General features: G+C 34.7%; 47 protein-coding genes, 1 pseudogene and 1 riboswitch (2 of these 49 running past the window's edge). Of the genes and pseudogenes, 12 read left to right on the top strand and 36 right to left on the bottom strand.

Features of this window, described 5'->3' with window-relative positions:
• Positions 1 to 1,430, top strand: partial view of an AsmA family protein gene (locus ASC72_RS09930; RefSeq protein WP_056190316.1) — the 3' portion only. It extends 1,324 nt beyond the left edge of the window; only the last 1,430 of its 2,754 coding nucleotides appear in the window; its start codon lies beyond the left edge, outside the window; its stop codon occupies positions 1,428 to 1,430.
• A gap of 277 nt (positions 1,431 to 1,707) precedes the next feature.
• Here the strand turns inward: ASC72_RS09930 and rpmA are convergent, their stop codons facing one another.
• Positions 1,708 to 1,968 (bottom strand): 50S ribosomal protein L27, encoded by a 261-nt coding sequence (gene rpmA / locus ASC72_RS09925; protein WP_017497241.1) that lies wholly within the window; start codon positions 1,966 to 1,968, stop codon positions 1,708 to 1,710.
• A 24-nt stretch (positions 1,969 to 1,992) separates the two neighbouring features.
• Positions 1,993 to 2,436: a 50S ribosomal protein L21 gene (rplU, locus tag ASC72_RS09920; RefSeq protein WP_056190314.1), complete on the bottom strand. Its 444-nt coding sequence runs from the start codon at positions 2,434 to 2,436 to the stop codon at positions 1,993 to 1,995.
• 273 nt (positions 2,437 to 2,709) lie between these two features.
• On the opposite strand from rplU, the gene ASC72_RS09915 reads away from it, so the two are divergent.
• Positions 2,710 to 4,032 carry a pitrilysin family protein gene (locus ASC72_RS09915; RefSeq protein ID WP_056190312.1) on the top strand — a complete coding sequence of 441 codons (1,323 nt, stop codon included), beginning with the start codon at positions 2,710 to 2,712 and terminating at the stop codon, positions 4,030 to 4,032.
• Between the two features lie 12 nt (positions 4,033 to 4,044).
• Positions 4,045 to 6,093: a pitrilysin family protein gene (locus tag ASC72_RS09910; protein WP_056190311.1), complete on the top strand. Its 2,049-nt coding sequence runs from the start codon at positions 4,045 to 4,047 to the stop codon at positions 6,091 to 6,093.
• A gap of 158 nt (positions 6,094 to 6,251) precedes the next feature.
• Here ASC72_RS09910 and ASC72_RS09905 read toward each other — a convergent pair whose 3' ends face one another.
• Entirely contained in the window at positions 6,252 to 7,118 is an 867-nt protein-coding gene (locus ASC72_RS09905; protein ID WP_056190309.1) for a DMT family transporter, read from the bottom strand.
• 98 nt (positions 7,119 to 7,216) lie between these two features.
• Here ASC72_RS09905 and ASC72_RS09900 point away from each other — a divergent pair, with 98 nt between their 5' ends.
• Positions 7,217 to 7,597 carry a heavy-metal-associated domain-containing protein gene (locus tag ASC72_RS09900; RefSeq protein WP_371258450.1) on the top strand — a complete coding sequence of 127 codons (381 nt, stop codon included), beginning with the start codon at positions 7,217 to 7,219 and terminating at the stop codon, positions 7,595 to 7,597.
• Between the two features lie 56 nt (positions 7,598 to 7,653).
• Here the strand turns inward: ASC72_RS09900 and gldD are convergent, their stop codons facing one another.
• From gldD to mutY, 4 genes are read right to left on the bottom strand one after another with little or no spacing between them, the layout of a single operon-like run.
• Positions 7,654 to 8,214, bottom strand: coding sequence for a gliding motility lipoprotein GldD (gldD, locus tag ASC72_RS09895; RefSeq protein ID WP_056190307.1), 561 nt, complete (start codon positions 8,212 to 8,214; stop codon positions 7,654 to 7,656).
• A 1-nt stretch (position 8,215) separates the two neighbouring features.
• On the bottom strand, positions 8,216 to 9,511 hold the full coding sequence (locus tag ASC72_RS09890) for a gliding motility-associated protein GldE (protein ID WP_056190305.1): 1,296 nt from the start codon (positions 9,509 to 9,511) through the stop codon (positions 8,216 to 8,218).
• Between the two features lie 23 nt (positions 9,512 to 9,534).
• On the bottom strand, positions 9,535 to 9,975 hold the full coding sequence (locus ASC72_RS09885; RefSeq protein WP_056190304.1) for a single-stranded DNA-binding protein: 441 nt from the start codon (positions 9,973 to 9,975) through the stop codon (positions 9,535 to 9,537).
• Between the two features lie 36 nt (positions 9,976 to 10,011).
• Positions 10,012 to 11,058, bottom strand: a complete 1,047-nt coding sequence (mutY, locus tag ASC72_RS09880; RefSeq protein WP_056190302.1) for an A/G-specific adenine glycosylase — start codon at positions 11,056 to 11,058, stop codon at positions 10,012 to 10,014.
• A gap of 140 nt (positions 11,059 to 11,198) precedes the next feature.
• On the opposite strand from mutY, the gene ASC72_RS09875 reads away from it, so the two are divergent.
• Together ASC72_RS09875 and ASC72_RS09870 are read left to right on the top strand one after the other, a co-directional pair.
• Positions 11,199 to 11,489, top strand: coding sequence for an HU family DNA-binding protein (locus tag ASC72_RS09875; protein ID WP_007805026.1), 291 nt, complete (start codon positions 11,199 to 11,201; stop codon positions 11,487 to 11,489).
• Between the two features lie 388 nt (positions 11,490 to 11,877).
• Positions 11,878 to 13,422 carry a ribonuclease E/G gene (locus tag ASC72_RS09870; RefSeq protein ID WP_056190510.1) on the top strand — a complete coding sequence of 515 codons (1,545 nt, stop codon included), beginning with the start codon at positions 11,878 to 11,880 and terminating at the stop codon, positions 13,420 to 13,422.
• A 273-nt stretch (positions 13,423 to 13,695) separates the two neighbouring features.
• Here ASC72_RS09870 and ASC72_RS09865 read toward each other — a convergent pair whose 3' ends face one another.
• From ASC72_RS09865 to ASC72_RS09840, 6 genes are all read right to left on the bottom strand, one after another.
• Positions 13,696 to 14,268 (bottom strand): Crp/Fnr family transcriptional regulator, encoded by a 573-nt coding sequence (locus ASC72_RS09865; RefSeq protein WP_056190300.1) that lies wholly within the window; start codon positions 14,266 to 14,268, stop codon positions 13,696 to 13,698.
• A gap of 48 nt (positions 14,269 to 14,316) precedes the next feature.
• The gene (locus ASC72_RS09860) at positions 14,317 to 14,541 is read right to left on the bottom strand and encodes a DUF2798 domain-containing protein (protein ID WP_056190298.1); all 225 of its coding nucleotides are present in this window, start codon (positions 14,539 to 14,541) and stop codon (positions 14,317 to 14,319) included.
• A gap of 82 nt (positions 14,542 to 14,623) precedes the next feature.
• Positions 14,624 to 16,999, bottom strand: a complete 2,376-nt coding sequence (pbpC, locus tag ASC72_RS09855; RefSeq protein ID WP_056190296.1) for a penicillin-binding protein 1C — start codon at positions 16,997 to 16,999, stop codon at positions 14,624 to 14,626.
• Between the two features lie 137 nt (positions 17,000 to 17,136).
• Positions 17,137 to 17,727: a transposase gene (locus ASC72_RS09850; RefSeq protein ID WP_082564280.1), complete on the bottom strand. Its 591-nt coding sequence runs from the start codon at positions 17,725 to 17,727 to the stop codon at positions 17,137 to 17,139.
• Positions 17,728 to 17,837: 110 nt separating this feature from the next.
• Positions 17,838 to 23,516, bottom strand: a complete 5,679-nt coding sequence (locus ASC72_RS09845) for an alpha-2-macroglobulin (RefSeq protein ID WP_056190294.1) — start codon at positions 23,514 to 23,516, stop codon at positions 17,838 to 17,840.
• A gap of 183 nt (positions 23,517 to 23,699) precedes the next feature.
• On the bottom strand, positions 23,700 to 24,143 hold the full coding sequence (locus ASC72_RS09840; RefSeq protein WP_056190293.1) for a nucleoside deaminase: 444 nt from the start codon (positions 24,141 to 24,143) through the stop codon (positions 23,700 to 23,702).
• Positions 24,144 to 24,363: 220 nt separating this feature from the next.
• On the opposite strand from ASC72_RS09840, the gene ASC72_RS09835 reads away from it, so the two are divergent.
• Genes ASC72_RS09835 through ASC72_RS09820 form a run of 4 tightly spaced genes read left to right on the top strand, consistent with a single transcriptional unit; the run spans position 24,364 to position 28,890 of the window.
• Positions 24,364 to 25,137, top strand: coding sequence for an energy transducer TonB (locus ASC72_RS09835; protein ID WP_056190290.1), 774 nt, complete (start codon positions 24,364 to 24,366; stop codon positions 25,135 to 25,137).
• A gap of 2 nt (positions 25,138 to 25,139) precedes the next feature.
• Entirely contained in the window at positions 25,140 to 26,012 is an 873-nt protein-coding gene (locus tag ASC72_RS09830; RefSeq protein WP_056190288.1) for a hypothetical protein, read from the top strand.
• 53 nt (positions 26,013 to 26,065) lie between these two features.
• Positions 26,066 to 27,853 carry a 1-deoxy-D-xylulose-5-phosphate synthase gene (locus ASC72_RS09825; protein WP_056190287.1) on the top strand — a complete coding sequence of 596 codons (1,788 nt, stop codon included), beginning with the start codon at positions 26,066 to 26,068 and terminating at the stop codon, positions 27,851 to 27,853.
• A gap of 35 nt (positions 27,854 to 27,888) precedes the next feature.
• A complete protein-coding gene (locus tag ASC72_RS09820) occupies positions 27,889 to 28,890 on the top strand; it encodes a DUF3078 domain-containing protein (RefSeq protein ID WP_056190285.1) in 1,002 nt (333 codons plus the stop codon).
• A 102-nt stretch (positions 28,891 to 28,992) separates the two neighbouring features.
• On the opposite strand, the gene ASC72_RS09815 is transcribed toward ASC72_RS09820, so the two are convergent.
• From ASC72_RS09815 to ASC72_RS09805, 3 genes are all read right to left on the bottom strand, one after another.
• Positions 28,993 to 30,339: a deoxyguanosinetriphosphate triphosphohydrolase gene (locus tag ASC72_RS09815; RefSeq protein ID WP_056190283.1), complete on the bottom strand. Its 1,347-nt coding sequence runs from the start codon at positions 30,337 to 30,339 to the stop codon at positions 28,993 to 28,995.
• A 68-nt stretch (positions 30,340 to 30,407) separates the two neighbouring features.
• On the bottom strand, positions 30,408 to 30,884 hold the full coding sequence (locus ASC72_RS09810; protein ID WP_056190281.1) for an RDD family protein: 477 nt from the start codon (positions 30,882 to 30,884) through the stop codon (positions 30,408 to 30,410).
• Between the two features lie 57 nt (positions 30,885 to 30,941).
• Complete coding sequence (locus ASC72_RS09805) at positions 30,942 to 31,403, bottom strand: Lrp/AsnC family transcriptional regulator (RefSeq protein ID WP_056190279.1); 462 nt, start codon at positions 31,401 to 31,403, stop codon at positions 30,942 to 30,944.
• Between the two features lie 157 nt (positions 31,404 to 31,560).
• On the opposite strand from ASC72_RS09805, the gene metE reads away from it, so the two are divergent.
• Complete coding sequence (metE, locus tag ASC72_RS09800) at positions 31,561 to 33,885, top strand: 5-methyltetrahydropteroyltriglutamate--homocysteine S-methyltransferase (RefSeq protein WP_056190277.1); 2,325 nt, start codon at positions 31,561 to 31,563, stop codon at positions 33,883 to 33,885.
• A gap of 361 nt (positions 33,886 to 34,246) precedes the next feature.
• Here metE and ASC72_RS09795 read toward each other — a convergent pair whose 3' ends face one another.
• Complete coding sequence (locus ASC72_RS09795) at positions 34,247 to 34,825, bottom strand: outer membrane beta-barrel protein (RefSeq protein WP_056190275.1); 579 nt, start codon at positions 34,823 to 34,825, stop codon at positions 34,247 to 34,249.
• A gap of 135 nt (positions 34,826 to 34,960) precedes the next feature.
• Here ASC72_RS09795 and gldA point away from each other — a divergent pair, with 135 nt between their 5' ends.
• Positions 34,961 to 35,857 (top strand): gliding motility-associated ABC transporter ATP-binding subunit GldA, encoded by an 897-nt coding sequence (gldA, locus tag ASC72_RS09790; RefSeq protein ID WP_056190272.1) that lies wholly within the window; start codon positions 34,961 to 34,963, stop codon positions 35,855 to 35,857.
• Positions 35,858 to 35,924: 67 nt separating this feature from the next.
• Here the strand turns inward: gldA and ASC72_RS09785 are convergent, their stop codons facing one another.
• From ASC72_RS09785 to ASC72_RS09695, 19 genes and pseudogenes are all read right to left on the bottom strand, one after another.
• A complete protein-coding gene (locus ASC72_RS09785) occupies positions 35,925 to 36,686 on the bottom strand; it encodes a hypothetical protein (RefSeq protein WP_056190271.1) in 762 nt (253 codons plus the stop codon).
• An 82-nt stretch (positions 36,687 to 36,768) separates the two neighbouring features.
• Positions 36,769 to 37,893 (bottom strand): AraC family transcriptional regulator, encoded by a 1,125-nt coding sequence (locus ASC72_RS09780; RefSeq protein WP_056190269.1) that lies wholly within the window; start codon positions 37,891 to 37,893, stop codon positions 36,769 to 36,771.
• Positions 37,894 to 37,918: 25 nt separating this feature from the next.
• Positions 37,919 to 38,773, bottom strand: coding sequence for an alpha/beta hydrolase (locus ASC72_RS09775; protein WP_082564279.1), 855 nt, complete (start codon positions 38,771 to 38,773; stop codon positions 37,919 to 37,921).
• A gap of 31 nt (positions 38,774 to 38,804) precedes the next feature.
• Positions 38,805 to 40,208 carry a pyridoxal-dependent decarboxylase gene (locus ASC72_RS09770; protein WP_056190268.1) on the bottom strand — a complete coding sequence of 468 codons (1,404 nt, stop codon included), beginning with the start codon at positions 40,206 to 40,208 and terminating at the stop codon, positions 38,805 to 38,807.
• Between the two features lie 126 nt (positions 40,209 to 40,334).
• Positions 40,335 to 41,558: a dicarboxylate/amino acid:cation symporter gene (locus ASC72_RS09765; protein WP_056190266.1), complete on the bottom strand. Its 1,224-nt coding sequence runs from the start codon at positions 41,556 to 41,558 to the stop codon at positions 40,335 to 40,337.
• Between the two features lie 82 nt (positions 41,559 to 41,640).
• Positions 41,641 to 42,294, bottom strand: coding sequence for a class I SAM-dependent methyltransferase (locus tag ASC72_RS09760; protein WP_056190264.1), 654 nt, complete (start codon positions 42,292 to 42,294; stop codon positions 41,641 to 41,643).
• Positions 42,295 to 42,492: 198 nt separating this feature from the next.
• A complete protein-coding gene (metF, locus tag ASC72_RS09755; protein WP_056190262.1) occupies positions 42,493 to 43,449 on the bottom strand; it encodes a methylenetetrahydrofolate reductase [NAD(P)H] in 957 nt (318 codons plus the stop codon).
• Positions 43,450 to 43,593: 144 nt separating this feature from the next.
• On the bottom strand, positions 43,594 to 46,269 hold the full coding sequence (gene metH / locus ASC72_RS09750) for a methionine synthase (RefSeq protein WP_082564278.1): 2,676 nt from the start codon (positions 46,267 to 46,269) through the stop codon (positions 43,594 to 43,596).
• A gap of 396 nt (positions 46,270 to 46,665) precedes the next feature.
• Positions 46,666 to 46,794: pseudogene (locus ASC72_RS24790) on the bottom strand (NTF2 fold immunity protein); the annotation flags it as partial.
• 205 nt (positions 46,795 to 46,999) lie between these two features.
• Positions 47,000 to 48,004: a homocysteine S-methyltransferase family protein gene (locus ASC72_RS09740; protein ID WP_056190258.1), complete on the bottom strand. Its 1,005-nt coding sequence runs from the start codon at positions 48,002 to 48,004 to the stop codon at positions 47,000 to 47,002.
• 337 nt (positions 48,005 to 48,341) lie between these two features.
• Positions 48,342 to 48,456, bottom strand: a riboswitch (SAM riboswitch).
• 321 nt (positions 48,457 to 48,777) lie between these two features.
• Entirely contained in the window at positions 48,778 to 49,137 is a 360-nt protein-coding gene (locus ASC72_RS09735) for a TfoX/Sxy family protein (RefSeq protein WP_056190257.1), read from the bottom strand.
• A 146-nt stretch (positions 49,138 to 49,283) separates the two neighbouring features.
• On the bottom strand, positions 49,284 to 50,336 hold the full coding sequence (locus ASC72_RS09730) for an NAD(P)/FAD-dependent oxidoreductase (RefSeq protein WP_056190255.1): 1,053 nt from the start codon (positions 50,334 to 50,336) through the stop codon (positions 49,284 to 49,286).
• A 97-nt stretch (positions 50,337 to 50,433) separates the two neighbouring features.
• Complete coding sequence (locus ASC72_RS09725; RefSeq protein WP_056190253.1) at positions 50,434 to 51,015, bottom strand: bifunctional precorrin-2 dehydrogenase/sirohydrochlorin ferrochelatase; 582 nt, start codon at positions 51,013 to 51,015, stop codon at positions 50,434 to 50,436.
• A 42-nt stretch (positions 51,016 to 51,057) separates the two neighbouring features.
• Positions 51,058 to 51,831 (bottom strand): uroporphyrinogen-III C-methyltransferase, encoded by a 774-nt coding sequence (cobA, locus tag ASC72_RS09720; RefSeq protein ID WP_056190251.1) that lies wholly within the window; start codon positions 51,829 to 51,831, stop codon positions 51,058 to 51,060.
• Positions 51,824 to 53,914 carry a HEPN domain-containing protein gene (locus ASC72_RS09715; protein ID WP_056190249.1) on the bottom strand — a complete coding sequence of 697 codons (2,091 nt, stop codon included), beginning with the start codon at positions 53,912 to 53,914 and terminating at the stop codon, positions 51,824 to 51,826. The genes cobA and ASC72_RS09715 overlap by 8 nt, the downstream gene beginning before the upstream one ends.
• A gap of 146 nt (positions 53,915 to 54,060) precedes the next feature.
• The gene (locus ASC72_RS09710; protein ID WP_056190247.1) at positions 54,061 to 55,305 is read right to left on the bottom strand and encodes a sulfate adenylyltransferase subunit 1; all 1,245 of its coding nucleotides are present in this window, start codon (positions 55,303 to 55,305) and stop codon (positions 54,061 to 54,063) included.
• Between the two features lie 164 nt (positions 55,306 to 55,469).
• Positions 55,470 to 56,369, bottom strand: coding sequence for a sulfate adenylyltransferase subunit CysD (gene cysD / locus ASC72_RS09705; protein WP_056190245.1), 900 nt, complete (start codon positions 56,367 to 56,369; stop codon positions 55,470 to 55,472).
• A gap of 131 nt (positions 56,370 to 56,500) precedes the next feature.
• Positions 56,501 to 57,211, bottom strand: coding sequence for a phosphoadenylyl-sulfate reductase (locus ASC72_RS09700; RefSeq protein WP_056190243.1), 711 nt, complete (start codon positions 57,209 to 57,211; stop codon positions 56,501 to 56,503).
• A 26-nt stretch (positions 57,212 to 57,237) separates the two neighbouring features.
• Positions 57,238 to 57,671 carry the final stretch of a sulfite exporter TauE/SafE family protein gene (locus tag ASC72_RS09695; protein WP_056190241.1) on the bottom strand. 469 nt of this gene lie beyond the right edge of the window, so only the last 434 of its 903 coding nucleotides appear in the window; its start codon lies beyond the right edge, outside the window; it ends in the stop codon at positions 57,238 to 57,240.

Raw genomic sequence — 57,671 nt, 5'->3', positions numbered from 1 at the left:
ATATTGATTTGGAAAATGGCTATTTAAAAACTAAATATTATCCAAATCCAATTACCAATATCACTGTAAAATCAAAAATTGACAATCAAAAAGGAACTTTTGATGATTTGAAAATCAATCTAAAACCTGCTCAATTTACCTTTGAAGGAAAACCCGTTTTTGTTGAAGCTGATTTAAGCAACTTTGATGATTTGACTTATAATATAAAAGCAAAAGGAGAATTGGATGTCAACAAAATCTATAAAGTGTTCTCTCAAAAAGGACTTGATTTAGATGGTTTTGTAAAAGCCGATTTGGTTTTGAAAGGAAAACAAAGTGATGCCGAAAAAGCAAATTACAGCAAACTGTACAACAAAGGAACACTTGAACTAAGAAATATTGGGATTGCATCTGAATATCTTCCGAAGAAATTCATCATTAAGGAAGGTATTTTCAAAATCAATCAGGATAAAATGTCATTCAATAACTTTTTGGCCTCTTACGGCCAATCTGATTTTAGAATGAATGGTTATTTACAGAACGTTTTCAACTATGCAACAACAAATACAGGAGTTTTGAAAGGTTCATTTAAAGTTACGGCACGATATATTAACGTAGATGAATTTATGTCAAGTGCGCCAACAAACACACCTGTAACGCAAACAAAAAAGGAAGCTCCGGCTCCAACCGAAGCAAAACAAACCGGAGTTATTATAATTCCGACTAATTTGAACTTGCAGTTAATCGCAAATGCCCAAAAAGTATATTTTGACAAATTGATTCTTCAAAATGCCACTGGAAATTTAAACCTGAACAAAGGCAAATTAACCATGCAAAATACTGGCTTCAATTTAATTGGATGTAATGTTGTTATGAATGCCAATTATCAGGCTATAACACCACAAAAAGCAAATTTTGACTATAACATCAAAGCTTCTGATTTTGATATTAAAAGAGCGTATAACGAAATTGAAGTTTTCAGAAAAATGGCCAGTGCTGCCGAAAAAGCACAAGGAATTGTTTCTTTAGATTACCAATTAAAAGGTCGTTTAAATGGAAATATGGAACCTGTTTATCCATCATTAACTGGAGGCGGAACACTTTCTGTAAAGGATGTAAAGGTAAGAGGTTTAAAAATGTTCAATGCCGTTAGTAAAGAAACAAGCTCTGAAGCCATGAAAAACCCTGATCTTTCAAAAGTAGAGATTAAAACTACAATCAAAAACAATATTATGACTGTAGAACGTTTTAAATTTAAGTTTGCAGGCTTCAGACCAAGAATCGAAGGCACAACAAGTTTGGATGGGAAATTAAACCTAAAAATGCGTTTAGGACTTCCTCCGTTAGGGATTTTTGGAATTCCTCTGACCGTTAGCGGAACACAGGATAATCCAAAAATAAAAGTCGGAAGAAAATCTGAAGATCTGGAAGAAACAAAAGATACAGAATAATATAATTCAATTAGATTCCAAATTCCAATTCTTTACTAATCTGACTTTTGGAATAAGGAAATTACACTGATTAAAATACTAGAAACCTGTTCATTAAGAGCAGGTTTTTTGTTTTATTGTAAATTATATTTATAGCTTTTGATATTACCTTCTATAATAAAAGAATAAATTTTACCGTTTATTGTATTATATACGCCGATAATCAATTTCAATTTCTATAGAAAACAAAAAACCCGTTCGCCTTGGCGAACGGGTTTTATAATAAGTAATCTAATGATTATGCTTCGAATGGAAGGATAGATACATAAGATTTGTTATCTTTTTTCTTTTGGAACTTAACAACTCCAGCTACTCTTGCGTGTAGTGTGTGATCTTTACTGATGTAAACATTTTCACCTGGATTATGTTTTGAACCTCTTTGTCTAACGATGATGTTCCCAGCAATAGCAGCTTGTCCACCAAAAATCTTAACGCCTAGACGTTTTGATTCTGATTCTCTACCATTCTTCGAACTACCGACACCTTTCTTGTGAGCCATGACGTATGAGTTTAAATATTGTTATTATTCTTTAGTAGCTTCTTTTTTTGCTTTTGGAGCTGCTGCTTTTTTTGCTTTTGGAGCTGCTTCAACTTCAGTTGCCGGAGCATCTTCTGCTACAACCGCTTTTTTAGCTGCTGCTTTTTTAGTTCCACCTGCTGCAGTAATACCTTCAATTACAATTTGAGTAAGATATTGTCTATGACCATTTCTCTTTTTGTAACCTTTTCTTCTTTTCTTTTTGAAAACGATTACTTTATCTCCTTTTAAGTGTTGTAACACTTTAGCTTCTACTGAAGCACCTTCTATAGCTGGGGCGCCTAAAGTTACGTTTCCGTTATCGTCTAATAAAAGAACTTTGTCAAATGAAATACTTGAACCTTCTTCGTTAGCCAAACGGTTAACATAAACCTTTAAGTCTTTGCTTACTTTAAATTGTTGCCCTGCTATCTCTACGATTGCATACATACCAAATTGATTTATTGATTTTTAAGGTTGCAAATATACAATTAATAATTTACTGTGCAATCTCTTATTTCAAAAATATTTATTTCGTCTTAAAGTCTGTTTTTCAAGGTGTTTTAGCTGCATAAAAAACCGTTTTTAGAGTAAAGGACTGTTAAAGTATCATGAAAATGGATACGGATTCCCAATAGATAACTAAAAAAACTTATTTTTGATGTAACTATAAACAAGTCTTGGCTACCTATTTATTTAGGTAAATATAAATTATTAATCTCTATGAAAAATTCAATAATGATGTTAAGTGCTGCACTAATGCTCGGCGGAGTTGCTCATGCTCAAAAAGTAGCTTTTGAAGAATACAATTTAGACAATGGTATGCATGTGATTTTACATAACGATCCTTCTGCTCCGGTTGTCATTACGTCGGTAATGTATCATGTTGGTTCAAAAGACGAGCGTCCGGACCGTACGGGTTTTGCACATTTCTTTGAACATTTATTATTTGAAGGAACTCAAAATATCAAACGTGGTGAGTGGATGAAAATTGTTACTGCAAATGGCGGAGTTAACAACGCCAACACATCAGACGACAGAACTTATTATTACGAAGTTTTTCCATCAAACAGTTTAGAATTAGGTTTATGGATGGAATCTGAAAGATTAATGCATCCTATCATCAATAAAATTGGTGTTGATACACAAAATGAAGTTGTAAAAGAAGAAAAAAGAATGCGCTATGACAATCAGCCTTATGGAAACATTTTGCCTGTTGTTAAGGAAAATATGTTCAAAAATCACCCGTATCGCTGGACCACTATCGGTTCTATGAAAGATTTGGATGCAGCAACTCTGGAAGAGTTTCAGGCTTTCAATAAAAAATTCTACACGCCAAACAATGCTGTTTTGGTAGTTGCAGGAGATTTTGATAAAACCAAAACAAAAGAATGGATACAGAAATATTTTGGTCCAATTCCGAAAGGAGAAGTAGTTAAAAAACAAACTTTTGTTGAAGAACCCATTAATAAAACAATAAAAGCAACTTACGAGGATCCAAATATTCAAATCCCGATGGTGATTGCATCATATAGAACTCCATCAATGAAAACCAGAGATGCGAGAGTTCTAGATTTGATCTCTTCTTATTTAAGTGATGGAAAAAGTTCAAAATTGTACAAAAAAATAGTTGATGATAAAAAAATGGCACTTCAAATTGGTGCTGTAGGTTTTAGTCAGGAAGATTATGGAATGTACATTTTATACGGTCTGCCAATGGGAACGTATACCATGGCTGATATCTTAAAAGAAATGGATGAAGAAATTGTGAAAATCCAAACTGATTTGATTTCTGAAAAAGACTATGAAAAATTACAAAATAAATTCGACAATAATTTTGTGAATGCAAATGCAACTGTAGAGGGAATTGCTGAAAACCTGGCTTCTTATTACCTACTTTATGGAGATGTAAATCTTATCAACACCGAAATTGATCTCTATCATTCTATAACAAGAGAAGAAATCAGAGCCGTTGCCAAAAAGTATCTAAATCCGAATCAACGTTTAGTTTTAGAATATGTTCCATCAACAAAAGTTCAAAATTAAGAGCATCGAATCATGAAAAAAATACATACAGTTTTAATCCTTTTATTCCTAACTGGAATTATGCAAGCACAAGATCGTCCACAACCAAAACCAGGCAATTCGCCAGTAGTTAATATCAAAAAACCACAAACTTTTGTTTTGGCAAACGGTATGAAAGTTCTGGTGGTTGAAAATCATAAACTGCCAAGAGTAAGTTTCAATCTTACTTTAGACAATGCCCCTTTTACAGAAGGAAGCAAAAAAGGTGTTGATGAATTGACCAGTAGCCTAATTGGAAATGGTACTAAAAAAACTACCAAAGAAGCTTTTAACGAAGAGATTGATTTTTACGGTGCTAACATCAATTTTACTTCTCAGGGTGCATACGCAAGTTCACTTTCAAAATATTCAGAACGTGTTTTAGAACTTTTAGCCGAAGGCGCTTTACAACCAAACTTTACACAAACTGAATTTGATAAAGAAAAAGCAAAATTAATTGAGGGACTTAAAGCCGACGAAAAAAGTGTTCCGGCGATTGCCAATCGTGTAGTCGATGTTTTAGCTTTTGGAAAAAATCATCCTTCAGGAGAATATCTTTCTGAAGAAACAGTTAAAAATGTTACATTGGCTGACGTTCAGGCTAACTACGCTACTTATTTCGTTCCCGAAAATGCTTATTTAGTAATTATTGGAGATATTAAATTTAAAGAAACAAAAGAAGCAGTTGAGAAGCTTTTTGGCGGATGGAAAAAACAAACCGCTCCAAAAAACACTTATCCGAATCCTGCAAATGTTTCTAAACTCCAAATTGATTTTGTTGATGTTCCAAATGCGGTTCAATCTGAAATTTCATTGGTAAATACGGTAAATTTAAGAATGAGCGACCCTGATTTTTTCCCTGCTGTAATTGCAAATCAAATTTTAGGGGGTGATTTCAATAGTTATTTAAACATGAATTTACGCGAAAAACATGCCTGGACATACGGAGCAAGTTCTAGCATTGGAAGCGGAAAATACGTGACCAAATTCAAAGCTTCGTCTGCTGTTAGAAATACTGTTACAGATAGTGCTGTCGTACAATTTGTAGAAGAAATTAAACGAATCAGAACTCAAAAGGTTTCTGAAGATGTATTAAAAAATGTAAAAGCCGGATATATTGGACGTTTTGTAATGCAGGTTGAAAAACCTCAGGCTGTTGCACGTTATGCATTGAACATCGAAACTGAAAAATTGCCAGCCGATTTCTACGAAAAATACATTCAAACCATCAATAATGTTACTGCAGATGATATTTACCGTGTAGCCAATAAATATTTCCTTTTGGATAATATGCGAATTGTAATTGCAGGAAAAGGTTCTGATGTAATTCCTGGTTTAGAAAAACTTCAAATTCCGATTTACTATTTTGATAAATACGGAAATTCGATTGAAAAACCAGTTACTAAAAAAGAAGCTCCAACCGGAATTACTGCGAAAACAGTTTTTGAAAATTACCTTAAGGCTATTGGAGGAGAAAAAGCAGTTTCAGCCGTAAAAACATTGGCAATGAATGGAACAACTACTGTTCCACAAGCTCCCGCCCCGTTGACTTTTACCTCTAAATTAGATTCAAAAGGAAAAATGATGGTTTCGCTTGCAATGGGAACCATGACCTTAATGAAACAAGTGGTAAACGAAAAAGGTGCGTATATCGAACAGCAAGGACAACGCAAAAATCTTGAAGGCACTGATCTTGCCGAAATGAAAGCCAATGCTGCTCCGTTTGAAGAATTACAACTAAGCAAAAGAACTGATCTAAAAGTAGACTCAATCGAGCCAATTAACGGAAGCGATGCATATGCTATAAAAGACGGAAAAACAACTTATTTCTATGACGTAAAATCTGGTTTAAAAGTAGCGGAATCTAAAGTTCGCGAACAAGACGGGAAATCATCAACACAAATAACAAACTTCAATGATTATAAAGAAGTAAAAGGTGTAAAAGTTCCTTTTAACTTAATTCAGAATGTTGGTTTCGAATTAGATATTAAAATGTCTGATATTAAGATTAACGAAGGAGTTTCTGATGCAGATTTTCTTTAGAGAAAGGTTCTGAGGAACTACGATACTAAGGCTCTAAGATTTTTATAGGCTTTGCCAAAGTTTGAAACTTTGGCAAAGCTTTTTTTTATACGTTACTTCTTAAGACTAAGTAAGACATGACTGAAACATTTCACATTTTACAAAAATCATTTTACAAGTTATTTTTTAGCAGACAAATAAACGCCAATTAAAATAATAAATGCACCAAAAAACTGAATTGGCGTCAGCATTTCGTTATCCAATAATCCCCAGAAAAAAGCGACTATCGGAATTAAATACGTTACCGATGTTGCAAATACCGGAGAAGACATTTGGATCAATTTAAAGAACAATACATTCGCAATTCCGGTTCCTAAAACACCCAAAATCATAACGAAAAATATAGAATGCTGTGTGGCTTCAAAATTTACTCTTTGTGGAATATCAGTTGTACTTAAAATGATTAATGCAGGTATTAGTAAAACCGTGAAGTTTCCAGTTGTAATACTCACCGAATTCAAATCAGACAGATACTTTTTAATCAAATTCACATTTATCGCATAACAAATGGTAGCAATTACCACCAAAACAACATAATAATAATTTTGTCCCGGATGTGCAGATGCGCCGCTTAAAACCAAAAGCAAACAGCCAACGAGTCCAACAAAAACACCTAAAACCTGTCTTTTTTGAAATTGGATTCCGAAGATAAGAATTCCTAAAACTAAAGTATTTAAAGGCGTTAGCGAATTCAAAATAGCCACAATTGAGCTATCTACTTCCGTTTCGGCAATTGCAAAAAGATAAGCTGGAGTAAAAGTTCCGAAAAGAGATGTTATGGCAACAAATTTCCATTGACGACGAGAAATTTTCTTCAAACTTTTAAAACCAACAATCAATAAAAACAAGGCTGCAAAAATAATTCGGAATGAACCCACCTGAATCGCCGTTAATCCAACCAATCCTCTTTTAATTAAAATAAAAGAACTTCCCCAGATTAATGAGAGAACCAATAAACAAGCCCACTTTAACTGTTTTGCATCCATAAATAGTATTTTACTACAAATTTGTAATAATTTTACGAACCGACCACTTCATTTTTATTAATTTTGCAACGAACTTATTGACAACTTAAAATCCACAAATGATGAAATTCACAAAAATAATAGCAACATTAGCAATTGCAAGTTTAGTATTCGTAAGCTGCAAAAAAGAAGAAGATAAAAATTTAGCAAATATAAAAGCCATAGAAACGACTCCAAAAGAACACAAAGCAATTGCTGCTGAAAATATTCAGACCGCAAATTTCGAAATCGAAGGAATGACTTGCGCAATGGGATGTGCAAAAACAATTGAAAAAGAACTAACTAATCTTGACGGAGTAGAAAAAGCAACTGTTGATTTTGATAAAAAAACAGCCACTGTTGTATTTGACAAAACGGTTCAAAACCAGGAAAACTTAACGAAAGTTGTTCAGGCAACAGGAGATGGAAAAACGTATAAGGTTTCGAATATAAAATCGTAATTAAAATGATTAAGCATAAAAAAGGCGCTCAAATTGAACGCCTTTTTTTATGAAATTTATTTCCACTTCAATGTTTCCATCAATCGCTGCATGTCATTCTTAATATAACTTGCTGCCGGCATAACCGAATCAAAATTGGGTTTAGCGTAAAAATAAACCGACCCTGTTATAAAATGTTTTGTACTATCAGTCACATAAAATTGTGAGTTTGTCGCAGCATTTCCATCAACCTGATAAAACATTCCGTAAACCTTTTTTTGTGGGTTTAAATACGGTTGCTCTAAAATATCATCAGCCTTAATTACATGCTCATAAGTTAGTTTTTGAGCATCTTTTAGCAATTTTACTATGTCACCATTTACCGGTTTATAGGTCAGGTAAATTGTAGCCTTCATTTTTGGATAGGTAATCGCGAAACCGCAGTCTTTTTCACCTTTAATAGTAGCCGCCTCATTCATTTCAAAAGTAAATGGACAATTGTTTTCAAAATTTACATATTTAGCCTCGGGGTAATCTAAGCGCAGAAAACTTGCCGGTTTTGGCAATACATCATCCTTACAGCTTACAATTATTAATGCTAATAAAATTAAAGCTATTGAAATTATTCTTTTAAGCATTTTATTCTATGGTTACTTTTATTTGTTTTACTCGCTTTTTATCAACCGTCTCTATGGTAAAAACACAGTTTTCAAAAGCAATTTTTTGATCTTTTTTCGGAAAATTACCTAAAATTTCTAAAATAAAACCGGCTAATGTTTCTGCTTCGCCTTTATGCGATTCAAAAATATCTTCATTAACATCAACAATTCTATAGAAATCCTTCATGTTAATTTTCCCTTCAAAAAGAAAATTCTTTTCATCAATTTGTGAGAAGTTCAAATTTTCATCATCAAACTCATCACTGATATCCCCTACTATCTCCTCAATAACATCTTCTAAAGAAACCAGTCCGGAAGTCCCACCATATTCATCCACCACAATCGCCAAATGACTTTTAAGGCTCTGAAAATCCTTTAGCAAGTTATCCAGTTTTTTATTCTCAGGAACAAAAAAAGCTTCTCTCATTAAAATCGTCCAGTCAAATTCTTTCTTATCAATATGTGGCAATAAATCCTTAACGAATAAAACGCCTTCGATCTGATCAATATTGTCGCGATAAATCGGAATTCTTGAAAATCCCTTTTCGATTATCTTCGGACAAATGGCTTCAAACGATTCTGATATTTCTAAACCAAAAATATCAATCCTCGGACTCATAACCTGCTTTGTATCTGTATTTCCAAAGGAAACAATTCCTTCTAATATTTTCTGTTCATCTTTTGATGTTCCTTCAGAATCTGTAAGCTCAAGCGCCTGAGAAAGTTGGTTTATCGAAAAACTGTTTTTCTGTTTCCCCAATTTACGCTGCAAATATAACGTAACACTACGCATTGGCAAGCTTATAGGCGAGAGTAATTTATCTAAAATGGAAATTGGATACGCTACCCATTTAGCGAATTTTATATTATTTCTGCTAGCATAAACTTTAGGCAAAACTTCAGCAAACAACAAAATCAAAAATGTAACAAGAATTACTTCTAAAATGAATTTTAAAACCGGAGAACTGATATCGTTAAAAATATTTTGTCCTATAAAGGAGAATAGAATTACGACTCCAATATTTAAAAAATTATTGGCTACTAATAAGGTTGCTAAAAGTTTTTTGGGCTTATCTAAAAGATTGGAAATGATTTTCCCTTTTGAGTGATTGTCCTGTAAAGTCTCATTAATATCTTTTTGAGATAAAGAAAAAAGTGCTACTTCGGCACCTGAAACAATTGCCGATAGAAACAGCAAAATAAATATTCCGACAAAACCAATTATTAAATTGATGTCTAAAGTTGTAGTAAAAAATAAACTGGGCTCCGGGTCCAAATTAAAAAAGATTAGTTAAACAATCAGAAAGGCAAGTCGTTTATAGGCAAGCTTTCGTTCGACGCATCAAAGTTAGTGTTTTTTACGGATTCCTGATCCTGATGTGGCTTATGATTTCCTGTCTCTTTTTTGGTAGTCAGGAAAGTAAATTCAGTTACCTGAATTTCGGTAGTATATTTCGTTGTGCCGTCTTCAGCCTGCCATTGGCGGGATTTTATTCGGCCTTCAACATATATTTTATCGCCTTTAGATAAATATTTCTCACAGATTTCTGCCGCTTTATTGCGTACAACTAAGTTATGCCATTCTGTAGAAGTTATTTTTTCGTTGGTCGTCTTATTGATGTATACTTCATTTGTAGCCAACTGAAAACGACCGATGCAGTTTCCTCCATCAAAATAATGCATTTTCACATCATCGCCCAAATGGCCAATCAGCATCACCTTATTTAAAGTTCCGTTCATAGTTTTTAGTGGTATTTACCCCAAAGATACATTTTTTTAGCAATTTATTTCCTGCTTTTCTATAAAATTATAAATCACAATTGGAAAAGGAAAAGCCTTTAAATCACTGGTATTCATACCATTCACTAATTTATCACTAATTTTTACTTTCCAAAACTGAATATGCAGATGCTGATGCGAAAGTTTATGGATAACAGTCGTTTCCGCACATTCCTCCATACCTATAATAGTATAGGAGGGAAAAATATCAAATTGAACTGCTTTTGAGACAACATCAAAACCAACAATTCCATCTGTTTCCAAAAGAGGAAATTCATATAGATTATGCCAAATCCCTTTTGCTGTTCTTTTTTGAATTAAAGTGTTTCCTAAAGCGTCTTCCAAAACCAAATAATTAAAGAACCGATTCGTGACTTTTACTTTCTTTGATTTTATTGGTAAAACATCCACTTTCTTTTTTTGCAAAGCCGCACAACTTTCGTTAAAAACACAAATCATACAATTCGGACTTTTAGGCACACACTGCAAAGCACCAAATTCCATTATCGCCTGATTAAAGATTGCCGGGTTATTTTTTGGCATTAATTCGAAAGCCAGTTCTGTAAATTCCTTTTTGGTCGCTGGTAAAGCAATATCCGATTCTATATCAAAATATCTGGAAAGCACTCTAAAAACATTTCCATCAACAACCGGAACAGCTTCATTATAAGAAAAAGAAGCAATCGCGGCAGCCGTATATTCACCAACACCTTTTAATTTTAATAACGCCGTATAGTTTTCCGGGAAAACTCCATTTAACTCATTTGCTACATATTGAGCTGTTTTATGCAAATTTCTGGCCCGGGAATAGTATCCTAATCCCTGCCAAAGTTTCAAAACCTGTTCTTCTGATGCATTTGCCAAATCAAACACTGTAGGAAATTCTTGCGTAAAATTGAAAAAATAAGGCATTCCCTGCGCGACTCTTGTCTGCTGAAGCATAATTTCTGAGAGCCAAATTAGGTACGGATCGACCGTATTTCGCCACGGCAAATCACGCTTGTTCTGTAAATACCAACTTATCAATATGTTATGAAAATCCATTGTAAAATCCTTTGAAAACAAAAGTAAATGTTTATGTAATTAAAATTTAACGAATTAGCTTGATTAATTATTTTTTTAATTCCTATATTTGCAAACTCAAAAAAATAGTACATCATTTATAAAATAAAATAGGAAAGAAAATGACGAAAGCAGATATCGTAGCGAAAATTTCAGAGAAACTAGGTCTTGAAAAAGGAGATGTTCAAGCAACAGTAGAAACTTTTATGGAAGAAGTTAAAACTTCTTTAGAAACTGGTGACAATGTTTACCTAAGAGGTTTCGGAAGTTTTATCGTAAAAACCAGAGCTGAAAAGACAGGAAGAAACATTTCAAAAAACACCACAATCAAAATTCCTGCACACAACATTCCTGCGTTTAAACCTGCAAAAGTATTTGTAGAGGGAGTTAAAACGAACAACGAAGCAAAATAATACTATTAATTAATCATAAAATCGACACGATATGCCAAGTGGTAAAAAAAGAAAGAGACATAAGGTAGCTACTCACAAAAGAAAAAAAAGAGCGAGAGCTAACCGTCACAAAAAGAAAAAGTAGTTTTAAACTACTTTTTTCTTTTTAAACGTTCATTGAAATTGAAAAAAGATGAAAGAGTAAAGAAAATAGAATATAGACGTAAAAGTCTATGCTCTTTGTTCTATTCTCTACTAATCTTCTTTTCCCCGGGTTCAATACCTGTTAAAAATATTGTTTAATCCATCCTTGTAGAAGTTGATGGTTTTTGGTTTTTGGTTATTGGTTATTTTGCCAACAACTATCAACAAACAACCGACAACCAATTCACGGATAAAAATTTACAGTGTGAATAAAGAATTAATCATTAGATCTAGTTCTGAAGCCGTAGATTTTGCCTTATTAAAAGATGGAAAACTAATTGAATTACACAAAGAAGAAGAGAAAAGCAACTTTCAGGTTGGTGATATTTTTATTGCCAAAATACGAAAACCAGTTGCCGGGCTTAATGCTGCTTTTGTAAATGTAGGCTTCGAAAAAGATGCCTTTTTACATTATCACGATTTAGGACCTAACTTAGCTTCCCAACTGAAATTCATAAAACTTGTAAGCGCAGGTAAAATAAAAGATTTCTCCCTAAAAACCTTTCAGTTTGAAAAAGAGATTGACAAAGATGGCATCATTACTGATATTTTAAGTGCCAATCAATCTGTTTTAGTTCAAGTTGTTAAAGAACCTATATCGACCAAAGGTCCAAGGATAAGCGCTGAGCTTTCATTGGCAGGAAGATTTATTGTTCTCGTTCCGTTTTCTGACCGTGTTTCTATTTCTCAAAAAATAGAAGACAAAAAAGAAAAGGATCGTCTAAAAAAACTTGTTCTATCGATCAAACCTAAAGGATTTGGTGTTATTGTTCGCACAGTAGCCGAAGGCAAAAACGTAGCCGAATTAGAAAAAGATTTGCAGAACCTGCTTGGCAGATGGACTGCAATGTGTAAAAAATTACCAACTGCTCATCATCCATCAAAAGTATTAGGAGAGCTTAACAGAGCTTCTTCGATATTAAGAGATGTATTTAATGATACCTTCAGTGGTATTCAGATAGATGACGAAGAGTTGTTCCACCAAACGAAGGAATATCTGCAAGAAATTGCACCTTCAAAACAATCGATTGTAAAGTTTTATCAATCAAACGATACTCCAATTTTCGAGAAATACAATATAGAGAGACAAATCAAAACTTCATTTGGACGTACCGTTTCCATGAGTAAAGGCGCCTATCTTATTATCGAACACACTGAAGCTCTTCACGTTATAGACGTAAACAGCGGAAACCGTTCGAATAAGGCGACTAATCAGGAAGATACCGCCATGGAAGTAAATATGATTGCAGCCGCTGAAATTGCCAGACAACTTCGTTTGCGTGATATGGGCGGGATAATCGTAGTTGATTTTATCGATATGTCTAATCCTGAAAACAGGAAAGTCCTGTTCGACTTCTTGCGAGAAGAAATGAGCGACGATAAAGCAAAACATAAAATCTTACCGCCTAGTAAATTTGGTTTAGTTCAAATTACCAGACAACGCGTAAGACCAGAAGTTAATATTAAAACCAGAGAAGAAGATCCAAACAATGAGCATGGCGAAATTGAAGCGCCAATTTTGATCATTGATAAAATCGCACTTGATTTGGACAGACTTTTAAAAACCCACAAAAATGTTGTACTTAATGTACATCCGTTTGTGGCTGCATACCTCAGCAAAGGTTTTCCATCATTACGTTCAAAATGGTTTTTTGAACATAAGAAATGGGTGAAAATCATACCTCGTGACGCTTACACGTACTTAGAATACCATTTCTATGATAAAAAAGGAAATGCTATTTCAGAATAAAATAAAAACCGCCTCTCGAAAGATTGGCGGTTTTTTTATGCGTCATTGCGAGGAACGAAGCAATCTCATTTTGCATTCACTTTTAACTCTAGAATTTTTAAATTGGAATTTGTTTTTTATCAGGAGCTACTTCCAGCTATCCGCTTGTATCTTTTCCTTGCTAAAGAAGCAAGAAAAAGGATACCGCTCCTATCTGGGCTAGGCAGTATTTTTCATAAGTAATTTTATCTTTTACAAAATCTTTTTAGAAATGTAATTTGAATAAGCTGAAAATTAATAGCGTTTAGACTTTAATCTACTCAATGTTTCTTGTGAAATATTCAAGTAAGTTGCTACAATTCTGTTTGGCAAACGCTGAATAATTTTCGGGTTTATATCCATCAATTGTTTGTATCTTTCTGTTGCATCAAGAGTCAAGAAAGACATAAGCCTATTGGTATTAGTTACATAGGCATTTTCTAAATAATAGCGGTAGAATTTTTCCCATGCCGGAATAATCTCAAGTAAATGATAAAAATCCTGACCCGAGATATACAATAATTCCGTTGGTTCTAACGCCTGAATGAATTCTAACGATGGCTCGTTTGAAATAAAACTACACAAAGCCGTGGCGAAGTTATTTTCAAATGCTAAATATCGCGTTGCTTCTTGTCCGTCTTCGGTAATAAAATATATTCGTAAGCAACCTGAACCTACAAAAAAGCTTCTTTGATTCATCTGTCCCTGAACCACTAATGACTCATTCTTTTCCGCCTTTAGCGGTTTAAAATAAGAAAGAATTATGGCTAACTCTTCGTCTGTAACAGTTATAATGCTTTTAATGTAATTGCTGACCTGCTCTATCATTTATCAATTTCTAATATTTACGAATATACAAAAAACCTATTCCGTAAATTATGATTTCGAGGTTGTTCTTTCGGTCAACTTTCTAGCATTTGGAATAATAACGAAAGCCGCTAAATAAGCAACCGGCAACATAACACTCCAAGCTTTAAGAAATTTCAAAAACCAATCTTCACCAAAACCATAATTACGCATTAGCCCAACAAAAGCCATAATTAATGTCATTGGAATCACAACAAACAACGTGTTGATGTACTTAAAATATTTTTTATTCATTTTTAAATTTTGTTTAATAATTAATTCACGGCAAAGGTGTATAAACAAAAAAGTAAAAATTTTGATGTAAATCAAAAAAGCATTATTCCCTCACAATTTCAATTTTCCTTCTAATTTCATTTCCGAAAGCATCTACAACTGTGATATAGTGAATTCCCGAAGTTGGTGTAATAGGCAATTCATGAAACGTTTTGGTTGTTGCTTTATAAACATCATCAACGTACCAAAACAATTCTTTGTCTCTTTCTGAATAAGCTACTTTCAGAATTACCGGCTGTACTTCGCTGTTAAAATTCTTCGTCAAATAAATTTTACTGTTCGTTTTCGGATAAATAAAATCCATTGTGGTAGTTTGCGTTCCCTGACAATCTTCCTTAAATGGCGGCAAAGGTAAATATTCAATATGCTGACTTTTGTAATACCAGGCCATAACCGGAGGCAAAACAAACCAGCTTTTAGTGACAATATTATCAACACTTTCACAACTGCTATTGACCTGAAACCGCTCCGATTTATCTAAATGAACTTTTTTATGATAAGGACAAACGGCAGTTGATTTTCCTTTTTTAGAAACCCACTGTTTAATTTTCGGACAATCTTCTTTTGCTAAATAACCGCTCAAACGACAAACCTCAACTTCTTCCATGTCTTTATAAGGGGTTTCAAACCACTTTTGTCTTGGCAATAAATTAAAAACATCAAATAAAATGGGTGCTGCACTGGTCACTCCAGTTAAAGTTGGCCTTCCTTCACCTGTCGCATTTCCAACCCAGATTCCGACTACATATTTTGAATTGGTACCAATTGCCCAGGCATCTCGATTTCCAAAACTTGTTCCGGTTTTCCAGGCAATTTTTAATGAACTGTCATAAAACTTCCAGGCTTCATCTCCTCCGGGCCTGTTCACTTCTTCCATTGCGTTATATGTCAACCAAATTGCTCCTGCGCCAATTATATTCTTCTGATCCGTTTCCGAACCAAAATCGGGTTCAAAATCATTTTTATAATTAAGTTCTGCAAATTCCTTTGTTCGATACTTTGCCTGATTTTTAGTGTAATAATTGACTGTTGAAGATAATCCTGCATACGTTCGGCATAAATCCCACAAATTGCTTTCGGCACCACCCAAAATAAGCGATAATCCGTAATGATCGGGTGTTTTATTAATGTCTCGCAATTTAAATTTTTGCAATTCTTCATAAAATTTATTCACACCAAAATCCTGCAGCATTAAAACTGCCGGAATATTCAGAGATCTTGATAAAGCGCGATGTGCCGGGACGGCTCCATCAAATGTTAGATTAAAATTCTGTGGCGTATAACCCGCAATCTGAGTCGGTACATCAGCAACTAGGGTATTCGGCAGTAACTCTCCGTCATCAAGCATTCCGGCATATAAAAGCGGTTTTAGAATACTTCCGGTACTTCTTGGCGCATCAATTATATCAACATCTTTTTGGTGATTATTGTCCGTTGGAGAATTCCCAACATAACTCATCACATTTCTATTCGAAACATCTATCACCAAAATCGCCAAATTATTTACTTCGTTCTGTTTGTATTGATTGTAATAATATTTAGCAATTTGATTGACCCTATTTTGCAAAGCATAATCAATCGTAGTTTTTACCCGTGTTCCTTCTTCATTTTTTGCCACACGCTGCAATAAATGAGGCGCAATTTGAGGCAAATCATATGGCTTTTGTGGCAATGGCTCCTCTACCGAAAGTTCGTAAGTCTGTTTGTCAATTATACCTTCCTGATGCAATTTCAATAATAATCGATTGCGTTTATTCAATAACTTGATCTGATTCTTTCCGGGGTAAATTAAACTCGGAGCATTTGGCAAAACGGCTAAAGTTGCATTCTCCGCCCACGACAACTGATTAGATTGTACGCCAAAATAACGCCAAGAAGCCATTTCTAAACCAACCACATTCCCTCCAAATGGCGCATGAGCCGCATACATTTCTAAAATTTCGTTTTTTGAATATCCCAATTCTAATCGGGTTGCGAGAATAATTTCGATGAATTTTTCAAAGTAGGTTCTGCCTTTTCCTTTTCTGGACAATCGAATAACTTGCTGTGTCAATGTACTGCCACCTCGAACCACTTTTCCGGCTTTATTGTTTTGTTTGATAGCATTAACCATCGCCACAGGATTAAATCCGGGATGTTTGTAGAAGTATTCATCTTCAAAATAGACAATACATTTTTTGAATTTATCAGGTACGCTGTCCTGAGCTGGAAATCGCCATTGTCCGTCATCAGCTATCTTCGCACCAAGTAATTCTCCTTCTTTGCTTTCAATTACGGTAGAATACGGTTCCTGAAATAAAGTACGAGGTATGGAAAAATAATAAATCAGCAAAAGCAGAAATGCAATTGCCGATTTTATTTTATTCTTTTTTATCCAATTTATAATACGTTGCGAGAACGCTATTAATTTATTTTTCAACGTAATTCGTAAGTTTTTACTATCCTAACAGGTTTCCAAAACCTGTTAGGTATCAATTTAGATTTCTAAAATAAAAAAACATCTCTATATAAATACCTAAAAGGTTTTAGAAACCAGTTAGGAAAACTAAGCAGCTTTTATCCATCACTTAAACTTACGTCATTAATCACTCCTTCATAAATAATACTTCTTTCATCATGACAAAATTTAAAGTTTCCTAAATCATCAAATAATTCAAGAATAAACTGTCTATCAATACTACTATGCTTATCCGATAGATAAGAACGATACGATGAATGTAAATAAGTCCCAAAGTTATCAGTAAATCTGTGTTTGACAGGATTCAAATGAACGTAAATGATTAATTGCTTTAAATAATTTTCATTTTCTATCCTATTTCGTTGCAAATGTTCCTGAAACAGGCTTCCTGTTCTATTATATGCTTTATTGATACTTTTAGAATAAGCATTAAATAAATTCGAAAATGGCAAATGAACTTTTTCTTTAAATTTTTCTGGTATATCTGCTCTATCCTTAATTCTTAAAACGATATGAAAATGATTTTTAAGTAAACAATAGGCATAAATATCCGCAATTGGAACGATATATTTTTTCAATTTTTCCAGAAAATAACCGTAATTTTTTTCTTCAATAAAAATATTTTCTTTGTTATTTCCTCTATTATAAATGTGATAATATTGTCCTTCTTCGAAAAAATCCTTCTTCACCTTCTCTAATTTTATTATCCTAACAGGTTTTTAAAACCTGTTAGGTATCTTTTTCTTTCTTTAACTAACTCAATAATACCTAACAGGTTTTGGAAACCTGTTAGGATACGTTACTTCACAACCTCAACCCAGAAAGCTTTTGTTCTAGCTAAGAAAGTATTATCATACATGGCTTCGCACTGTAAACCAGGCAAATAATAATTCCCAAGATAAGAAGCGTTCAACAAAATTCTAAAGACTTTTGTTTCTCCGGCTTTCATTCCAAAATAGAAATTGGTTCTGTCGTCACGAATATCAATATAGTCAGCAATATTGTTTGTTGCATCTCCGTAATCGGTAAAACGTGTGTTTACAATTTCAAAACCTGAAGGCAGAATTTGTGACAATGCTACGTTTTCTACATGTTCATTTCTTTGATTTCTTATCGTAACCTCAGCAATAAACTCGGTTCCCTGACTAATTTTTGAAACATTAATGACGCTTCCTTTTCTGTTTTTAAAAACAATAGAAGCCGAAACATCACTCTGAATTGCTTTCTCTTGCCCGATTGGCAGTATTCCGGTATTCAAAACACGAACGTAAACGGTATTGTTTTTAATATTTTTCAGTGTTACGCTATTAGCACCAGTTTGAACAACCAGACTTCTGTCAGCAATTGTTTTTTGAGTGTTAATTGTCTCGCCTTTTCCATTTTTACTAAACTGAATATTAATTCCTTTTGGCCCGTTGCTAACGGCGAATTTAGACATTGCATAAAGGCAATAAGCTGTTGTCTGCGTGCTCATCCACTGATTGTTTGACATTTGTTTTGCCAATTTTGTAGCCATCACAAATGCTTTTTGCTTTTGCCCTAAAAGCAACATTGTTTCTAACGCCATTGCTCTGTTTCTCTCGCTTGAACCATAATAGTAATAATTATAATTACTCGATTCGTCTTCAATTTTGCTATGTAAAAACAAGTTCAATCCGGCTGATTTTTGTCCAGCCAAAACATACGCCGCCGCTAAACGCAAATTACTTTCGTTCGAAATTCCTTTTGTTTCTCGCAATCTGTTCATAGAAGATAAATCGGCATTTCCGGCTAGGACCAAAGTGTACAATCTATACGCCTGAGCTAAATCATTTCCGTATTTTGGTTCAAAACGCCATTGTTTAGCTTCACGTTGTTGGTACGAAATCCATTTTGATTTGAAATTAATTGGCAAAACATACCCTTTTTTCTCTGCTTCAATTAAGAAATGTCCGGCATAAGAAGTTCCCCAATCATCTGCAATCGTATTACCTTGCCAGTAAGCGACTCCTCCATTGGACAATTGAAAACTTCCTAATCTTGTAATTCCGGCTGTAATATTCTTTTGAATAATGCCTTTTCGCGTCGCGTCCAAATCAACAACATCATTCAAATACAACTGTGGAAAAACAGAAGAAGTCGTTTGCTCCACACATCCATGAGGATATTGAATAAGATATTGCAATCTTCCATTCAAATTCATCGTTGGCATTGACGAAACCTCTAATCGTGCTTTATTGCTTCCTGAAACTCCAAAAGTTTTCCATGAAATGGTTTTGGTGCTATTTGGAGGCAGCATCACATCGGTATAAGTATTCGTAACCGGATTCGGGTTCGTCATATCAATTTCGACATCGTAAACTGATTTCTCTTTTCCAGAAGTTGCAATAACCTGCACTTTTGCAATTCCGGTAGCGGAACCAACTACTAGATTGAAATAGGCCATTTTTTCGTCAGGCGAAGCAAAAGTCAAGGATTGTGTTGCGCTTCCCATTACTTTTAAGCCATTGCTCGTTTTAATCTGAATCGAAACGTTTTTGATATTATTTTCCGTCGCAAAAACCGTAACCGGAATCGTTACTTTTTCTGAAGGTGAAATTTTTCTCGGCAATGAAGCCAAAACCATCAAAGGACTTTTAACCGGAGTTGCTTTTTCAACACTTCCGTAGGCGCTTGTATTTGCATCGCCCGCAACCACCATAGTTCGAACAGAACCAATATATTTTGGTAGTTTTAACTGATGTGATTTCGTCTGTCCTTTTTCTAATTTAAATGGTCCGTAGTAAAGCACTACCGGTTTAAAACGATTTGCCTTTTTAGCTTTTCCACCGCCTAAATCCTGATCTCCACCAATACTGAAAATCTGATTTATTTTTCCGCCATATGCTCCTATTACGTCATCGTAAATATCCCAGGTTTTAACGCCCAAAGCTTCACGAACATAAAAGCTATCCCAAGCATTTGGTGTTTTAAAACGGGTTAAATCCAATAAGCCTTCGTCAACGACTGCAATGGTATAGGTCATTTCTTTTCCGGTTTTTTCGCCCACTTTTACCGTAAAGGTCTGCTCTGGTTTTAAAACGTCAGGCATTGAAAGTGTTGGAGCCAAAATGGTATTTTTATCCACAACTTCAATCGGAACTATACCATACATACGAATAGGCGAATCGTTTTTAGTTGAAGCGTGTGGCTGCAACAATGTAATATTAAAATACACATTTGGAGCCATTGCCGAAGTTATCGGAACTTCCACTTTTGTTTCTCCTTTTTGCGTTTTAGCCCAAATGGTCTGCACCACTTTTGAGCCATTTTCTATAGAAATCAAAGCGCGTCCGCCTTCACTTGAAGGGAAAGAGATTTGCGCTTTTTCACCTACTGCATAATTTTTCTTATCTGTAGAAAAAACCAACATGTTTGCAGTTGAAGCATCTCTGTTTCTTGTTTTACCAGACCAAATTGGCCAGTCTATATTTACTGTTAAAGCTGTTGCGTGACCATCTGTATTATCTGAAACACGAATCAAATAACGTCCCCATTCTTCATCGGTTAACGAAAACTGAACACTTCCTTTTCCACTTGAATCGGTATTGATTACAAATGTTTTGTATGAAGTCGTTGCATTCGAAGAGTTGTAATTCGATAAATTATCGCTCGATGCATCCCACCACCAGCGCCATTCTACTTTATATACTTTTACTTCAAGGTTTCTAACCGATTTTGGTCTTCCATTTTCATCAACTGTGACAATATCAAAACGATTGTTGGTTCTGGTTTCCAGCATGCCATATTTGTTAGGTTCCGGCGATTTAATTCCAACATAGGTTTTGTACGGAGAATACGTTGTCGAAATCACATCGGTACTAAAATCCCCTCCTTCTTCATACACTTTTGTGATGAAGGAAGCACGAAGCATTCCCGGTGCCTGACCTTGTAATTTTGGCTGGATATTTACCGATGCTTTTCCATTTTCGTTTAATTTTCCGGAGAAAACATTTATTTCTTCTGTGCTGAATTGACGCACTAAATCATCAAAACTAAATTTCTCATATCCCTTAAAAGTGGTTGCTTGCTGAGAAAATTTCGCCTGCATTTCTACATTTAGATTTTTAGCAATCGCACCGTGAAGCCAGGTTACTTCGAGATTATCGGTATTTGGATAAGAAGATGAAAGTGTTTTTCTGGTAAATGTATTTTTGATTTTTAAACGATTTGGTTTGATCGTTTCTATTTTGATGCTTTTGTAAAATTTAGCGCCACCAACACTTACCATTGCTTCCCAATTTCCTGTTGGTGCATCCTGGCTTGTTGGAACAGTAAAAGCATAATGATTTAGTTCATTTGTTTTTTGAACGGTCTGATAAACCGTTTTCCCATTCGGATCATTCAATCTGAATTTGATTGGATGTGACTTCGGAAGTTTGTTTGAAGCATCATTCAAAATGAAAGACAAATACAGATTATCGCCCGGGCGCCAAACGCCACGTTCTCCATAAATAAAGCCCTTTAAACCTTTTTGCAAGGTTTCGCCGGCAACATCAAAATTACTGACAGATAAAGAAAGTCCGTCATCCAGCTTCACGTAAGTGGATTGATTTCCTAAGGAAACAATAGCAAAATAGGCAAATTTATTTAGCTGAAAAGAGGCAATTCCTTCACTACTTGTAGCTACAGTTGCTATTTTTTGCTGCTGATAGGTATACAAATCGACTCTGGCATTCGAAACCGGTTCGGTAGTTACAATATTGTTTACAGCAAATAAATACGATTTGTTTTCACCTCTTTTTGCTATTACGCCTAAATCAGTTGCTAAGATGTTGGTTGCTATTTTAGCATTGTAATAATACGAACCTGTACAAGGATCCTGGCTTTCTCTCCATTCGTAATCGTCATAGTAATAGTCATCATAGGAGTTCTCGCTGTAATTTACATCATTCTCATCTACTTCTTCTTCCTCTTCTTCATTTTGATCAGCCTCTGAAGTTTCACATTTGTATAGAGAATATTTCTTTTTATAAACGAATTCTACACGGTAAATTGCTCCGGGTTCCGGCGTGATTATTTTAGATAAATCCAAAGCAAAGGTGTTCCACTTACTCGGATTAATCAATTTGCTTTCAATTAAATTCAGTGTGGTTTTGGCGATGGGCTGCGCCACTTTCTTGAGATTTTGAGCACCGTTTAATTCATTGTACTGCAAAAACTGAAGAATATTATTCTTGTAAATTTTATAGACTTTTACATCAACAGCACTTAAGTTTACTGCCTCGAAATTCAGTTTTAAATTATTGGAGCTTGGCAGAATAGTTCCATTTTTAATGAAACGAACACTTGGTTTTATCTGGTCAAAAGAGATTTTATCGCTGTAATTGGAGTCCATTTTTTTGCCGTACTGACTTTCGATTCCCTGAAAAACTTCAATCAATAAATCTCCGGCCAAAATTTGTTCGGGTTCAGCTGCGGTTTCTTCTTCTTCCTGAACGACTTCTACGGTATCAACAACCGCCGCAGCGCTATCAACTACAACTGTTGCCGAATCAACCAATGAAACTGCAGTTTCTTCAACAGGTACTGAAACAGTAACTTCTTTTTGAACTGGTGCTTTTTCATTATTAAAATATACTTTCAGTAAATTCCCCTGAGTTGAAAATTTCAGATTATTGGTATTTTGAATTGAAACCAAACCTTTAAAATCCTGCCCTTTTTCTAAAGGTTCTGAAAAATTAATTAAAACCGATTGATTGCTTCCGTCCGGAACCTCAACTTTGACGATTTTAAATTCGTTTATATTGGTAATCGGAACATCGATTTGTCCTTTCTGATCAATATCAAAATCACTTCCGTCATAAATAATCTCCAGATTTGTGGCTTCAGTATAACGTTGAATACTATCAATTATAAAATGGAATTCTTTTCCGGAACCGGAGTTTTTCTCAAATTTAATTTTAAGATCATTGCCTTTTTGCTTAGCCTCAACTAACTTTTTAGCGGTTTCAATATCAATATTATCTGCTGTTTTTAAAACGCAGTTCAGGTATTGATATTCCTTGCTGTACGATTGAATATCAGCCGTATTTATCGTAAAATCCTGTTTAATGGTTTTGACCGTAAAATTGAAATCAGAAAGCTCTTTTTCTTTCTCTTTTGGAAGTGTAATCAGTTTATCTAAGTTTAAAGTAACCTGATATTCTGTTCCCGGTTTTAGCTTTTTTTCCGGAATAAAAGCAATGGTGTTAGGAGAAAGCGCAACGACTTTACCATCTACACTTGGAGAGATATCAAATAAATCGCTGTCTAAAACCTGATTGGCTTTCCACTCTTTTTTATCGAAGGCCAAAACTACCCGAATGTCCGATTCCGACGAGACTAATCCCCCCGTGAAACTGACTATATACTCTTTAAATAATGAAAAATCGGAATTGAAATCGGCAGCTGATTTTCTACCGCAAGATTGAAAAATAAAAAACACACAAAACACGAGAACTAATCCTTTTGCTTTCACTTTTATTTAGAGTTAATGGGTTACGAATTTTAAAAAATGACAGAACGTTTTAACATTTCACTATTAAAACCATAACTAGCGAAATGCCAATTATATTGTAGTAAATGTAAAGTATTTTCTGTGATTTTTTAAGAGGAAAATTCGCTAAGTGAAATTATTTTTTTGAAGTAAAAAAGGAAGCGATTATTTACGTCTTTCAATAAAAAACCGTTTCATTAAATCGGCAGCTTCATTGGCCATAATTCCTGAAACGACGGTAGTTTTGGGATGTAGTTTTGTTCCCATAATCATAAAACCACGTTGCTCATCACGAGCACCAAAAACAATTTTTGAGATCTGACTCCAATACAAAGCACCTGCACACATTTGGCAAGGTTCAAGCGTCACATATAAAGTACAATCTTTTAGGTATTTCCCTCCAAGAAAATTGGCTGCTGCTGTTATGGATTGCATTTCGGCATGTGCCGTAACATCGTTTAATAATTCGGTTAAATTATGACTGCTTGCAATTACTTTATTGGCCACCACAATAACGGCTCCAACAGGAATTTCGCCTTTCTCAAAAGCCATCTCAGCTTCCTGCAAAGCTTTTTTCATAAAGTATTCGTCGGTGAAAGGATTTATCATAGATGCAAAAATACGTTTTTGAAATAATTATTTCTGAATTATAGATCTAAAAAACATTGATTAAAACCTTAGATTTCTCCCTTCCTATTATTACTTATCAAAATTAATCGCCTCAAATAAGGTGTGTTTTTGAGGCGATTAACACAATTAATTGCCTCATAATTTTTAAAAAAGATTTTCGTATCTATTTTTTATTACATTTAAATACTGATATTCAAACATGGAAAGAAAATACAAATTAACGATACCGGAACCTTGTACAGAAAACTGGAACAAAATGACTCCAAACGAAAATGGTCGTTTTTGCATGGGCTGTTCTAAAACTGTTATTGATTTTTCTATCATGTCATCAGATGAAATAGAGCATTTTTTCATTCAGAATCAAAACAAAAAAATCTGTGGAAGGATTAAAAATGAACAATTAGAAAGCTTAATGATTCAGATTCCAAGTCAGGTTTTATATACACAGACGAATTATCATAAAATGTTTTTACTGGCATTGTTTATTGCTATGGGAACAACTTTATTTAGTTGTCAGGATAAAAACGGAAAGAAACAAAAAATTGATAAAGTAGAAATTGTTGACGATAATCCGAAGTCCTCTGCGACACTAGGTATGGTTGTAGTTCCCGATGATCATCAAATAAAAGACAAGGACATAGAAAAAGTTATTGACTATGATGATATTTTTAATCCGGTAAATTTAGATGTTGTACCGGTTCCGGAAAATGGAATAGAAAAATTTTATGCCTTTGTTAATAATAATTATGTCATTCCGAATAAAAAAGAAAAATATACTGGAAAAATATACATCTCATTTGTCATAGAAAAAGACGGGAGTTTAAGTACTTTCAAAATACTTAGAGATGCAGGAACCGGAACTGGAGAAGAAGCTATTAGGGTTTTAAAAATGGCTCCAAAATGGATTCCGGGGAAATTAAATAATCATCTAGTTAGAACATCTTACAACTTACCAATTTCATTTAAGCAATAAAAATGGAAAGAAAATACAAATTAACGATACCGGAACCTTGCACAGAGAACTGGGACGAAATGACACCTAAAGAAAATGGCCGCTTCTGCTTAAGCTGTTCTAAAACTGTTGTTGATTTTACAGCAATGTTGCCAGATGAAGTACAGCATTTTTTCATTGAAAATCAAAATAATAAAGTTTGTGGAAGATTTAAAAAATCTCAATTGGATACGATAACGATTCAAATTCCGAGTCGTATTTTGTATACGCAAACGCATTATCATAAATTATTTTTATTGGCATTGTTTATTGCAATGGGAACAACTTTGTTTAGTTGTAAAGACGAAAATGGAAACAAGCAAAAAATTGAGAAAGTACAAGTTGTTCAAGACGATGCTCCTGTAGAACATATTACCGTCGGAGAAACGACATCTAAAAGCAAAAATTCAGATGGAGCTTTTTTACTGCCACCTCCGCCACCTCCAAAAGTAGACCATGTTAAATTTGTAAAACCAGTTTCTGTAAATTCCAATAAAACCATTAAAGACAAAAAACAATCTTCAAAGCAAGTTAAAGAAGATGATTCACAATTTGTTACAGATGCTGTATTGCAGACAAATGCAGAATTTCCCGGAGGTATTGACCCATTCTATACCTTTTTTGGAAATGAATTTAAAAAACCGGAAAATATAAATACCAAAAATCTCAAAATTAGAATCTCTTTTGCAGTAGAAAAAAACGGGTCTTTGTCCTATATTGAATCAATACCAGCTATTGACAAAACTGTAGAGCAAGAGATTATTAGAGTTTTAAGTTTATCTCCAAAATGGCAGCCAGGAGAATCTAATGGAAAAAAAATAAGAATCCAATATTCTTTACCAATTGTATTGGAATGAGATCGCAGTTATAAAATTAAATTTAAAACCGTAAATTTGCTTTTTATCTTACAATGAAAAGCAATTTACTCTCCAACATATTCAATCCCGCCGATTTACGTCTTTTAAAAGAAGAACAGCTTCCAGAGGTTGCTCAGGAATTACGTCAATTTATAATTGATGTTGTTTCTGTGAAAGAAGGACATTTAGGCGCGAGTTTAGGCGTTGTTGAATTGACCATTGCCTTACATTATGTTTTTAATACCCCCGAAGATTTATTGGTTTGGGATGTTGGACATCAGGCTTATGGGCATAAAATTTTAACCGAAAGAAGAGAAAATTTTCATACCAACAGACAAATTGGAGGTATATCCGGTTTTCCAAAAAGAAGCGAAAGTATTTATGATACTTTTGGTGTTGGACATTCTTCCACTTCAATTTCTGCCGCACTCGGAATGGCGATTGCATCCAAATTAAAGGGCGATTTCAACAAACAGCATATAGCAGTAATCGGCGACGCTTCGATTGCAAGCGGAATGGCTTTTGAAGGTTTAAATCATGCCGGTGTAACAGATGCTAACTTACTGGTTATCCTGAATGACAATGCTATCGGAATTGACCCAAGTGTTGGCGCACTTAAAAAATATCTTACTGCTGTAAAAGAAGGTAAAAATCCGAAGAAAAATAACATGATCAAGTCTCTGAATTTTGATTATTCGGGACCAATTGACGGTCATGATCTTCCGACTTTAATTAAAGAATTAAACAGATTAAAAAACATAAAAGGCCCTAAATTCCTTCATATTGTTACTACAAAAGGAAAAGGTCTACAGCAAGCAGAAGAAAATCAGGTTAAATATCATGCTCCTGGAAAATTTGATGCTTTAACTGGAGAACTCCTTTTAAAATCAGAAGAAAATTTACCTCCAAAATATCAGGATGTTTTTGGCTTAACCATTTTAGATTTAGCCAAAAAGAATGAAAAAATCATCGGAATCACGCCTGCAATGCCATCAGGAAGTTCCTTAAAATTTATGATGGATGAAATTCCGGAACGTGCGTTTGATGTTGGAATTGCAGAACAGCATGCCGTAACCCTTGCCGCAGGAATGGCAACTCAAGGTATGATTGTGTATTGTAACATTTATTCTACCTTTTTACAGCGTGCTTACGATCAGGTTATTCACGATGTCGCTTTACAAAATCTTCCGGTAATTTTTTGTTTGGACAGAGCCGGTTTGGTTGGTGAAGATGGCGCTACGCATCATGGTGTTTTTGATATTGCTTATTTAAGAGCAATTCCGAATATGATTATCTACGCACCAATCAACGAAATTGCACTTCAAAACATATTATATACCGCTCAATTAGGGCTAAATCACCCAATCGCAATTCGATATCCCCGCGGCAGAGGTGTTTTACCAAAGTGGGAAGTAGAAAATTTCGGACATTATGAAAAAATTAAAATTGGCGAGGCAGACTGCCTAAAAAGCGGCACAAAAATTGCGGTTTTATCAACGGGAAGTATTGGCAATAATGTTATTGAAGCACTGAATGAATGTTCAAATTCCAGTGCGATTGCACATTATGACTTTCCATTTATTAAGCCATTGGATATCAAACTATTAAAATCAATTTTTTCTGTTTTTGAACGTATTATTACGATCGAAGACGGGACTGTAAATGGAGGTTTTGGAAGCGCAATTTTAGAGTTTGCAGCAGCAAATAGCTTTAAAAATGAGATCAAAATTTTAGGCATTCCTGACCAGTTTATTGAGCATGGAACCGTGAATCAATTACAACAATTGTGTAAAATTGACGTTAAAAGTTTGATAAATCTTTTTTCAACCGATTCAAAATAATTATTTTGCACAACCAAAATATTAAAATCAACCTAATGAAATTATTGCGTTCTACCTTTTTATTGCTGTTGCTTTTGTGTACTTCAAATAACTTTGCTCAAATTATACAAACTACTTTAGACCCTAATCAGTTACCAAAACTGCCTTCTAACTGGACTAAAAAAAATCAAGTTGGTTTTGATATTTCAGAAATTGCTTTTGTGAACTGGAGTGCCGGGGGAACAAGTTCTATTTCGGGTTTATTCAAAGGTGAATTTGGAAGAACTTATGCCAAAGGAAATCATAAATGGGTAAACGAACTTATTGTAAAATACGGTTTAAACAAACAAGACGGGACTGAATTAAGAAAAACTGACGACGCTCTTTTGATTAACTCCACTTACGGATTTAGAAAGGATACCATTTCAAACTGGTATTATTCAGCGAAATTTAATTTCAATACACAATTTTCGAACGGTTACAATTATCCAAACAGAGATATCGCAATTTCGAAACCTTTTGCACCAGCTTATATCTTTTTAGGAGCCGGAGCGGAAAATTCAAACAAAAAGAAAAACAGAACATTTTATTTCTCTCCAATTACTTTAAAGACCACTTTGGTACTGGATGACTACTTGGCTAATCAGGGATCTTTTGGTGTTAAAAAAGCAGTGTATGCACCAGATCCTCTTGACCCTACCGCTCAGATATTAATTGAAGAAGGACAAAAGGTAAAGGCCGAATTTGGTATTTTATTTACCGGATATATGAAAAGCGAGATTTACAAAAATGTATTTTACGAAAACAGATTGAGTTTATATACTGATTATCTAAACAAATTCGGTAACGTCGACGTCGATTATGACACACGCCTGGATCTTGTTGTAAATGCCTATGTTAAAGCAAATATTGGTTTGCATTTAATATATGATGACGACATCAAAACCAAAAAAGATGTTGTTGATGCCACTACAGGAGCAACAACTCAGGTAAATGACGGTCCAAGAGCCCAGTTGAGACAAGTTTTAGGAGTTGGTTTGGTTTATGCTTTTCAATAATTAAAATGGTATTTCTCCAATAGTAAGAGAATAAAAAAATCACCCCATAAAAATGATATTTTTATGGGGTGATTTTTTTTACTGAAACCTAATTAGCTCTATTTAATTATTTTTTCTTCCGTTAATTGTTTCGAATAATTCCAACGCGTTCCCGTCCGTTAAAAGCGAAACATAATGACAGATATGAAGCAGACGCTCGTATAAATTGCCTTTATCCAAATGATGTTTTTCCGGCAGCATTTTCAAAATCAGTTTATCGTAGTTTGAAGCCGTTCCGTCATATTTATTATTGAATGCTGTTATGAATTTATCCAACAAAGTTTGAATAATTTGATAACCCACAATTTCTTTCTCGATTACTTCGCGGCTCTGATAGATTTTCTCCACACTTAAATTGATAATATCGTTCATCTGAGCTTTGTACTTACTTTTATCAGTTAAAGCATAGGGAAATTCTCCAGCCAAAATTGCTTCTTCATTTTCAATAAAAACATCTACTGCATCATTAATTAACGCACCAATTGCCAAAGCACGCAAATAACTAATTCGATCTTCTTTGGTTTCTAATAATTTATATTTGGCAACACCTATATTATCTTTCACCAGTTTTATAAGGTATTCTAACGCATAATCTTCAGAAACCAATCCCAAATTTATTCCATCTTCAAAATCGATAATCGTGTAGCAAATATCATCTGCAGCTTCAACTAAATAAGCTAAAGGATGTCTTTCAAAACCGATATCGCCATCAGATTTGTTGGGAATCATTCCCATATCATGGGCAACCTCCTCAAAGAATGCTTTATCTGTCTGAAAGAAACCATATTTTTTGTCGGCAATATTATTGGTTGGTTTTTTAGGAAGACTTTCTTTCGGATATTTCATAAAAGCGCCCAAAGTCGCGTATGAAATTCTTAACCCGCCTTCAATTCCCGGACGGCTTGCAGTCAATACTGAAAATCCATTTGCGTTTCCTTCAAAATCTATTAAATCCTGCCATTGTTTAGCCGTCAATTTATCTTTATACTTCAATCCATTTCCGATTGAAAAATACTCGCCAATTGCTTTCTCACCAGAATGTCCAAAAGGAGGATTTCCAATATCATGCGCTAATGAAGCTGCAGCCACAATAGCTCCAAAATCATTCATATGATAACCATGAATTTCTTTTAAATACGGATATTTTTCGATGATTCTTTTTCCAACCAAACGTCCTAAAGAACGTCCGACAACTGAAACTTCTAAACTGTGCGTTAATCTTGTATGCACAAAATCTGTTTTTGAAAGCGGAATAACCTGTGTTTTATCCTGCAAAGATCTAAATGCCGCCGAAAAGATAATTCTGTCATAATCAACTTCAAAACCTAGTCGCGTGTCGTCTTGTTCTACACGTAATCTTTTGCTTGTATCGCCTTGGCGTTTTAGTGATAAAAGTTGTTCCCAGTTCATTTTTTAATTTTAGATTTCAGATTGTTGATTTTAGATTTAGGATCTAAACGCCAAAAATACATTTTATTTTAGGACTTTTCTAAAGATACTAATTCGAGATGTTCTTTTATTTGCTCTTCGAGTTTAGATTTTACAACAACAAAAGTTTGAGAATTTTTATCATGCAAACCTAAAGCACGACCTCTTAAAAAACTCAATGGTTCAAAGGGAAAAATGCGTATTAAAGTTCGCGCCAAGATGTTAATAAGAGTCGGTTTTGAACCGTCTCTCATTACAACAATTGTTTTAGTAAAATATTTGGCTGGAGACCGGGCAAAAAATGCCTCTGTAATTCCAAAATATACAAAACTAATAATACTCCAAAACAAATAACGTTCAATTATACCAGAAAGATTTATTCCTTTTGAAATCTCCAAATTAATTAGAAAAATTATTACCAATCTAACAATAATAACCTTTATTATACCGTCAATAATAAAGTTTAAAAATCGCTTTTGTTTTGATGCCAATAAATAATTTGAGATTTCAAAATCTTCATTCTTCATTTTTATTTCTGATTTAGGAAAGCTAAAAATACATTTTATTTTAGGATTTTAAAGTCATTAAAACTCCAATGCCGTACTATGCTTTATTTCTCCCATTACAAAAATACTGTTCGTATTCCCGATGTTTTCAATCGTCGATAATTTATTCATTACAAAATCCTGATAACTAGCCATATCTTTGACTAAAATCTTCAGCATAAAATCATAATCGCCTGCAATATTGTAACATTCTATAATTTCAGGAAGTGCCACAATATCTTTCACAAAATTGCTACCCACGTTTTTTGCGTGCTCTTTTAAACGAACATTACAAAAAACAGTCATCCCTCGATTCATTTTATTTTTATCCAACAAGGCAACATATTTGGTAATATATCCGTCTCTTTCCAATCTTTTTATACGCTCGTAAACAGGCGTAACTGTCAGAAATAATTTACTGGCAAGGTCTTTTGTATTGATATTTGAGTTTTCCTGAAGGTGTTTCAGTATCAATAAATCGGTTTTATCTAAATTTTCCATAGTAATTTTTACGGCTAAAGGTTCTTTAAAAAGAGTTTCACAGTATTATAATCTTCAAAAAATCACTTTTAAAAGACAATTTACTTAAATAATAACCAAATATAAGTTTTATAATCTAATACAATAAATTTGTTCAGTAAAAAATACTGAATCAAAAATGAAAACAAATAATTTAGGTTACCCAAGAATTGGCAGCAACAGAGAATTAAAAAAAGCCTCAGAATTGTATTGGGCAGGGAAAATTTCTGTGGATGAATTAATCGAAACCGGAAAAGATATTCGTCGCAGAAACTGGCATTTACAATCAGAAGCCGGGGTTGATTTAATTCCGTCTAACGATTTTTCTTTTTACGATCAGGTTTTGGATTTGACTTTGACTGTTGGAGCAATTCCGCAGCGTTATCAGGAATTCGCTAAAACTAATTCGGCTATCGATTTGTATTTTGCAATGGCAAGAGGTGCCCAAAAAGACGGACAGGATGTTGTCGCAATGGAAATGACAAAATGGTTCGATACCAATTATCATTACATCGTTCCTGAATTCACGAAGAACCAAAAATTTGAATTGTTTTCTGAAAAAATAATTAATGAATTCAAAGAAGCAAATGCTTTAAAAATCGCAACAAAACCAGTTTTAATTGGACCGATTTCGTATTTGCTTTTGGGAAAAGAAAAAGAAGAAGGTTTTCATCGAATTGATCTTATTGATAAATTGCTTCCCGTTTACTTCGAAATTTTCGAAAAATTACAAGCCGAAAATGTGGAATATATTCAGTTAGACGAACCTTTCTTAGCTTTGAATTTAACAGATAAAGAGCGTAATACTTTCACAAAAGTGTACAATGAAATCAACATTCGTTTTCCTAAAATTAAAATCATTCTAGCGAATTATTTTGATTGCTTTGGAGAGAATTTGGCAACTGCATTGGCTTTGCCTGTTGATACTTTCCATTTAGATTTGGTACGTTGTCCTTCTCAATTAGATGATATTTTAGAATCAGGACAATTGGCTTCAAATGTAAATCTTTCTTTGGGAGTTGTTGACGGAAGAAATATCTGGAAAAATGATTTCAAAAAATCGTTAGAATTAATTCAAAAAGCAATTGATGCTTTGGGTGAAAACAGAATTTTAGTAGCACCGTCTTGTTCTTTAATTCACAGTCCGTGCGATTTAGATTTAGAGACAAATGATGAAACACTTACGCCGGAAATCAAACAATGGCTGGCTTTTGCCAAACAAAAAATCAACGAAATTGTACTTTTAAAACAATTTGCTTCGAACGAAATTGATGTAAAAAATTCGATTGATTTTGAAAGAAACGTAATAGCAAATGACAATCGTAAAACTTCAAAATTAATTCATAACAATGAAGTCAAAGCGCGTGTCGCCAGAATTACAGTTTCTGATGACAAACGTAAAAGTACTTTTGCAATAAGAAGGAAAAGCCAGATTGAGGCTTTAGATTTGCCTTTATTCCCGACAACCACAATTGGTTCTTTTCCACAAACGGCTGAAGTAAGAAGCTGGAGAGCAAAGTTCAAAAAAGGAGAATTAACCACAGAACAATACAACGATCTGATCGAAAAAGAAACCGAAGCTACGATTCGTTTTCAGGAAGAAACCGGAATTGATGTTTTGGTTCACGGAGAATTCGAACGTAATGATATGGTCGAATATTTTGGAGAACAATTGGCCGGATTCACTTTTACAAAAAATGGCTGGGTGCAAAGTTACGGAAGCCGTTGTGTAAAACCTCCGGTTATTTATGGCGATGTTTCAAGACCAAACCCAATGACAGTAAAATGGTCGAAATATGCGCAGTCTTTAACTCCAAAATGGGTAAAAGGAATGTTGACAGGACCGGTAACTATTTTACAATGGTCGTTTGTTCGTAACGATCAGCCACGTTCTGAAACTTGTACACAAATTGCATTGGCGATTCGTGATGAAGTGGTAGATCTTGAAAAAGCCGGAATCAAAATCATTCAAATTGATGAGCCTGCAATTCGCGAAGGATTACCTTTAAGAAAAGAAGAATGGGCAAATTATTTAAGTTGGGCTGTAAAAGCGTTCCGTATTTCTGCAAGTGGCGTTCAGGACGATACACAAATTCACACACATATGTGTTACAGCGAATTCAACGATATCATTCAAAACATCGCCGATATGGATGCTGATGTTATCACAATTGAATGTTCGCGTTCTCAAATGGAACTTTTAGATGCTTTTGCCAACTTTAAATATCCAAACGAAATTGGACCTGGAGTTTATGATATTCATTCGCCACGTGTGCCTTCAAGCGCCGAAATGGTTCGATTATTAGAAAAAGCTTCGGCAGTTATTCCGGTAGATCAATTATGGGTAAATCCGGATTGTGGTTTAAAAACACGTCATTGGGATGAAACTAAAAAAGCCTTAATCGAAATGGTTGCTGCTGCTCAGGAAATGAGAGCTGTCGTTGAAAACGGCGCAACCGTATAATTTCATTTGAATATATTTTTGTTTTTTAGTGCCAACAAGTGGAATCGAAAATTCTTGTAGTTATGATTTAGTTTCGATTTCACTTAAGTTGGCATTTTTATTTAGAGAAAGCAAATTATGATCTAATAGAGCGTATTTAAAAATATACAATTTTCGTTTTTTGAAGCAGAAAATTTTCGTTTTCAAAACACGACCAGTCCCGCTATCCGCTATATCTTTTTCTGTCTAAAGGAGCCAGAAAAAGGATATCGCTTCTATCGGGGCTAAATGAGAATGTTTAGTTTTCATAAGATTTCAGGCAGAAAACAAAAAAGCATCTGCCGCGGCAGATGCTTCTTCAAAATTGAAATATAATCTAAGATTAGAAATTTTTAGAAACCCCAATATTAAATGTTTTACCAAAATTAAAATCGAAGTTTTTATATTCTGGTCCGTTGTTTTCATAATTTATTGTACCGTAGTTTAAACCTCCAATATTAAAGTTTAGACCAAAACCTTTTTTCATATTGATAAAAAGAGCTGGTGTTACACCAACATACATACCATCACCTTTAGCAGTTGTAGTAATTGGTCCTGCATACGTTTTGTCTTTTTCACTTTGATAACCTAAACCTAATTCTGCAAAGAATGAAAAAGTTGGATTCAATGGCATTGTGTAACGTAAAAATGCGCCTAATTTCGTAGTATTGAATCTGTCTTCGTTTGTTCCTTGTTTGGTTTTAGAAGAACCAAAAGAAGCTTCACCTCCCACAGTCCAATTTTCATGAAACTGGTAACCTACCTTTGGAGAAAAGTCAAATTCATTGTTTTTTACTTCGTTATTCCCAAGAGTTCTTGTTTCTGAAGAATAACCAATACTTCCACCTACTAAGATTGTTCCTTTTTGAGCATTTGCAAAACTGCAGATAGCCAATGCAGCCATCACTAGAATTTTTTTCATAATTGAAATTTGTTTTATTTTAGCATTCCTTTAACAATAACGATGCCGTTGTTTTGGCTAAAAATTAAATTCTTTACAGAGCAAATTTTAGCAATCAAAACTATTTCTGTTTACTTTTGTAGCAAATAAAAAGTCATGTCGATAGAAGTAAACAGTATATCAAAAAGTTACGGAGCACAAAAAGCTTTAAATGGAATTTCTTTTAAAATTGAAAAAGGAGAGATCGTAGGATTCTTAGGCCCAAACGGTGCCGGAAAATCTACATTGATGAAAATTTTGACTACGTATTTACTTGCAGATTCTGGCGCAGCCCTTGTAAATGGTCATGATGTCATGACAAACACAAAAGCAGTTCAGCGTTCTATTGGTTATTTACCAGAGCATAATCCGTTGTATTTGGATTTGTATGTTCGTGAGTATTTGGCTTTTAATGCCGATGTTTATAAAGTTGCCAAATCAAGAATCGAAGAAGTTATTCAACTGACAGGCCTGTCAGCAGAAAGCCATAAAAAAATAGGACAATTATCTAAAGGATACCGCCAGCGTGTGGGGCTTGCGAACGCTTTATTGCACAATCCGGATGTTTTAATTTTAGATGAACCAACTACCGGCCTGGATCCGAATCAGTTAATGGAAATTAGAAATGTGATTAAAAATGTCGGGAAAGATAAAACAGTTTTTTTATCAACTCACATTATGCAGGAAGTGGAAGCTATTTGTGATCGTGTCATTATTATTGACAAAGGCCAAATTGTTGCAGATAAAAAATTAGACCATTTAGTTTCTGAAGATAAACAACAAGTTATAGAAGTTGAATTTGATTATCAGGTTGAAGAACAGCTTTTAGCAAAGCTCCCAAATATTACTTCATACATAAACACCCATGATATGACTTGGGAATTGACTTTTGTGGCAGATAAAGATATGCGTCCCGCTATTTTTGATTTTGCTAATGAAAACGGTTTGAAAACACTACAATTAAATCAGAAAAATAAAAATCTGGAGGCTGTTTTTAGAGAGATTACTAAGTAGTTTTCAGTCGCAGTTGCAGTTGTACATAAAAAGAGCTCGTTTAAATTATAATTTAAACGAGCTCTTTTTATTTCATTAAATTCTTCAGATAAATTGTAAATAACAAGGAAAGCAAAATTGCTGAAAGCCGTAAAATGTTTTTCAGAAAAACTCCATTAACTTGTATTGATTGTAAACTCGATTTTGTTTTAAAGAAGAAATCAATCCATTTTTTTGAATCCAATATAACCAGATAGAAAACGCCAATGGTTAACAATACAGATTGCAATAGCGCGCCGGCATTCATTTGATAAAACACATTAATTAAGGTTAAATTTAGAAGCAGAGAAAACAGAATTATTGCTCCGATTAATAATGTTCGTATAAATAATAACATATAGCCGCCAATAATTTGAATCAATGCTATTATTATTCCGAAAGCGTGTGAATATCCAAAATAATACCAAGTCAGCCATTCACCTGACTGCTGATTCATAGGCATACTGGAGATTTCCGCAGGAACAATAAATTGTAGTCCGTAGAATTTTTTCCACCCGAAACTCGCAATATTAAAAGCAATGCAATATCGAATACCACTGTATAAAATGGCGTAGACTTTGGCTGTATTTATTTTTTGTCTTTGTTCCAAAAAATGCCATACAAACGGAAATAAAACAGACAGGAGCAATGCAATTCCAACTCCCGAAAAAACTAAAACTGGCGGCAGCCACGGAACATTTCCACCATTGCCCAGCAACAAAAGCAAAGCAGCAATTTGAAGGCCAAGAATTAAAGAAGCGCCGTTTTTTTTTAAAATTGAATTTGAAATTTCTAAAGATGGTTCTAACATGGTTTTTATTTTTGAGTTAATATTCAGCAAATTTGAATATTAATCAAAAATCAAATGTTCGGGTGTACCTTTTCGAACGTAATTAAACTTCTTTTTTCATCAGGTCTGTATTAGATTTCACAAACTCTGTTGGAGATAATCCAATGTATTTTTTAAATGTAGTATTGAAAGTTGTTTTCGAATTAAAACCAGATTCAAAAGCAATTCCTAATATATTTAATTGACTATATTTCTCAGATAGAAGTAAGGTTTTTGCCTCTTCAATACGGTATTTATTTATAAAATTGTAGAAATTATCCTGATACATTTCGTTGATTAAAAACGAAGTTTCATTACTGGTAGCGTCTAATTTTTTAGCCAATTTCGGCAGACTCAAATCATTTTCTAAATATATTTTTTCTGACTGTATAAGCGTTTTTAATTTTTCATTTAATTCAGCCATTCGAGTATCTGAAACCCTTTTTGAATTTTCTTTTTTATCTATTTTGAGGGATGAAAGTTCCTGTAATTCACTTTGGCTAAAATCAAAAATCTCCCGTTGCTGCAATGAAAAGTACGCCAGAAAAAAAATGCTGGATAAGTACAGAAATGGTGTTAGATCAACTAGCTTTTTTAAATCGAAAAACAAGAGATTAAACCAAGCAAATACAATAACCAACAAAATCAGCAGAAAATATTTCAGCCATAACAAATCATTTTTTTCAACAGAAGATGAAAACTGTTTTATGTTTTTCAAATGTATTTGAAGTGTTGCAAAAGATAAAATCCAATAAATAATTATTTGTAATGGCAGTGCGTTCCTCAAAACAAAAAAAACTATTTTTCTTTCGTCCTCATCAAATTCAATATTTTTTCCTGTGACAAAAAATGGAATTCTAAAGATCAAAAAGCAAATAAAAGGCAGAAAATGCAATACATCTTTATGATGGATTTTTTTAGAAAATGAAGTAAAATATTGAATACTGATGTAAAGAAATGGTGCCGTTAAAAATCTCGACAAACCAATCGCTTCAAATAAATTTGGGTGTTTTAAATGAAAATTGGTATAAAACAAAGGTATTTCAATCATTGCCAAACCGAGGGTAATGATAAACAATCCCAGATAGCTGTTTGCAATTACATTTACTTTTCGGAGATTGGCAAACAATAAAAACCCCAACAGAAATGCCGCTCCCGAAGTAATACCCATTATAATTGGAGCGTTCATAGTATCAAAATTATTTTTAGCAAAATCATTTCACAAAATAATTATTGTCTTCGAACCAGTCCGCCAATCGTTGCGGCCATGTTTTTAAGGAGTTTGTTTTTGCTCTTTTTCCCATATTAAATGCATGTCCGCCTTTTGAATACAGATGCATTTCCACCGGAACATTTGCTTTTCGATATCCGTTAAGCAGTTCAATTATGGGAGCCGAACAACAGGAATCATCATTTGCCGCCAATAAAAAAGCGGGTGGTGCATCTGCCTTAATTTCTTTCGGGATAAACAATGGCCCGGGATAAACCAATATTTGAAAATTGGGTTGCGAGTCTATTTTATCAATTGGATCAGAAGTATTTTTCAAAACGTTATTGGCATTATAAGCGATCAAAGCGACTACTTCTCCGCCTGCTGAAAATCCCATTGCGCCAATTCGGTTAGCATCAATTTTAAATTCAGCAGCCCTGCTTCGAATTACTCTCATCGCTCTTTCAGCGTCCTGCTTAACATGAGTTTCTAACTTATAAGGTGAATCTTTAGTTCTTGCTAAACGATATTTTAAAACAAAAGCAGTTACTCCAATACTATTTAAAAAAGCAGCGGCATCTTTACCTTCTGAATTAAAAACCAGATTCTCATGTCCGCCTCCCGGGCAAATAAGTACTGCCATTCCGTTTGGCTTCTCTGGAAAATAAGCTGTTACAGAAGGATTATGAATATTCCTTACCCACCAATCCTGAGCTTGTTCAGGTTCATCTTTACGATTTTCGAAACCCGGAGCCCCATTTTCCCACAAGCCAATTTTGGTTCCGTTTTGTTGTGAAAATCCCTGATTACAAAAAATGAAAAAAAATAGATAAAGACAAAATTTAATTTCTGATTTCATGTCGAATCATTTAAACTGATTTATAAATATACTATAAAGCATTTAATGTTTCTTTCATTTCACCTATAACAACTTCAATATCAGTTTCGTTTGTGCGCCAGTTTACAAATGAGGCCCTGATTCCTTTACGATTTTGATACACCGTTGGCGTCATAAATACTTTTCCTTTATCATTTAAAAGCGTCAAAAACTCGCTTACTTTTTCCTGATTGTGATTTCCCTTCAAAGTAAAACAAACATTATTAAGGCGAATTGGAGCCAGCAATTCAAAATTCCCTTCTTCGATCAATTCATTTCCAAAATGCATCGCCAATGAAGTGCTATTCTCCACAATATCGCAAAAACCTTCTTTCCCGTATGCTAATAACGAAAACCAAACTGGCAATGCTCTTAAACGACGTGAATTTTCCGGCAATACATTCAAATAATTAAAATTCTCTAACGGATTTCCTAAATAAGGCGCGTTCGAATTCTGAAATGTTTCTATCTGCAAACTGGTATGCTCTTTTTTAATCAAATAAAAAGCACTTTCATAAGGTACGTTTAGCCATTTATGACAATCAATTGTGATACTGTCTGCTCCTTCCCAGCCTTCAACCAAATGTTTATACTTATCCGAAACTGCAGCAAATCCTCCAAAAGCAGCATCAATATGCCACCAGAAATTGTATTTTGCTTTTAGTTTTGAAATAGCTTCAAAATCATCAAAATCGGCTGTATTTACTGTTCCTGCACTTGAAATTAAAATGAAAGGTTTTCCATTTAAATTTTTAATATTTTCCTCTAAATCGACAATATCAATAGCTTCACGATTGCCTTCAGCAGTTTTAACTGTGGTAAAATTATTACTTCCAATTCCTAACATTGCCAATGATTTTATTGAAGAAGAATGTGGCGTTGCGCTTAATATGTTGATTGTTTCAAAAATTCCGTTTTTTGCAAAATCTTTCCCAAGTTGATTTCCAAACCATTGTCTGGCAACGCCTAAACAAGTGAAATTCGACATTGTTGCACCTGTTACAAATCCGCCTAAAAAAGAATCCGGCAAACCCAATAACTGTAATAATAAGTTAATAGTTTCAAATTCAATTAAAGCCGACGCACCACCTTGTCCTTTTATAGCTTGCGTATTTTGATCATAAACCGAAGCCAGCCAATCACCAACTATTGAAGCAGGGGTTGATCCTCCGGTAACAAATCCCCAATATCTTGGCCCTGGCGAAGCAACCATTAAAGGTGCTAATCGTTCATTAAATTCCTCCAGCGTAGCCAAAGAACCTAAACCTAATTCGTTTAATTCTCTGGTATAATCAATTGAATTTTTATTAGAAGTTGGAACATTTTCCAGGTTATTTAAAAAATCTATTCCTTGTTGTTTTGTTTTTTCTAAAATATTTTCGAGATCGTTTAGATCGTGTTGTAGTATTAAATTCATCTTGTTTTTATTTGAAAGAAGTGCTAGTTTAGTTTCACACAGATTATACAGAAAGCAGATTTAATTTTGGGATTTGGAATTTCTGGATTTGGAATTTGGAATTTTAAAAAATTGTTTTTTTTTAAACTACCATTTTGTTTTTTCGGAAAACCGCGAAATCACCATTGAACAAATCAAATCGCCATTGACATTTAATAAGGTCGCAATGGGATCGACTAATGTTCCTAAAATCATAGCAACCGGTAAAGCCTGTTCCATTGGTAATCCATAAACAGTAATAGCCAAAACTTCTCCGATATATCCTCCATTCGGAATTCCGCCTTCAACAATGGAAACAATTACCGTAATTCCAAGTGCCAAAAGTATAGTTGAAGGTTCTGTAAAATCCTTTCCAAACATGGCAAAAAGAACGGTTATTTTTAAAATGGAAGACATGCTAGAGCCGTCTTTATGCAAAGGCGCTCCGAGTGGAATAACCAGATTTCGAACATGTTTTGGGATGTTCATTTTTTCAGCCGCTTCAAGGTTTGCCGGAATTGTGGCAATACTGCTGCAAGTTCCGACTGCGGTTAAAGCCGGCGTAATATTATTGCTCCAAAATACAATGAAAGCTCTTTTTCCACCTGCAACAAAAGCATATAAACTAAAAAATACAAAGAAGTAAAAAATACAAGCGCCATAATAAACGCCCAAAGGTTTTGCATACACTCCAAATAATTGCGGCCCAAAAACCCCAACCTGATAGGCAAAATAAGCTCCCAAACCAATTGGGGCTAATTTCATAATCATATTCAAAAGTTGCTTCATGACTTCATTTCCTGAGTCCAGAAAACTTCTGAAAGCACCTCCTTTCTCGCCCGATTGCAAACTTGCAAATCCAATTAAAAAAGAAAAAATTATAAGCGCTAACATACTTTTTCGGGACAATAATTCGAAGAAATCATTTACTGTCAGCAATTGCGCTATTTGATCTCCAATACTCCCGGATTTTATATTTTCAATTGGAACTTTAGAAAGTATAATACTTTGATGAATTGGAAAGAGATAAACAGCCAAAATCATCACAATAGCAGAAATTAGAATTGTCGCCAGAAAAACGCCAATCATAATTACAAACAGTTTCCCTAACTTTTCTGTTCTTTCTAAATTGGCAATAGAAGATGCTATTGTAAAAAATATAAGTGGAATAATAGCTGTAAAAAGTAAGTTCAGAAAAATATCTCCAAGTGGTTTTATAACCAGGACATCTTTACCATAAAATAACCCTAAAATACTGCCGAGAATAATTCCGCCAAGAAGTAATAAAATACTGCTGTAGCTTTGAAGAAAATTGATTTTTTTAACCTCCATAATTTTTTAAAGTATTAGGATTTGCCGAAATAGGCACCTCAAATAAAAATCAATTAAATTACTCAAAAAAAGAGTTCAAAAACTATTTTTCTAAAACAATCGTAGTAAAGTCCCGATCAACTAATTCTCCTGTTCTGGTTTTTACTTTTTCGGTTAAAGTCTCTTTGTCTAAGATTTTAAACAGCGTTTTCTGCACTAATTGCTCTACTTTTTCAGTACTGTAAAGTTCAAATTCGAATTTGGTAAACGGAAGCTGTTTCATGAAACTTTCTTCTGCAAAAGTGATGCAGAAAACTCCATTTGGTTTTAAAACCCTGTATATTTCTGAAAGCAATTTTTCAGGTTCCTGCCAAAAATAAATGGTATTTACTGTAAATATTTTGTCAAAAAAGTCATCGTGAAACGGAACTGCGTTTCCGTCATAAAGTGAAAAGAAAGCTTGTTTTTGAGAAACAAAATTTCTGTTGATCTGGCGCGCTTCCTGAAACATTAATTCAGACATTTCAAGTCCGTAGTATTTCAGGTTCTCAGCCTGTTCGAATATAAATTCGACATGTCCCGCATTTCCATGACCTAATTCTAAAATAGAATTTCCGGCTTTTATATTGAGATTTTGAACAGAATGACGCGTCATGTTGATGTTGGTTTCATGCATCATGTTGGCCATTTCTATTCCTTTTTCTCCTGTTGGATGTTTTAGCTGAGCCGCGATTGCTTGTAATTCTTCTTTTTTCATAAAACTAAAATTAAATTCCAATTAAAAAATTCCAAATTCCAAGACATCATCGTCTTTTTTGTCATTCCGAGGAACGAGGAATCCCAACAAGTAGCTCGACAAAGATTGTCCGCTTTTCTGTGCAGAGTTACTTGCGGGGATTCCTCGTTCCTCGGAATGACAAAACTATACGCAAATGGCTAAAACGAGCAAAAACCCTTAAAAAATCTGACTCGCGATCTGGCGAATATTCTCAGATTTTCCCATAGAATAATAATGCAAAACCGGAACTCCGGCTGCTTTTAATTCAAGAGACTGCTGAATCGCCCACTCGATTCCGACTTGTTTGATCTCAGCATTATTTTTACATTTATCGACAGCATCAATTAAATCTTCAGGCAAATCGATTCTGAAAATCTGTGGTAAAATTTGTAAATGTCTTTGAACAGCAATTGGCTTAATCCCGGGAATAATTGGAATTGTTATACCAATTTCTCTTGCTTTTGCTACAAATTCAAAATATTTAGCATTATCAAAAAACATTTGCGTTACCACATAATCAGCACCTGCATCTACTTTTTCTTTTAATCTCTTTAAATCTGATTGTAACGAAGGTGATTCTAAATGTTTCTCCGGATAACCCGCAACACCAATACAAAAATCAGCTTTGTTATCGATATCCATAACTTCATGCAGATATTTTCCGCAATTCAAGTTATTGATTTGTCTAACTAAATCTATAGCAAAACTATTTCCTCCTAATTTAGGCACAAAAGATTGTTCGTCTTTCATGGCATCTCCACGAAGCGCCATTACATTGTTGATTCCCAAATATTGACAATCTACCAACATGTATTCTGTTTCTTCCTGTGTAAAACCTCCGCAAAGCAAATGCGGTACAGTATCTACATTGTATTTATGTTTTATAGAAGCGCAAATTCCAAGCGTTCCCGGACGCATACGAGTCAATTTTTTATCTAAAAGACCATTGCCTTTATCAATATAAATATACTCTTCGCGCGAAGTCGTTACATCAATAAACGGTGGTTTAAACTCCATCAACGGATCAATATTATCGTATAATTCCTGAATACTTTTCCCCTTTTGAGGCGGAATAAGTTCAAATGAGAATAAGGTATTTCCTTTGGCGTTTTCTATATGTTCTGTTACTTTCATTCTTTAGGTTATGAGTTATGAATTATGAGTTTTGAGTTGTTTGTGTAAAAAATCTGAATCAAAAACATAAATCAAATATCTTCTTGCTTTAAAATTATGAGTGAGTTCAAATCTAAAATCTACACTCTAAAATCATAAATTATTTTAATCTGCTATATTAGGGTTTAACCATTTTGATGCATATTCAGTTGAGACGTTGCGTCGTTTAGCATAATCTACAACCTGATCTTCTTTTATTTTTCCGAGTCCAAAATATTTACTTTTCGGATTTCCAAAATAATAACCAGAAACAGATGATGCTGGCCACATCGCCATACTTTCCGTCAGCGTTACCCCAATTTCTTCAGCCACATTTAAGAGCTTCCAGATTGTTGGTTTTTCCAAATGGTCCGGACATGCCGGATATCCTGGTGCCGGACGAATTCCTTTATAATTTTCTTCGATCAAATCTTCTGTAGAAAGTGATTCTTCAGGATCATAACCCCAGAATTCCTGACGTACTTTTTCGTGAAGATATTCGGCGAAAGCCTCAGCAAAACGATCGGCTAAAGCTTTAACCATAATCGAATTGTAATCGTCTAAAGCTGCCTCGAATTCGGCTGCCCATTCGTCTACACCAAAACCTGTTGTTACACAAAAAGCTCCGATGTAATCTGTAATTCCACTGTCTTTTGGTAAAATAAAATCAGACAAAGCTATGTTTGGAGCACCTTTCGTTTTTTGTGACTGCTGACGAAGCGTTAAGAATTTCTCCAACACTTTTCCGTTTTCATCACGCAATTCGATATCGTCATCGTCAACCTGATTTGCAGGGAAAATGCCGTAAATACCTTTTGCCGTTAATTTCTTTTCTGCCAAAATCACTTTCAACATTTCCTGAGCATCTGCAAAAACAGAAGTTGCCTGTTCTCCCACAACTTCATCCGTTAAAATCGCCGGATACTTCCCGAACAATTCCCACGTTCTAAAAAACGGTGTCCAGTCAATGTATGGAACCAAAACATCCAAATCAACTTCAACGATTTGTTTACCACTTACTTTTGGTTTTGTCGGTGTATATTCACTCCAATCCAATTGTAATTTGTTTTTACGCGCTTGTTCAATCGTCAGGAAGTTTTTATCTCTTGAACGGTTTAAAAACGTTTCTCTAAACGAATCGTATTCTGCACGAATATCACTTGCATATATTTTGCGATTGTGATCTAATAAATTTCCTGCAACGGTAACGGCACGTGAAGCATCGTTTACGTGAATTACAGTTTCTCTATATTGTGGAGCGATTTTCACCGCAGTATGCGCGCGTGAAGTCGTTGCTCCCCCAATCATAATCGGAATTTTAATTCCTTGTTTGTCTAATTCTTTTGCCAAATACACCATTTCGTCAAGCGAAGGTGTGATCAATCCGCTTAATCCGATAATGTCAACATTATGTTCGATCGCAGCCGCAATAATTTTTTCCGGAGGCACCATAACACCTAGATCTACAATCTCGTAATTGTTACAGGCCAAAACCACCGAAACGATGTTTTTACCAATATCGTGAACGTCACCTTTTACAGTCGCCATCAAGATTTTTCCGTTTCCTTGTTTATCTCCGGCTTGTTTGCTTGCTTCAATATAAGGCAATAAATACGCTACGGCCTTTTTCATTACACGCGCTGATTTTACCACCTGAGGCAGGAACATTTTTCCACTTCCGAATAAATCTCCAACCACATTCATCCCTGTCATCAAATTGATTTCGATAACTTCAATTGGTTTTGTTGCGGCCAAACGCGCTTCTTCAACATCTTCTTCAATAAAAGCATCAACTCCTTTTACCAATGAATGTGTAATACGCTCCTGAACCGTTCCCAAACGCCATTCCTGAATCGCTTTTTCATCACTTTTTACTTCGCCTTTTACGTTCTCTGCAAAATCTAAAAGTCGTTCTGTTGCGTCATCACGTCTGTTCAGAATTACGTCTTCAACGTGTTCTAATAAGTCTTTCGGAATATCATCGTAAATCGAAAGCATCTCCGGATTTACGATTCCCATTGTCATTCCGTTCTGAATCGCGTGGTATAAAAACACCGAGTGCATCGCTTCACGGACATGATCATTTCCTCTAAAAGAAAACGAAACGTTACTCACACCACCGCTAATATGCGCGTGAGGCAAGTTTTCGCGAACCCATTTTGTCCCTCTAAAAAAGTCCAAAGCATTTAAGCGATGTTCTTCCATTCCGGTTGCAACTGGGAAAATATTTAAATCGAAAATAATATCCTGCGGAGGAAAACCAACTTTGTTAACCAAAATATCATACGAACGCTGACAAATCTCCACTCTTCGGTCAAAATTATCGGCCTGACCTACTTCGTCAAAAGCCATGATAATAGCCGCCGCTCCGTAACGTTTGATTAATTTGGCGTGGTGAATAAAGGCTTCTTCGCCTTCTTTCAGCGAAATCGAGTTGACAACGCTTTTTCCTTGTACTACTTTCAGACCCGCTTCAATGATTTCCCATTTCGAGCTGTCGATCATAATCGGCACTCTCGAAATGTCGGGTTCTGATGCAATTAAATTCAGGAATTTTGTCATTGCCTGAACACCATCAAGCATTCCTTCATCCATATTAATATCGATGATCTGTGCTCCACCCTCTACTTGTTGTCTTGCAATATCAAGCGCCTCGTCATATTTCTCTTCCTTAATCAAGCGAAGGAATTTTCGTGAACCGGTTACATTCGTACGTTCCCCAACGTTTACAAAAACACTTTCGGGCGTAATAATCAACGGTTCTAATCCTGCTAATACAAGGTCTCTTCTTTTTTCTGCCATTTTTTCTAAGTTACTAAGGCCCTAAGATTCTAAGGTTCTGAGTTTTTTTATTCTATTTTTTATAAGGTCAAAACCTTTTATCTTTATAATCTTATTTTGGGCGTGTCCCTCCGGGTCGGGCTATCCGTTACAAGTCCTCGACCAATTTCGTTATCACTGCATTGGTCTGCGGGCTTTTCACTTCTATCCCTCACGCGGTATCGGTTTCATAAAACGATTTATTTTTTCACGATTTCAATTGTCGTTTTTGAAATAAATTTTTCAAATCTTTGAATCAATTTTATATTTCGTTCCTACGGAACTCTTGTTTTGATCCTTCATCATTTTCAACGGAATAAATTCCGTTGCTACCAACATTTCGTTCCTCCGGAACTTCTCTAAAAACGTTTAGTTTAATTATTTTCCATGCATCATATAAAGAACCTTACCGTTTTTTGCTGAGATTTTAATATCAAACACACCTCCAAAACCAATGCTATTAAAAGTACCTTCAATATGCCAAATAGAATCATTTTCTATTGTTACTGTATAAGTCTTTGATCTTCTATTTGATCTTTACCATATGATTCAAACAAAATTGGCTCTGCTATCCCAACAGCTGTCTCTTCTTTTGTAACTAAACAATCTTCACATTTAATGCTTTTTTGAAAAACCGTATTAGTCGTATAATTACAACTCATAAATATCAAACTAAACAGAAATGAAATTTTCTTCATAATTATCAAAAAGCTTACGACAATACCGGCGCAACACGTGGCTTATAATCCTTTGCAACTTCAGCAATTAATCGAATATGATCTGGAGTAGTTCCGCAACAACCACCGATGATGTTGATTAAATTATCCTCTAAATATTCTTTGATTAAGGCCTGAGTTTGTTCTGGCGTTTCATCGTATTGTCCGAATGCGTTTGGTAAACCAGCATTTGGGTGCGCCGAAACGTTGAACTGTGTATGCTGTGATAATGTTTTTAAATATGGCTTCAATAAATCGGCTCCAAGAGCGCAATTGAAACCTACGCTTAATAACGGAATATGTGATACTGAAATCAAAAACGCTTCAACAGTTTGCCCGGAAAGTGTTCTTCCTGAAGCATCAGTAATCGTTCCTGAAACCATGATTGGAATATCCAGATTGCGTTCGTCTTTTACTTCTTCGATGGCGAAAAGTGCAGCTTTGGCATTTAAGGTATCAAAGATTGTTTCTACCAAAAGTAAATCGCATCCGCCATCCATTAGCGCTTCTACTTGTTGTTTGTAAGCAATACGCAAATCATCAAAAGTTACAGCTCTATAACCCGGATCGTTTACATCTGGCGACATACTTGCCGTTCTGTTTGTCGGTCCGATGGATCCGGCCACGAAACGTGGTTTATTCGGATTTTTAACGGTGAATTCATCTGCTACTTCACGGGCAATTTTAGCCGATTCGTAGTTTAATTCGTAAACCAAATCTTCCAGGAAATAGTCGGCCATACCGATCGTAGTTCCTGAAAAAGTATTGGTTTCTACAATGTCTGCGCCAGCATCAAAATACGCAGTGTGAACATCGCGGATCGCTTGTGGTTGTGTTATGGATAGTAAATCGTTATTTCCTTTTAACGGATGCGGAAAATCCTTGAAACGCTCTCCTCTGAAATCTTCTTCTGAGAAATTATAGCGCTGCAACATTGTTCCCATTGCTCCATCAAGGATTAGGATATTTTTTTTAATTGCTTCCTGAATTGTTATTGCCATTTTTTTTGTCTTTTAGCTGCTAAGGTGCTGAGGCACTAAGATGCTAAGTTTTTATTCTATTATTTGAAACATACCTAACAGTCCCGAAGCCTCGGGATGAAAACCTGTTAGGATACTCGTTTTGATTCACATTAATTCCAAAAATTCACTATTGCCGGCTAATTAGCCCCGATGGGAGCAAATATCCTTTTATTCTGGGGTTCAGAATAAAAGATATTGTGGACAGCGGGAACGATGATGGCAAAAATGCGCCAATGATTCGCTCATGATACTGTGAATTCAGTAAAATAATATTGTAAGGTTGTCAGGAAAAGTTGAGGAAATACTTTATGTATTTGTGTTATCTATCTTTAATACTATGAATTAGTGTAAAGTAGAATTTAGCACCTTCTTTATGATAAAGGGTTGCTAAGGTTTCATCGGGTCTATCCCTCCGCCTTTCGTGATAACTTTCAATAAATTTAGGAACGGTGCAAAGGTATGAAATAGCCTTGCGACTTGCAAGTTTTTTTTTAAGGTTCTAAGGTGCAATCCCGAAGCTTCGGGACTGAGGCTCTAAGTTTGGAATTCAAATTTGTATTTGCTTACATAAAGCTCCAGCGGAGCATAATATTTATAGCCAAAAATTACCCGTTTGACCAAAGCTCCAGAGGAGCGATATCTTATTATTATAATTTAATATGTCACCCCGATGGGGTTTTAAAAACATATTCTGTTTATTCTATAAATATTCCATCCCTCTGGGATTAAATATTCTAAATTCAAATTCTTAGCTATTTTTTCTTACTTGCTTTTGCAAACGGATTAAAATCTAAACAAAGCTGTAACCAAAACTCTAAATCCTTATTTCTTTGCCAGCCATTTTCTGTGACGAAAATGTAGTTTTTCATTGGTCTTTCAGAGCTTGACATTGGTATTATATCGTCTCTTTCTATTGCATCTGCATAGACATTATCATCAATTCTGCAAAGCAAGAGATTTTCTCCCGTTTGTTTGTCAAGTCGGGTTCCGCAGCACATTTTATTGTCTACCATAAAAACAAGTCCGCCAAACATTTTCTTTTCGAAAAAGTCAGCTTCTTTATGCTGTAGAAACGTTCGGATTCGTTGTGCATTATCTTCGTCGAAAGCCATTTTTTTAAGGTTCTAAGATTCTGAGTTACTAAGATACGAAGTTTTGAAATTAATATTCCATAAAAGACCGTAAACGAGAAAGGTTCTGAGATGCTAAGTAAAAAACTTAGAACCTCAGAACCTTAGTATCTTAGAAGCTTTAAAAACTAAACTATCGCTTTAACGACCGCTTTTGGCGCTTCTTTACGTGTTCCGTCGAAACCGTCTACTCCGGAAACTGTTGTATATTTCAATACATATTTTTTACCCGGATTGATAATTTGGTATGCTGCCTGGCACATTAAAGTTGCTTCGTGGAAACCACAAAGGATCAATTTTAATTTCCCTGGGTATGTGTTTACGTCTCCAATCGCGAAGATTCCCGGAATATTCGTCTGGTAATCTAAGGCATTGTTTACTTTAATGGCGTTTTTTTCGATATCTAATCCCCAGTCTCCAATTGGACCTAATTTTGGTGTCAATCCGAAAAGTGGAATAAAGAAATCTGTTTCGATTTTACGGTGTGCTCCGTTTTCTTCGATATCTAAAGACTCAACATGCTCAGCACCGTTGATTCCGATTACTTCTGCCGGTGTAATTAATTTAATTTTTCCAGACGTTTTTAATTCCTGTACTTTTTCTACAGAATCTAAAGCTCCTCTAAATTCATTTCTTCTGTGAATTAAAGTTACTTCTGAAGCTATATTCGCCAAAAAGATACTCCAGTCTAAAGCTGAATCTCCTCCTCCGGCAATTACAACTCTTTTATCTCTGAATTTCTCTGGATTTTTGATGAAGTATTTTACTCCTTTATCTTCATAAAACTCGATATCCTCAATAAGTGGCTTACGTGGCTCAAAACTTCCTAAACCTCCAGCAATAGCAATAACTGGCGCGTGAAATTTAGTTCCTTTATTTGATGTTACAATGAAACTTCCGTCTTCTTGTTTGTCGATTGTTTCAGCTCTTTCTCCTAATGTATAACCTGGCTCAAACTGCTTAATTTGCTCTTGTAGGTTATCAATTAAATCTCCTGCTAAAACTTCCGGGAAACCAGGAATATCATAAATAGGCTTTTTTGGATACAATTCTGAAAGTTGTCCTCCTGCTTGTGGTAAAGCATCTAAAATATGACATTTTAATTTCAATAATCCTGCCTCAAAAACGGCAAATAAACCTGTTGGCCCTGCTCCAATTATAAGTATATCTGTTTTAATCATTATGGTTGTTGTTTATAATCATTCTTAATAGCACAAAGAAACGAATAAATTATTTTACTGCCAATGATTTTTGTCATTGATTTCTTTGCGTAATTTTCTACTCTTTATTTTTTAATGAAGCGGTAATTTCGTTCATCCTTTTAACCTTGTCTTCAAAATTGCCTTTCAGTGTCTTTCGGTATTCGTTCAGATTTTCAACCATTTGATTGATGTCTTCCGGAATTACCTCTTCGAAAAACTCTCGCAATCTTTTGGCAGTTGTTGGCGATTTTCCATTGGTCGAAATGGCGATTTTTACATTTCCTTTCGTTACGATTCCGCCTAAATAATAATCACATAAATCTGGCGTATCTGCGATATTGCAAATCAAATAACGCTTTCGGGATAAATCGTATACCTTTTTGTTAACTTTTAAATCATCGGTACAAGCGATTACCATATGGCGTTTTTTGAGCATTTTCTTTTTGAACTTCGATTCCGTCAATTTAATTGAAGGATGATTTTCTGCTAAAACTTTAATTTCTAAATGAAAGTCGGGCGCTACCACCTCAACATTTGCATTTGGACTTGACTTCAGCAAAAAAGAAAGCTTCTCTAATCCAACATTTCCTCCACCCACAATCAACACATTCAGATTGTGCAGCTTTAAGAATATTGGATATAATTCATTCTGTTCCATTTTAATTTATTTTCATCTAATCAAAATTAGATGATTTATATCTTATCGAACGATTTCTTTTGATAGAAATTCTTCGTAAAAGCCTTTTAATTTATTGCTTTCTCTCACCACTTCTCCGAGAACTATAATCGCTGGCGAACTTAGTTTCTTCTCTTTTACAATTTCTAAAATCGAATTTACGGTTCCAACTCCTATTTTTTCATCAGCCGTTGTTCCGTTTTGAATGATCGCTACGGGCAAATCTCCTTTGTTTTCTTTTTGAAACAAATCGATAATTTGAGATAATTTGTGCATTCCCATCAAAATAACCACTGTTGCTGATGACTGTGCGGCCAAGGCTACATCTACAGATAATTTTCTATCAGAAGTTGTACCTGTAATCGCCCAGAAACTTTCTGAAACACCTCTTTTTGTAATCGAAATTCCCTGACTTGCGGGAACTGCCACTACCGAAGAAATTCCAGGAACAACAACAGTCTCGATTCCGAAACTTTCAATAAATTCTATTTCTTCGCCTCCACGTCCAAAAATAAACGGATCACCGCCTTTTAGTCTAACTACATTTCCGTAAGTCAAAGCGTTATCAACAATTAATTGATTGATCTGATCTTGCGTATAAGCGTGATTTCCAATTTTCTTCCCAACAAAAATTTTGATGGCATTTTTGGATGCGTACGCTAGTATATCTTCATTGGCCAATGCATCGTACAAAACCACATTCGCTTCAGCCAATGCTTTTGCGCCTTTCAGCGTAAGCAAATCCGGATCGCCGGGACCTGCACCGACTAAAGTTACTTTTGGTTTGATATTAAGCATTTGCTAATTCTTGAGCTCTATATTTTTCAATGGTATCAAAAAATGCAATTCCTTCCTGAATGTATTGTTTTGCAAAAGCTTCTGAAGGCTCATTTTTATTGATTTGATACACTAATTCTTTGAATGATGTTGGCAATTCAATTTTACCAGTTGCGATGAAAACAGTATCAAACAAATCAACAATTCCTGCGTGATTGTTTGTTTTTTCGTTTTCAGATAGTAACAATGCTTTTGCACCATTTACAAATCCGGCGTAAGCATGATAAATAGAGTCTGACCATTTTCCTTCGTCGAAAGATTCTTGTGCGAAAGTCAATTTATCTTTAGCTTCTAATAATAAAGTCGCCACTAAATCGATCACAACACCGGCACATTCTCCAACTCCAACTGCTTTTACATAGTTATCGGCGTTACCCCAATCCACAAAATCAGCATCGGTTAAATTGGTTACATCTGCGAAAGGTTTCAAAATTTCATAGAAATATTTCTCTCCTTTTTGATCGTAATAGTTTAGGAATTTTTCTCCGTTTGCATTAGCATCAAAATCATTTAAGATGGTACGCAAAGCATCTGGTCCTCTTCTGCTTGGGATTTTGATTACTTTATCAGCAAAACGTCCTTCTCCATTTCCTAATCTTCCTCCGCCTAATAAAACCTGTAATGCCGGCGCAACTAATTTTCCTGAATTGATTGACATACCCTGAAAACCAATTGCAGACATGTTGTGTTGTCCACAAGCGTTCATACAACCAGAAATTTTAATTTCGATTTCGCGGTTGTTTAAGTACTGCGGATATTCTGCGCTTATCACTTTTTCCAATTCTTCTGCAATACCGGTACTACTTGCAATCCCCAAATTACAAGTATCAGTACCGGGACATGCCGTAATATCAACTGTAGAATTGTAACCTAAATGAACAAAATCCAATTTGGCTAATTCCTGGTAAAAGAAAGGAAGATTCTCTTCTTTTACATGACGTATTACAATATTTTGACGCAATGAAAAACGAAGTTCATTTGCTGCGTAATTTTTAATTAAAGCGGCTAATAACCTAGCTTTATCCGTATAAAAATCTCCTAATAAAATTTTGATTCCAATAGCATAATAACCCGCTTGTTTTTGAGCAATTACATTAGATTTTTTCCACGCTTCATAAGCTGCAGTATCTTCAATTGTAACTTGTGGCACTTCTAATAAAGGCTCCGGAATTGGACCGTCAAAAGCAGTGGTGTCAATTTCGTAGGTTTCAAAAGCGATTGCTTTTTTCTCTTTTTCAACTAAATCAAGAAAAACATCTCTTCCCATCTCTTTGATTAAGAATTTCATACGCGCTTTCATTCTTTTTGCACGCTCGCCATATCGGTCAAAAATACGGATGATTCCTTCTGCTGTCGGGATGATTTGATTTACCGGAATAAATTCTGAAAGCAACTCGGCGTGGGCTGGCTGTGAACCCAAACCTCCACCAAAAACAACTTTAAAACCTTTTTCGCCATTTACAATTTTTGGAATAAATCCTAAATCGTGTAAATAACTCAAAGCCGTATCTTCATCAGATGATGAGAACGAAATTTTGAATTTACGTCCCATTTCCTGACAAATAGGGTTTCTTAATAAATATTGAAACATGCCGTGTGCATAAGGCGAAACATCAAATGGTTCGTTTACATCGACACCTGCCAATTCACTTCCTGTAATATTTCTAACCGTGTTACCACAAGCTTCACGTAACGTAACATCGTCTTTAGCTAAATTTGCCCAAAGTTCTGGTGTTCTGTCTAAACTCACATAGTGAATCTGAATATCCTGACGCGTTGTAATATGTAAACGTCCTGTAGAATATTCGTCAGAAACCTTAGTGATACGCACCAATTGCTCGCTGGTAACTTTACCGTAAGGCAATTTAATACGAATCATTTGAACGCCTTCCTGACGTTGTCCGTAAATTCCACGTGCTAAACGAAGACTACGAAAACGCTCATCATCAATTTTTCCTCCACGGAATAAATGAATCTTTTTTTCTAAATCGATAATCTCTTTTTGAACTATCGGATTTTCTATTTCTGTTCTAAAACTTTCCATTTTCTTTTGGGCTTTAGGCTTTAAGCTTTAGGCTCTAAGCTTTTTTACATTCTTGCTTTAGGCTTTAGGCAGTAAGCTTTAAGCTTACCTAAATACCTGGATATTTTTTTGAGCTTATAGCCTATAGCTTAAAGCGTACTGCAGGTTTATCTAATAAATCCTACTCCTGCTGTCGTGTTCGTTGCGGTATCAATTAAGATGAAAGCTCCGTTTGATTTATTATCGTTATAAGCATCAAAATATAAGGGCTTGCTTAATTTGATGGTTACTTCTCCAATTTCGTTGATCGCTAATTGCGATGCTTCTTTTGTTCCTGAATAATCGGTTGAGATGGTATTTTTAATACTTTCTACTTTTGCTAAAACGGAGTTGGTGTTGTGTTGTACAATATATTTTGTACCTGCAACCAGTTTTTTACTGTCCATCCAACAAACTGTTGTATTGATTTCTTTTTCAATTTTTGGAAGTTCTGATGATTTTACAATCATATCACCTCTTGTCACATTGATATCATTTTCTAATTCGATTGTGATGGATGAACCTGCAACAGCTTCATCAAATGTTTTATCGAAAAAGTGAATTTTTGAAACTTTTGATTCCGTTAAAGAAGGAAGAACTGTTACAGCATCTCCAACTTTAATAGAGTTTCCGTATAATTTTCCGGCGTAACCTCTAAAGTCGTGGTATTCTTCTGTTTTTGGACGAATAACTGTCTGAACCGGGAAACGTGCTTTTCCTGCTTCAAAAACATCTGAAGCATGTAATCCTTCTAAATGTTCCAATACCGTTTGACCATCATACCATGGCATATTCTCCGATTTATCAACTACGTTTCCACCGTTGATTGCGCTTAACGGAATGTAACTTACGTTTTGCTCTTTGAAAGTACTTTTAGCATTTAATGCCTGAAAATCGGCTTTGATTTTGTTGTACACTTCTTCAGAATAATCAACTAAATCCATTTTATTGATCGCAACGATTACCTCTTTTACTCTCAATAAATTATTGATAAAAAAGTGACGGTAGGTTTGCTCAATTACTCCTTTTCTGGCATCAATTAAAATGATAGAAACCTGAGAAGTTGAAGCTCCTGTAACCATGTTTCTTGTATATTCTACGTGACCCGGAGTATCGGCAATAATATAACTTTTCTTTGCAGTCGAAAAATAAATATGTGCTACGTCAATCGTGATTCCTTGCTCTCTCTCTGCTACTAATCCGTCAGTTGCCAATGAAAAATCAAGATAATCGTACCCTTTTTGTTTACTGCTTTTTTCGATTGCCTCGATTTTATCTGTAGTCAATGATTTTGTATCGTACAATAATCTTCCGATCAAAGTACTTTTTCCATCATCTACACTTCCTGCTGTTGCTATTTTTAAAACTTCCATTCTAATATTTTTGTTTCAGGTTTAAATTTTTTGTTTCAGGTTTCAAGTTTCAAGTTGCTTACCTTTGAACTTAAGTTTAAATCTGTATGTTTTTGTTTTTCTGATTTTGACTTTAATTACGTTCCGAATTGCATTAATAATTTACAATTCACAATTAATAATTATTAAAAGTATCCTTGTTGTTTTCTTTTCTCCATTGCAGCTTCAGAACGTTTATCGTCGATTCTGGCTCCTCTTTCAGAAATAGTTGAAGTTCTGATTTCTCCAACAACTTCCTGAATTGTTGCTGCATAAGATTCAACAGCGGCTGTACAACTCATATCTCCAACGGTTCTGAAGCGAACAATTCGTTCTTCGATTTGTTCGTCTTCCTCTTGGTACACATAAGGAGAATGCGACCAGATTAAACCGTCTCTCAAAAAAACTTTTCTTTTATGTGAAAAATAAATTGATGGAATCTCGATGTGTTCTTTTTCGATATAACTCCAAACATCTAATTCTGTCCAGTTTGAAATTGGAAAAACACGAACGTTTTGGCCATTTTCTATTTTCCCGTTCAAAATATCAAACAATTCCGGACGTTGGTTTTTTTCATCCCATTGACCAAAATCGTCACGAACTGAAAAAATACGTTCTTTAGCTCTTGCTTTTTCTTCATCACGACGCGCTCCGCCAATACAGGCATCAAACTTAAATTCTTCAATTGCATCTAAAAGTGTAATGGTCTGTAAGCTGTTTCTACTAGAATATTTTCCAGTTTCTTCAACCACTTTTCCTTCGTCAATAGCATCCTGAACATTACGAACGATTAACTCCAATCCTAATTCTTCTACCAATTTATCTCTGAAAGCAATTGTCTCAGGAAAATTATGTCCTGTATCAACATGCAAAAGAGGAAACGGAATTTTAGCGGGGAAAAAAGCTTTTTGCGCCAAACGTACCAATGTTATAGAATCTTTTCCTCCAGAGAAAAGTAAAACCGGTTTGTCAAACTGTGAAATTACTTCTCTGAAAATGTATATTGCTTCACTCTCTAAAGCGTTTGTTTTTAATACTGAACTCATTGTGTTTTTTTGTTTCAAGTTTCAAGTTTCAAGTTTCAGGTTGCAAGTTTTGTGGTGTACTCTGAAATTCTCAACTATTGTTTTATTCTATTCTCTTGTCTCTTGCTTCTATATTCTTTGCTCTATTCTCTTTACTCTTTCTTCGCGCTGTGCAATCCACATTCTTTATGACTTGATTCCCACCACCATCTTCCGGCTCTGATATCTTCACCAGGAAAAATGGCTCTTGTACATGGCGCGCATCCTATACTTACGAAACCTTGTTTGTGTAAAGCATTTTGCGGAACATTATTTTCTGACAAATACGTTTCAACTTCTTCTAAAGTCCACTTTAATAATGGATTGAATTTGATGATTTCAAAACCTCCGTCATATTCAAAAAGCTGAAGATCATTTCTATTTTCAGATTGTTCAGCTCTTAAACCTGTGATCCAAACTGAATTTCCTGCCAAAGCTTTCCTTAACGGAACCACTTTTCGGATGAAACAACATTCTTTTCTATTCTCAACCGAATCATAAAAACTATTTGGTCCTTTTTGTTTTAATAAATTTTCCACTGCTGTTGCTTCAGGAAAATAAACCTCAATTTGTTTTTTATACTTTTTTAATGTCTTATGAAAAACATCATAAGTTTCCTGAAACAATCTTCCGGTATCTAAGGTAAAAATGGCAATATCCTGATTACTTTTTGCAATGAAATCTGTAATTACCTGATCTTCCTGACCAAAAGATGTCGAAAAAATCACTTTTCGCGGATATTCTTCAGCTAGAAAAGCCAAAGTTTCATCAAGCGAAAGATCTTTTGTTCTATCTAATAATGATTGTATAATTGTCGCGTTCATATTCTCTTTTCCTTTCTAAAAATTGATTACAATAATTTAGATAATGTTTTTAAACTCAATAATATAATTAGGATTCCAACCGCAATCATCATTGGTTTTCTTTTGATTTTATTTACCAGATAAGCTCCTAGTGGTGCTGCAATTACTCCTCCTATAATTAAACCAATAATAACCTGCCAACCGTGAATTCCTCCAAAAAGCATGAACGTAATTCCGCTTGCAAATGAAACTGCAAATTCAGCTGCGTTTACTGAACCAATAGTGTAACGAGGATTTCTACCTCTTCCTAACAATGTAGAAGTTACGATTGGCCCCCAGCCTCCGCCGCCAACTGCATCCATAAAACCTCCAAAAGAGGCAAGCACTCCTAATTTTTTGGTTTTCTTTTTTATAATACTTTTTTTCAATGCTTTTCTAATAATGATGATCGCCAAAACAATCATATAAACTGCAATAAATG

The organism is Flavobacterium sp. Root420, from assembly GCF_001427905.1.
In the GTDB taxonomy this organism is placed as follows: Bacteria; Bacteroidota; Bacteroidia; order Flavobacteriales; family Flavobacteriaceae; genus Flavobacterium.
The sequence above is the reverse complement of the archived record's forward strand: the minus strand, read 5'-3'. Positions and strand labels throughout refer to the sequence as shown.

What these genes read in the sequence shown, in the direction of transcription:
- rpmA (WP_017497241.1), bottom strand. Translation starts at nt 1,968, where the DNA reads ATGGCTCACAAGAAAGGTGTCGGTAGTTCGAAGAATGGTAGAGAATCA.
- rplU (WP_056190314.1), bottom strand. Translation starts at nt 2,436, where the DNA reads ATGTATGCAATCGTAGAGATAGCAGGGCAACAATTTAAAGTAAGCAAA.
- ASC72_RS09915 (WP_056190312.1), top strand. Translation starts at nt 2,710, where the DNA reads ATGAAAAATTCAATAATGATGTTAAGTGCTGCACTAATGCTCGGCGGA.
- ASC72_RS09910 (WP_056190311.1), top strand. Translation starts at nt 4,045, where the DNA reads ATGAAAAAAATACATACAGTTTTAATCCTTTTATTCCTAACTGGAATT.
- ASC72_RS09905 (WP_056190309.1), bottom strand. Translation starts at nt 7,118, where the DNA reads ATGGATGCAAAACAGTTAAAGTGGGCTTGTTTATTGGTTCTCTCATTA.
- ASC72_RS09900 (WP_371258450.1), top strand. Translation starts at nt 7,217, where the DNA reads ATGATGAAATTCACAAAAATAATAGCAACATTAGCAATTGCAAGTTTA.
- gldD (WP_056190307.1), bottom strand. Translation starts at nt 8,214, where the DNA reads ATGCTTAAAAGAATAATTTCAATAGCTTTAATTTTATTAGCATTAATA.
- ASC72_RS09885 (WP_056190304.1), bottom strand. Translation starts at nt 9,975, where the DNA reads ATGAACGGAACTTTAAATAAGGTGATGCTGATTGGCCATTTGGGCGAT.
- mutY (WP_056190302.1), bottom strand. Translation starts at nt 11,058, where the DNA reads ATGGATTTTCATAACATATTGATAAGTTGGTATTTACAGAACAAGCGT.
- ASC72_RS09875 (WP_007805026.1), top strand. Translation starts at nt 11,199, where the DNA reads ATGACGAAAGCAGATATCGTAGCGAAAATTTCAGAGAAACTAGGTCTT.
- ASC72_RS09865 (WP_056190300.1), bottom strand. Translation starts at nt 14,268, where the DNA reads ATGATAGAGCAGGTCAGCAATTACATTAAAAGCATTATAACTGTTACA.
- ASC72_RS09860 (WP_056190298.1), bottom strand. Translation starts at nt 14,541, where the DNA reads ATGAATAAAAAATATTTTAAGTACATCAACACGTTGTTTGTTGTGATT.
- ASC72_RS09840 (WP_056190293.1), bottom strand. Translation starts at nt 24,143, where the DNA reads ATGATAAATCCTTTCACCGACGAATACTTTATGAAAAAAGCTTTGCAG.
- ASC72_RS09835 (WP_056190290.1), top strand. Translation starts at nt 24,364, where the DNA reads ATGGAAAGAAAATACAAATTAACGATACCGGAACCTTGTACAGAAAAC.
- ASC72_RS09830 (WP_056190288.1), top strand. Translation starts at nt 25,140, where the DNA reads ATGGAAAGAAAATACAAATTAACGATACCGGAACCTTGCACAGAGAAC.
- ASC72_RS09825 (WP_056190287.1), top strand. Translation starts at nt 26,066, where the DNA reads ATGAAAAGCAATTTACTCTCCAACATATTCAATCCCGCCGATTTACGT.
- ASC72_RS09820 (WP_056190285.1), top strand. Translation starts at nt 27,889, where the DNA reads ATGAAATTATTGCGTTCTACCTTTTTATTGCTGTTGCTTTTGTGTACT.
- ASC72_RS09815 (WP_056190283.1), bottom strand. Translation starts at nt 30,339, where the DNA reads ATGAACTGGGAACAACTTTTATCACTAAAACGCCAAGGCGATACAAGC.
- ASC72_RS09810 (WP_056190281.1), bottom strand. Translation starts at nt 30,884, where the DNA reads ATGAAGAATGAAGATTTTGAAATCTCAAATTATTTATTGGCATCAAAA.
- ASC72_RS09805 (WP_056190279.1), bottom strand. Translation starts at nt 31,403, where the DNA reads ATGGAAAATTTAGATAAAACCGATTTATTGATACTGAAACACCTTCAG.
- metE (WP_056190277.1), top strand. Translation starts at nt 31,561, where the DNA reads ATGAAAACAAATAATTTAGGTTACCCAAGAATTGGCAGCAACAGAGAA.
- ASC72_RS09795 (WP_056190275.1), bottom strand. Translation starts at nt 34,825, where the DNA reads ATGAAAAAAATTCTAGTGATGGCTGCATTGGCTATCTGCAGTTTTGCA.
- gldA (WP_056190272.1), top strand. Translation starts at nt 34,961, where the DNA reads ATGTCGATAGAAGTAAACAGTATATCAAAAAGTTACGGAGCACAAAAA.
- ASC72_RS09785 (WP_056190271.1), bottom strand. Translation starts at nt 36,686, where the DNA reads ATGTTAGAACCATCTTTAGAAATTTCAAATTCAATTTTAAAAAAAAAC.
- ASC72_RS09780 (WP_056190269.1), bottom strand. Translation starts at nt 37,893, where the DNA reads ATGAACGCTCCAATTATAATGGGTATTACTTCGGGAGCGGCATTTCTG.
- ASC72_RS09775 (WP_082564279.1), bottom strand. Translation starts at nt 38,773, where the DNA reads ATGAAATCAGAAATTAAATTTTGTCTTTATCTATTTTTTTTCATTTTT.
- ASC72_RS09770 (WP_056190268.1), bottom strand. Translation starts at nt 40,208, where the DNA reads ATGAATTTAATACTACAACACGATCTAAACGATCTCGAAAATATTTTA.
- ASC72_RS09765 (WP_056190266.1), bottom strand. Translation starts at nt 41,558, where the DNA reads ATGGAGGTTAAAAAAATCAATTTTCTTCAAAGCTACAGCAGTATTTTA.
- ASC72_RS09760 (WP_056190264.1), bottom strand. Translation starts at nt 42,294, where the DNA reads ATGAAAAAAGAAGAATTACAAGCAATCGCGGCTCAGCTAAAACATCCA.
- metF (WP_056190262.1), bottom strand. Translation starts at nt 43,449, where the DNA reads ATGAAAGTAACAGAACATATAGAAAACGCCAAAGGAAATACCTTATTC.
- metH (WP_082564278.1), bottom strand. Translation starts at nt 46,269, where the DNA reads ATGGCAGAAAAAAGAAGAGACCTTGTATTAGCAGGATTAGAACCGTTG.
- ASC72_RS09740 (WP_056190258.1), bottom strand. Translation starts at nt 48,004, where the DNA reads ATGGCAATAACAATTCAGGAAGCAATTAAAAAAAATATCCTAATCCTT.
- ASC72_RS09735 (WP_056190257.1), bottom strand. Translation starts at nt 49,137, where the DNA reads ATGGCTTTCGACGAAGATAATGCACAACGAATCCGAACGTTTCTACAG.
- ASC72_RS09730 (WP_056190255.1), bottom strand. Translation starts at nt 50,336, where the DNA reads ATGATTAAAACAGATATACTTATAATTGGAGCAGGGCCAACAGGTTTA.
- ASC72_RS09725 (WP_056190253.1), bottom strand. Translation starts at nt 51,015, where the DNA reads ATGGAACAGAATGAATTATATCCAATATTCTTAAAGCTGCACAATCTG.
- cobA (WP_056190251.1), bottom strand. Translation starts at nt 51,831, where the DNA reads ATGCTTAATATCAAACCAAAAGTAACTTTAGTCGGTGCAGGTCCCGGC.
- ASC72_RS09715 (WP_056190249.1), bottom strand. Translation starts at nt 53,914, where the DNA reads ATGGAAAGTTTTAGAACAGAAATAGAAAATCCGATAGTTCAAAAAGAG.
- ASC72_RS09710 (WP_056190247.1), bottom strand. Translation starts at nt 55,305, where the DNA reads ATGGAAGTTTTAAAAATAGCAACAGCAGGAAGTGTAGATGATGGAAAA.
- cysD (WP_056190245.1), bottom strand. Translation starts at nt 56,369, where the DNA reads ATGAGTTCAGTATTAAAAACAAACGCTTTAGAGAGTGAAGCAATATAC.
- ASC72_RS09700 (WP_056190243.1), bottom strand. Translation starts at nt 57,211, where the DNA reads ATGAACGCGACAATTATACAATCATTATTAGATAGAACAAAAGATCTT.